The organism is Synechococcus sp. W55.1 (genome assembly GCF_047461655.1).
GTDB lineage: Bacteria > Cyanobacteriota > Cyanobacteriia > Thermostichales > Thermostichaceae > Thermostichus.
The window spans coordinates 1-57,671 of sequence record NZ_JANSHN010000022.1 but is presented as its reverse complement, the minus strand read 5'-3'; the positions used below and the strand labels follow the sequence as shown (position 1 = coordinate 57,671).

The 57,671-nt window shown below is 58.5% G+C and carries 46 protein-coding genes and 1 tRNA gene; 20 read left to right on the top strand and 27 right to left on the bottom strand.

The features are described 5' to 3' along the window. Positions 1–172: 172 nt before the first annotated feature. A complete protein-coding gene (locus NW816_RS11115; RefSeq protein WP_414409195.1) occupies positions 173–1,300 on the bottom strand; it encodes a hypothetical protein in 1,128 nt (375 codons plus the stop codon). A gap of 210 nt (positions 1,301–1,510) precedes the next feature. Here NW816_RS11115 and NW816_RS11110 point away from each other — a divergent pair, with 210 nt between their 5' ends. Both NW816_RS11110 and murI read left to right on the top strand, forming a co-directional pair. Beyond that, positions 1,511–3,304, top strand: a complete 1,794-nt coding sequence (locus NW816_RS11110; RefSeq protein ID WP_414409194.1) for an N-acetylmuramoyl-L-alanine amidase — start codon at positions 1,511–1,513, stop codon at positions 3,302–3,304. Positions 3,305–3,434: 130 nt separating this feature from the next. Beyond that, on the top strand, positions 3,435–4,298 hold the full coding sequence (gene murI / locus NW816_RS11105; protein WP_414409193.1) for a glutamate racemase: 864 nt from the start codon (positions 3,435–3,437) through the stop codon (positions 4,296–4,298). Positions 4,299–4,333: 35 nt separating this feature from the next. Here the strand turns inward: murI and NW816_RS11100 are convergent, their stop codons facing one another. Further along, on the bottom strand, positions 4,334–4,927 hold the full coding sequence (locus NW816_RS11100; RefSeq protein ID WP_414409192.1) for a hypothetical protein: 594 nt from the start codon (positions 4,925–4,927) through the stop codon (positions 4,334–4,336). A gap of 371 nt (positions 4,928–5,298) precedes the next feature. On the opposite strand from NW816_RS11100, the gene fba reads away from it, so the two are divergent. Then, positions 5,299–6,378 (top strand): class II fructose-bisphosphate aldolase, encoded by a 1,080-nt coding sequence (gene fba / locus NW816_RS11095; protein WP_011432022.1) that lies wholly within the window; start codon positions 5,299–5,301, stop codon positions 6,376–6,378. A 153-nt stretch (positions 6,379–6,531) separates the two neighbouring features. On the opposite strand, the gene NW816_RS11090 is transcribed toward fba, so the two are convergent. The 9 genes from NW816_RS11090 to cobM all read right to left on the bottom strand — a co-directional run bounded on the left by NW816_RS11090 (position 6,532) and on the right by cobM (position 13,950). Continuing rightward, positions 6,532–6,759: a hypothetical protein gene (locus NW816_RS11090; RefSeq protein WP_414409191.1), complete on the bottom strand. Its 228-nt coding sequence runs from the start codon at positions 6,757–6,759 to the stop codon at positions 6,532–6,534. A 40-nt stretch (positions 6,760–6,799) separates the two neighbouring features. After that, positions 6,800–7,006 (bottom strand): hypothetical protein, encoded by a 207-nt coding sequence (locus NW816_RS11085; RefSeq protein WP_011432020.1) that lies wholly within the window; start codon positions 7,004–7,006, stop codon positions 6,800–6,802. A 168-nt stretch (positions 7,007–7,174) separates the two neighbouring features. After that, positions 7,175–7,552 (bottom strand): response regulator, encoded by a 378-nt coding sequence (locus NW816_RS11080; protein WP_414409190.1) that lies wholly within the window; start codon positions 7,550–7,552, stop codon positions 7,175–7,177. Further along, entirely contained in the window at positions 7,549–7,926 is a 378-nt protein-coding gene (locus tag NW816_RS11075) for a response regulator (protein ID WP_414357168.1), read from the bottom strand. Before NW816_RS11075 ends, NW816_RS11080 begins: the two co-directional genes overlap by 4 nt. Positions 7,927–8,024: 98 nt before the next feature. After that, positions 8,025–8,507: a Fe-S cluster assembly sulfur transfer protein SufU gene (gene sufU, locus NW816_RS11070; RefSeq protein WP_011434254.1), complete on the bottom strand. Its 483-nt coding sequence runs from the start codon at positions 8,505–8,507 to the stop codon at positions 8,025–8,027. A 321-nt stretch (positions 8,508–8,828) separates the two neighbouring features. Further along, positions 8,829–10,007, bottom strand: a complete 1,179-nt coding sequence (locus tag NW816_RS11065) for an NAD(P)/FAD-dependent oxidoreductase (RefSeq protein ID WP_414409189.1) — start codon at positions 10,005–10,007, stop codon at positions 8,829–8,831. Continuing rightward, complete coding sequence (locus NW816_RS11060; RefSeq protein ID WP_414409188.1) at positions 10,004–10,831, bottom strand: sulfurtransferase; 828 nt, start codon at positions 10,829–10,831, stop codon at positions 10,004–10,006. The genes NW816_RS11065 and NW816_RS11060 overlap by 4 nt, the downstream gene beginning before the upstream one ends. Positions 10,832–10,881: 50 nt before the next feature. Then, a complete protein-coding gene (locus NW816_RS11055; protein WP_414409187.1) occupies positions 10,882–12,966 on the bottom strand; it encodes a tetratricopeptide repeat protein in 2,085 nt (694 codons plus the stop codon). A gap of 183 nt (positions 12,967–13,149) precedes the next feature. Beyond that, a complete protein-coding gene (gene cobM, locus NW816_RS11050) occupies positions 13,150–13,950 on the bottom strand; it encodes a precorrin-4 C(11)-methyltransferase (RefSeq protein WP_011434250.1) in 801 nt (266 codons plus the stop codon). A 351-nt stretch (positions 13,951–14,301) separates the two neighbouring features. Between cobM and NW816_RS11045 the strand changes: the two genes are divergently transcribed. After that, the gene (locus NW816_RS11045) at positions 14,302–14,724 is read left to right on the top strand and encodes a DUF559 domain-containing protein (RefSeq protein WP_414390508.1); all 423 of its coding nucleotides are present in this window, start codon (positions 14,302–14,304) and stop codon (positions 14,722–14,724) included. A 40-nt stretch (positions 14,725–14,764) separates the two neighbouring features. Here NW816_RS11045 and ispD read toward each other — a convergent pair whose 3' ends face one another. From ispD to NW816_RS11020, 5 genes are all read right to left on the bottom strand, one after another. Beyond that, entirely contained in the window at positions 14,765–15,472 is a 708-nt protein-coding gene (ispD, locus tag NW816_RS11040; RefSeq protein WP_414409198.1) for a 2-C-methyl-D-erythritol 4-phosphate cytidylyltransferase, read from the bottom strand. Positions 15,473–15,517: 45 nt separating this feature from the next. After that, a complete protein-coding gene (locus NW816_RS11035) occupies positions 15,518–16,888 on the bottom strand; it encodes an ammonium transporter (protein WP_240527655.1) in 1,371 nt (456 codons plus the stop codon). A gap of 314 nt (positions 16,889–17,202) precedes the next feature. Beyond that, a complete protein-coding gene (locus NW816_RS11030; RefSeq protein ID WP_414409186.1) occupies positions 17,203–18,609 on the bottom strand; it encodes an ammonium transporter in 1,407 nt (468 codons plus the stop codon). Positions 18,610–18,769: 160 nt separating this feature from the next. After that, on the bottom strand, positions 18,770–19,108 hold the full coding sequence (locus NW816_RS11025; protein ID WP_011430352.1) for a P-II family nitrogen regulator: 339 nt from the start codon (positions 19,106–19,108) through the stop codon (positions 18,770–18,772). Positions 19,109–19,258: 150 nt separating this feature from the next. Further along, on the bottom strand, positions 19,259–20,674 hold the full coding sequence (locus NW816_RS11020; RefSeq protein ID WP_414409185.1) for an IctB family putative bicarbonate transporter: 1,416 nt from the start codon (positions 20,672–20,674) through the stop codon (positions 19,259–19,261). A 964-nt stretch (positions 20,675–21,638) separates the two neighbouring features. On the opposite strand from NW816_RS11020, the gene holA reads away from it, so the two are divergent. Next, positions 21,639–22,706: a DNA polymerase III subunit delta gene (gene holA / locus NW816_RS11015; RefSeq protein WP_414409184.1), complete on the top strand. Its 1,068-nt coding sequence runs from the start codon at positions 21,639–21,641 to the stop codon at positions 22,704–22,706. Positions 22,707–22,770: 64 nt separating this feature from the next. On the opposite strand, the gene NW816_RS11010 is transcribed toward holA, so the two are convergent. The 3 genes from NW816_RS11010 to NW816_RS11000 all read right to left on the bottom strand — a co-directional run bounded on the left by NW816_RS11010 (position 22,771) and on the right by NW816_RS11000 (position 26,253). Beyond that, complete coding sequence (locus tag NW816_RS11010) at positions 22,771–23,382, bottom strand: heme-copper oxidase subunit III (protein ID WP_011434242.1); 612 nt, start codon at positions 23,380–23,382, stop codon at positions 22,771–22,773. Between the two features lie 118 nt (positions 23,383–23,500). Next, positions 23,501–25,207, bottom strand: coding sequence for a cytochrome c oxidase subunit I (gene ctaD / locus NW816_RS11005; RefSeq protein WP_414409183.1), 1,707 nt, complete (start codon positions 25,205–25,207; stop codon positions 23,501–23,503). 77 nt (positions 25,208–25,284) lie between these two features. After that, positions 25,285–26,253, bottom strand: coding sequence for a cytochrome c oxidase subunit II (locus tag NW816_RS11000; protein ID WP_414409182.1), 969 nt, complete (start codon positions 26,251–26,253; stop codon positions 25,285–25,287). A gap of 536 nt (positions 26,254–26,789) precedes the next feature. On the opposite strand from NW816_RS11000, the gene NW816_RS10995 reads away from it, so the two are divergent. The 4 genes from NW816_RS10995 (at position 26,790) to NW816_RS10980 (ending at position 30,793) form a co-directional block, all read left to right on the top strand. Further along, entirely contained in the window at positions 26,790–27,893 is a 1,104-nt protein-coding gene (locus tag NW816_RS10995; protein ID WP_414409181.1) for an FAD-binding oxidoreductase, read from the top strand. Positions 27,894–28,153: 260 nt separating this feature from the next. Beyond that, positions 28,154–28,849: a TPM domain-containing protein gene (locus NW816_RS10990; RefSeq protein WP_414351270.1), complete on the top strand. Its 696-nt coding sequence runs from the start codon at positions 28,154–28,156 to the stop codon at positions 28,847–28,849. Between the two features lie 83 nt (positions 28,850–28,932). Next, positions 28,933–29,005 (top strand) — tRNA-Thr (locus NW816_RS10985). Positions 29,006–29,194: 189 nt separating this feature from the next. Continuing rightward, on the top strand, positions 29,195–30,793 hold the full coding sequence (locus NW816_RS10980; protein WP_414409180.1) for a DUF6930 domain-containing protein: 1,599 nt from the start codon (positions 29,195–29,197) through the stop codon (positions 30,791–30,793). A gap of 284 nt (positions 30,794–31,077) precedes the next feature. On the opposite strand, the gene fni is transcribed toward NW816_RS10980, so the two are convergent. After that, on the bottom strand, positions 31,078–32,139 hold the full coding sequence (gene fni, locus NW816_RS10975; protein ID WP_414409197.1) for a type 2 isopentenyl-diphosphate Delta-isomerase: 1,062 nt from the start codon (positions 32,137–32,139) through the stop codon (positions 31,078–31,080). A 251-nt stretch (positions 32,140–32,390) separates the two neighbouring features. On the opposite strand from fni, the gene NW816_RS10970 reads away from it, so the two are divergent. Next, entirely contained in the window at positions 32,391–33,185 is a 795-nt protein-coding gene (locus NW816_RS10970) for a response regulator transcription factor (protein ID WP_414409179.1), read from the top strand. 19 nt (positions 33,186–33,204) lie between these two features. On the opposite strand, the gene NW816_RS10965 is transcribed toward NW816_RS10970, so the two are convergent. Next, entirely contained in the window at positions 33,205–34,251 is a 1,047-nt protein-coding gene (locus NW816_RS10965) for a tetratricopeptide repeat protein (protein ID WP_414409178.1), read from the bottom strand. A gap of 115 nt (positions 34,252–34,366) precedes the next feature. Next, entirely contained in the window at positions 34,367–36,967 is a 2,601-nt protein-coding gene (glgP, locus tag NW816_RS10960; RefSeq protein ID WP_414409177.1) for an alpha-glucan family phosphorylase, read from the bottom strand. 663 nt (positions 36,968–37,630) lie between these two features. Here glgP and NW816_RS10955 point away from each other — a divergent pair. The 6 genes from NW816_RS10955 (at position 37,631) to NW816_RS10930 (ending at position 45,433) form a co-directional block, all read left to right on the top strand. After that, a complete protein-coding gene (locus tag NW816_RS10955; protein ID WP_414409176.1) occupies positions 37,631–38,641 on the top strand; it encodes a two-component system response regulator in 1,011 nt (336 codons plus the stop codon). Positions 38,642–38,685: 44 nt separating this feature from the next. Beyond that, positions 38,686–38,994 carry a YlxR family protein gene (locus tag NW816_RS10950; protein WP_414409175.1) on the top strand — a complete coding sequence of 103 codons (309 nt, stop codon included), beginning with the start codon at positions 38,686–38,688 and terminating at the stop codon, positions 38,992–38,994. Positions 38,995–39,369: 375 nt separating this feature from the next. Then, entirely contained in the window at positions 39,370–42,534 is a 3,165-nt protein-coding gene (gene infB / locus NW816_RS10945; RefSeq protein ID WP_414409174.1) for a translation initiation factor IF-2, read from the top strand. Positions 42,535–42,649: 115 nt separating this feature from the next. Then, positions 42,650–44,479, top strand: coding sequence for a proline--tRNA ligase (locus NW816_RS10940; protein ID WP_414409173.1), 1,830 nt, complete (start codon positions 42,650–42,652; stop codon positions 44,477–44,479). A gap of 21 nt (positions 44,480–44,500) precedes the next feature. After that, positions 44,501–45,118 carry a hypothetical protein gene (locus NW816_RS10935; RefSeq protein WP_414409172.1) on the top strand — a complete coding sequence of 206 codons (618 nt, stop codon included), beginning with the start codon at positions 44,501–44,503 and terminating at the stop codon, positions 45,116–45,118. 27 nt (positions 45,119–45,145) lie between these two features. Continuing rightward, entirely contained in the window at positions 45,146–45,433 is a 288-nt protein-coding gene (locus tag NW816_RS10930; RefSeq protein ID WP_414409171.1) for a hypothetical protein, read from the top strand. Positions 45,434–45,514: 81 nt separating this feature from the next. Here the strand turns inward: NW816_RS10930 and NW816_RS10925 are convergent, their stop codons facing one another. Next, positions 45,515–46,564: a hypothetical protein gene (locus NW816_RS10925; protein WP_414399182.1), complete on the bottom strand. Its 1,050-nt coding sequence runs from the start codon at positions 46,562–46,564 to the stop codon at positions 45,515–45,517. 339 nt (positions 46,565–46,903) lie between these two features. Beyond that, entirely contained in the window at positions 46,904–47,374 is a 471-nt protein-coding gene (locus tag NW816_RS10920; protein WP_414409170.1) for a hypothetical protein, read from the bottom strand. 473 nt (positions 47,375–47,847) lie between these two features. Between NW816_RS10920 and NW816_RS10915 the strand changes: the two genes are divergently transcribed. Beyond that, positions 47,848–48,039: a hypothetical protein gene (locus NW816_RS10915; protein ID WP_414382224.1), complete on the top strand. Its 192-nt coding sequence runs from the start codon at positions 47,848–47,850 to the stop codon at positions 48,037–48,039. Between the two features lie 57 nt (positions 48,040–48,096). On the opposite strand, the gene tkt is transcribed toward NW816_RS10915, so the two are convergent. Further along, positions 48,097–50,097, bottom strand: coding sequence for a transketolase (gene tkt, locus NW816_RS10910; RefSeq protein ID WP_414409169.1), 2,001 nt, complete (start codon positions 50,095–50,097; stop codon positions 48,097–48,099). Positions 50,098–50,272: 175 nt separating this feature from the next. Here tkt and lipA point away from each other — a divergent pair, with 175 nt between their 5' ends. After that, the gene (lipA, locus tag NW816_RS10905) at positions 50,273–51,166 is read left to right on the top strand and encodes a lipoyl synthase (protein ID WP_414409168.1); all 894 of its coding nucleotides are present in this window, start codon (positions 50,273–50,275) and stop codon (positions 51,164–51,166) included. Between the two features lie 91 nt (positions 51,167–51,257). Continuing rightward, positions 51,258–52,496 (top strand): DUF389 domain-containing protein, encoded by a 1,239-nt coding sequence (locus NW816_RS10900; RefSeq protein WP_414409167.1) that lies wholly within the window; start codon positions 51,258–51,260, stop codon positions 52,494–52,496. Here the strand turns inward: NW816_RS10900 and NW816_RS10895 are convergent. Next, positions 52,414–53,688 (bottom strand): dihydrolipoamide acetyltransferase family protein, encoded by a 1,275-nt coding sequence (locus tag NW816_RS10895; RefSeq protein WP_414409166.1) that lies wholly within the window; start codon positions 53,686–53,688, stop codon positions 52,414–52,416. The two genes, NW816_RS10900 and NW816_RS10895, sit on opposite strands and share 83 nt — an antisense overlap. Positions 53,689–53,769: 81 nt before the next feature. Then, positions 53,770–56,229, bottom strand: a complete 2,460-nt coding sequence (gene ppsA, locus NW816_RS10890) for a phosphoenolpyruvate synthase (protein ID WP_414409165.1) — start codon at positions 56,227–56,229, stop codon at positions 53,770–53,772. A 373-nt stretch (positions 56,230–56,602) separates the two neighbouring features. On the opposite strand from ppsA, the gene NW816_RS10885 reads away from it, so the two are divergent. Next, positions 56,603–57,556, top strand: coding sequence for an RluA family pseudouridine synthase (locus NW816_RS10885; RefSeq protein WP_414409164.1), 954 nt, complete (start codon positions 56,603–56,605; stop codon positions 57,554–57,556). Positions 57,557–57,671: the final 115 nt, after the last annotated feature.

Below are 57,671 nucleotides of genomic sequence, written 5' to 3'. Positions count from 1 at the left end.
AGCTGCAGTCCAAAACCAAAATGATCCTGCCCCCTTGAGGAATCGAGTTGGACACTAGGGAAGTTCTGGAGACAAGCGGGATCCCTTTTACCCAAGAGCTCATTTTGCGCCGGATGTAGCTGGTGCTGCCGGAAAAAGTTGTAGTTGGGGCAATGTTCAGTACAAGAGGATCTTAAGAACGTTTCCTTGAACTGGAGCCTATCAAACCATCCATCCAAAGAATAAGCTTTGCTCGCAGATACAGCCAAATCTCATCATTTGCCCGCAACAGGAATAGAACATATAGGCTCAATACGACGAAAACACACAGGTTCCCTAAAAAAGTGTAGGTTTGGATAATTTGATCGGTGCTCCAGCCAAAGTCGTAGTTTAGGCGGTTCATATCCCCCCTGGCATCTCCTTGGCCGCCCAACAAAGTTCCCCAGGGAACCTCGGCCAATCCCAGTCTGATGCTGTGCCATTCCCAAAAGCTTCTCCACAGGCTGCTGCTCGCGATCCCCAGCACGACAAATCGCAAAGAGTCCCATCGCCAACGATCTGGCAGGGGAAAATAAAAGCTGGCCATCAAAAAGGTGCTGAGATAAAACTCCCCTCCAACACCACCAAAGGTAATCAACAGATCCTGAGTGCGATTGGGCATCAGCCAGGTCATATAGAACTGGAATAGGGCAAGAAGAACGGCCAGCGCCTGTAGCCATCTCATCTGCTCCTGGCGGGCTGACCAGAAGAGTAGAATCAGTAAAAAGAGGATTCCAAAATACACAAAGGGATCCCTCTGGGAGCTAACGCTTGTCCAGCCGATGGGCAGAGGCAAAGCCCGATACCCGCTCCACCAGGCGATGGTGGCATGGCCGAGCTCGTGAATCCAAATGTGCCAAGGCAAATGCAGCAACCGCAATAAGCCGATGTTGTTCACCATCAGGGCCACCGCAAACGCAGCCGGGTAAGCCCAAGCGTTGACTGCCCAGTTATCGAAGGAAAACCGATCCCAACGCTGCCGGGATCCCAGCTTTAGGCTCTGCCGCCAGAGCAAACGTGAGCCGCGGAAAGCGCAAATTTCCACTTGCTCCAGCCGTGGGATCCGCAGTTGCTTCAAGATCAGAAACAGTTGGGCAGCGGCAACTTGGGGGGAGAGCGCAGGCTGGTACAGGGATCCCAGCAGGTGGACGTGCAGGGTCTCGTCGGCAAAGTCTACTCGGGCACACCAGCGACGCCGCAGCAGCTCCATCCGCACAACCTGCACAATCGACTGGGCGTGTCCAGCTCGGGCCAGGGTTAGGAGATCCGGTGGTTTGGGCATCCCAAGATACCTCGCCGGAGAACAAGCAGGAAGAAGAAGGGGCGAGCCTCTACCCATCATCCCCCAGCCCTGCAGGCAAGAGCGGAATTGCGCTCCTTCCCAGGCTGCTCCGAGGGCAGGTTGGTATAGTTGAGGGCAGCAGGTGTGGGGAGTGGATGGAAGGTCATGCCTGAATTCGGCAAGCCGAGGTCAAGGCGGATATGGGGGGCGATGCTGCTGTTGAGCTTGGCGGGAGCAGGACTGTTTCCCCCTCCCTCTGTCCAGGCCCAGACGACCACAATCCCAGGGTTATCTCGCATCGACCGCTGGCACTACGACCCTCAGCAGGGGCGGCTGGAAGTCAATACACAGGGAGAGGTGCGGCCTTTCCTGTTTGTTCTGCAAAACCCCCCCAGAGTGGTGCTGGATTTTCCCAACACCCGCTTCGGACGGGAGCCCCAGACCCAGACCTTTGCAGGCCGTGTCGCCTCTGTGCAGATTAGCCAGCTTACGGATACCATCACCCGTTTTGTGCTCTATCTGCAGCCGGATCAGCCCCTCAGCCTTAACCACCTGCAACTGCTCACCGCCGGCCCCTCCCGCTGGGCCGTTCAATTCACCCAGGCCGCTCCCCCTTCGCCGCTGTTTCCCCCCTCATCTGCCGGCTCATCAGCTCCCATCCCACTGCCCCAGAGCCAAGCTGTCGGATCCCCCCCACCCCTGCCTGTCTCCCGCTCCGGCCATCAAATTTTAGAGGTATCCCCGCAAGCAGAAGGCTTTTTCATCCGTACCCAAGGCAGCCCCTCCACCACGGTGCGGCGCATCCTCGATCCAGATCGGGTGGTGGTGGATTTTCTCAACACCACGCTCAGCCCTGCCCTCACCCAGCGAGTCTACATCGTCAACCGTCTGGGGGTTGCGCGGCTACGGATCGGGCAATTTGAGCCCACCATTGCTCGGGTGGTGCTGGATGTGGATTCCTCCGGTGGCGATTGGGAAGCCCGCTACGACCCACAGCGGGGTGGGATCTGGATCCAGCCTGCCGGGGGTGCTGCCCAGGCCAGCCTTCTACCCGAGGTCAGCTCTGCCAACAGCAGTGGGCCGCTGGCGACGTTGCAATCGGTTCAGCTCCAGGGCAACCAGTTGATCATCAGCGCCGATGGATTCATGTTCTACCGGGCCGGCTGGGATCCCGAGAGTGGCGGCTACCGCATCAATGTGGCGCCGGCGCGCCTGCCCCAGTCTATGCCGGATCCCGGCTTGCCGGTTGGAGGGCCGGTGGAGCGGATCCGCTTTGTCCAGGAAGATGCCCGCACGGTCAGCATTCTGGTGCAGCCCGCCGAGGAGTTCAATGTCTTCGAGCCCAACCCCGGCCAGGGATCCCGCCGCATTACCTTGGAGCTGCGACCTCTGAATGCTCCTCCACCAATACCTCAGCCGCAGACGCCCGGCCCTGCCTCCCCTTCCACCCCCCAATCTCTGAACCGGACGGTCATTGCCATCGACCCCGGCCACGGGGGACGGGATCCCGGTGCCATCGGGGTGGATGGGATCCAGGAGAAGGACATCGTGCTCTCCGTTGCCCACCAGGTACGACGACTGCTGCAGGAGCGGGGGTACGGGGTGGTGATGACCCGCACCGATGACCGGGAAGTGCTGCTGCAACCGCGGGTGGATATGGCCGTTCAGGCCAATGCTGCCCTGCTGGTGAGCATTCATGCCAACGCCCTGGATCGCTCCGGCATTCACGGCATCGAGACCTACTACCTGCGACCCGATAGCGCCGAGCTGGCCGCCATCTTACACCGCAGCTTGGTCAGGGCTACCGGCGCTGCTGACCGGGGGGTGAGACGGGCCCGCTTTTTTATGGTGCGGGAAACACCTGTGGGTATGCCCTCCGTGCTGCTGGAGTTGGGATACGTAACCAACCCAACCGAAGGGCGAAAATTGGCTACTGCCGAATATCAGGCTATTTTGGCGCGGGCCATTGCCGATGGCATTGAGACTTTCTTGCGCAGCCGCTAGCCGTTCGGCTGAGCTTGTTGGTGTTGATCACAACTGAATCCAGTTGATCTCACAGGGAAGGCGTCGCCGAGATCCTTGAAAGCAGGGTAGGATACAGCAGCTTAGGCCAAGGTGTTGAGGAGAATGGAGCATGCGGTGGGAGTGGGGATCGGATCCGGATCCCAGTTGGCCAATTGGGGTGTTTGACAGCGGCTTGGGCGGGCTGACGGTTTGGCGAGCTTTGCGCCGTCGGCTCCCCCACGAACGGCTCATCTACTTCGGCGACACGGCACGGGTACCCTATGGGGAACGCTCGCCAGAGGAGATCCTGGCCTTTGTGCGGCAAATTCTGACGTGGATGCAGGCGCAGCCGGTGAAGCTGGTGGTGATGGCCTGCAATACCAGCTCGGCCTTGGCCCTAGAACAGGTGCGGCAGGAGTTTGCCCTGCCCATTCTGGGGTTAATCCTGCCCGGCGCCCAGGCAGCACTGGCCCAGGGATCCCGCATTGGGGTGCTCGCCACGGTGGCCACGGTCAAGAGTCGCGCTTACTCAAAAGCCATTCAGGAGTACAGCGCTCTGGATCCCAAACGTTTTCCATACCCCGTTTACTGTTGGGAGCAGGCCTGCCCTGAGTTCGTCCCTCTCATTGAAGCCGGATGGCTGGATAGCCCTGCCCTGCGACAGGCGGCTGAACGCTACCTGCAACCGCTGTTGCAACAGGGGATCGATACTCTTGTCTATGGCTGTACTCACTACCCCCTGCTGGATCCAATCCTGAAGCCTTTGCTGCCGTCCTCGGTCAAACGGGTAGATCCAGGGATGGCGCTGGTGGGATCCCTGGCCCGCGAATTGAGTTTGTGGGACTTGCGTCGCCCCTTGACCGCTGCTTGGGGAGAACCCCACCGTTTCTACGTGAGCGGGGATCCAGAGCGGTTTGCCCAGTTGGCCGCCCCTTGGTTGGGCTTTCGGCCCCAGGTGGAGCGGGTGGAATTGCCGGCTTTCCTCCGTCCCTGAACGCCTCTCTTCTTGGGGAAAAGATTGGGGGCCCCTCAACGGGTCATCACCTGCAAGGGGAAGCGCTCCGCCAGCTCCCCCTCCACTTTGGGAAGCCATTCCTCTTGGAACACCCACACCTGCCCCTGCTGCACGCGGCCATCGGGGTTTTGCGTCAGCTCCAGCCAATACACGAATTGGTTTCCCCGCAGCACCACCCCTTGGATGGCAAGGGCCAAGGTATAGCCCGGACTGCTTGCCAGAGCTTCTGGGGACGGGTAGCGAATCACCTCCACCGCCTGATCCAGATCGGCGGCGATCTCCGGCCCATAAACGTCGCGAATGGCTTGAAAGAGGTCTTCTGCCGTCAGTCCTTGGGGGCGAAAGAACGTCATCCGCTCCGAGCGAATCGTCTCCCGATCCAGCGGGTTGATGATCCGTCCTGGCGGAGCCACCGAGGCCAAGAACGTAAAGCGGGATCCATCCGGCTCCACTCGGTTGATGTTCAGGGTTTCGCCCGGACGGGGCCGCAGCACAGGATTGTCCCTCACCCAGGCCGCCACCTGATCCGGAGATTGCCCAGGGATCCCCCAAGCTGCCAACTGAAGGCCCGTCGCCCAACAGGCCATTGCCAAACCGGTTCCTTGCACCCAACTACCCCAGAGAGCCCTTGTTTGCTTTACACCCAAGACCGGCCAGCGATCGCAACGCACGTTCCCATTCCTCCGGGCGAACAACACAAAACTGAAAGAGATCAATTGAGGTAAGAGATCAATTAGGCGGGCATGGGCAGAACCATCCTCGATGCAAGCGCCCAACAGTCTTGCCCTTCCCCACTGTATCTGAAGATGTCGGTGCGCCTGTTGCGCCTGAGCGCGAGCATCACGGCCAATAGCTGCAAGGATCCCTCGGCAAGATACGCAGATCCCCGGCGGCTTATCCGCCAAAACGTAAAAAGTATCTTAAGATCAACGGTAAGCAAATCTCATACGCACTAGGTCAGCACCTCAGGAGGTAACCGATGGCTCTCGTTGCAATGCGGACGCTGCTGGATCATGCCGCCGAACATGGCTACGGCATTCCTGCCTTCAACGTCAACAACATGGAGCAGATCCAAGCAATCATGCAGGCAGCCCATGAAACCAACAGCCCCGTTATCCTGCAAGCCTCTCGAGGGGCACGCAAGTATGCGGGCGAGAACTTTCTGCGGCACCTGATCCTGGCTGCAGTGGAGACCTACCCCCACATCCCCGTCGCCATGCACCAAGACCACGGCAACAGCCCGGCTACCTGCTATTCCGCCATCCGCAATGGCTTCACCAGCGTCATGATGGATGGATCCCTCAAGGAAGATGCCAAGACCCCGGCCAGCTACGAGTACAACGTGGCCGTTACCTCCGAGGTGGTGAAAGTGGCTCATGCAATCGGGGTGAGTGTGGAAGGGGAACTGGGCTGCCTGGGATCCCTGGAGACGGGCCGTGGGGAAGCGGAAGATGGCCACGGTGCGGAAGAGGCGCTCAGCCATGACCAACTCCTCACCGACCCCGACCAAGCGGTGGACTTTGTGGAGCGAACTCAGGTGGATGCGCTGGCCGTAGCCATTGGTACCAGCCACGGCGCCTACAAGTTCTCCCGTAAGCCCACCGGCGACATTCTGGACATGGAGCGCATCGCCGAGATCCACCGCCGCCTGCCCAACACTCACCTGGTGATGCACGGTTCCTCCTCCGTGCCCAAGGAGCTGATCGACATCATCAACGAATACGGCGGCTCCATTCCCGAGACCTACGGTGTGCCGCTGGAAGAAATTCAGCGGGGCATCCAAAATGGGGTGCGCAAAGTGAACATCGACACCGACAACCGCCTGGCCATCACGGCTGCCGTGCGTCGCGCCCTGGCCGAGAATCCGAAAGAGTTTGATCCCCGCCACTTCCTCAAGCCTTCCATCAAGGAAATGCAAAAAGTCTGTGCTGAGCGCTACATTGCCTTCGGCTGTGCTGGCCATGGCACCAAAGTTCCGGTGGTTACCTTGGATGAGATGGCGGCCAAGTATGCTTCTGGAGCTTTGGCGGCTCAGGTGAAGAAGACCGTTGCGGTCTAGTCCCCACATCCTGCAAGAACTCTGGAATGCTTGCCGGGGCGCTTCCAGGGTTTTCCTTGGAGATCAGCTAGGTCACTGGACTCAGATTGGACAAATAAGGGGATCCAGCTGGGATCCCCTTTTGCTTTGGAGGAACTTGATGCGTTTTGGGGGTCAGGCAGCTTTTGCCGCAGAACGTTTTTCCGTCTCAATTTGATGGTTCAGCAAGGCCAAGCTCAGGCGATCCAACATTTCCAGGTCGGCCTCAGAGTAACGCTGCCGAAAGAGCAGCTCGTTGATGAGGTTCTCTTGACTTAGGCTGAGAAAACTGCTGCGGAACACCTGCTCCACGATTTCTTGGATGCTGGAGGGCAGAGTAACAGAGTCAAGACTTGTATTCATGGCTGGTTCTGTTTGAGAGATGGTTTTTGAAGGGAGAAGACTATCTTTGCCAAGAGGTGAGGTAGCGCTGCTCGATGTCCTGCAGGGAAAGATGGGAAGCCCTGGGCCGCGGCTCATTCACGGAGGAGACATCGTTCTGCCACTTGAGGGATACTCCCAGCAGTGCTCCCAAAGAGAAGCTCTCGCTCAATAGGGCTGCTATGCGGTAAGTACGGTAGTCCAGGGTTAGATCTTCACTGACTTGCATCTGTGTTTCCTCCGTATTTCTAACGTTCATGCCCCTATCATAGCCTCGAGATCAGTGGAAGTACAGAGAAACATCGAGGATTTGCGTAGGCAATTTGTAGTTTCTTCTACGCGATTTGGCGGATATCGGTGGGATCCCAGGGGTCTTTGGGGCAGGTTCAGGGTTGAGTCAGGGATCCCAGCCCAGCAGAGCGGAGATTTCCGCAGCCAGGGTGGCCGCGTTGAAGGGTTTGCTGATGAAGCCATTGGCTCCAAGCTGAGCAAGAGAGGCATCCTGGGGATCCCGGACTTTGGCGGTTAGAAGGATCACGGGGATCCTTTGGGTTTCCGGCAAAGCTCGTAAATGGGCCAAGGTGGTGGGGCCATCCATCCCCGGCATCGTCACATCCAGCAGGATGGCCTCGGGTTGCTCTCGGATAGCGATTTGGATCCCTTCTGGGCCGGATCCCGCCGTTAAGATCTGCCAGCCGACCAAGTTTTCCAGGATCAGTTGGGTCATTTCCCAAATATCGGGTTCGTCGTCGATGATCAGCAGACGATGGGTCATGTTGTTTCAGCCAAGAGTTGGTGTACCCGTTCTTGGAGTTCTGTCGGACTGATGCGCCCTTTGACGTAGATTTCGGTAACTTGAGATTGCCAGCGGATACGCTCTGGGTGCTCCACATCGCGGGCCGTGTAGATCAAGACGGGAATGGGCTTGGCGGGAGGATTCCTGTTCAGCCAATCCAGCAGGGCAAACCCCTCGTCGCCAACCAGTTCCAAATCCAGAATGATGAGATCCGGTCGTGAGGCTTGGCAGTGACTGATGGCACCGGGAACCGAAGCAACCACCACAAACTCTGTATTCTCTCGCTCCAGCAACAGGCTGAGAACATAAGCAAGACTGGGATCATCCTCAACGATCAACACCTGCTGCGACATCGTTTGCTCCTGGGCAGAGCTGGGAAACCAACAATCTGCGCAAGCCTTGAAAGGCTTTTGCCCAGGGTAGCGAGGGAGAAGGGTAAAACTGGGGAAAGTTAGTCGGTGTTTTCGTTGCTCACAAAGGCCGACCCATTGGCCTGGGGTTCGGGCGATTCCAGCGCGTATTTGAGCGCATGCCAGGCCAGGTTGGCGCATTTGATGCGCACTGGAAATTGGGCTACCCCTTTCATGGCGTTCAAAGCCCGTTGCTCCCGCGGGAACTCTTCGCCACCGCGCATCATGGCTTGGAAGCGCTCCACCAACTGCAGAGCTTCGGGGATGGTGCGCCCCCGCACCGCATCCGCCATGAGATCGGCAGAAGCCAGGGCAATGGCACAGCCTGCCCCCTCGAATTTGATATCGACAATCCGCTCCTGGCTGGGATCCAGTTGCAAGGTGAGGTCGATGGTGTCGCCGCAGGAGGGGTTGTGGCCGCGCTGGTGGCGGTGGACGGGATCCACTCTGCCGAAGTTGTGGGGCTTTTTGTATCGCTCCAGAATGACTTGCTGATAGAGTCCGCGCAGGTTATCGAGAGGCATTGTTGCTCCTGGTTGGTCGCTGCTCTGGCCGGTCGGCAAAGGTCGGTAAAACGAATCAAGAGTTTTGGGCGGGCTGAAGGGTAGTGCAGTCACTCCAAAAATTAAGTTTGAAACATGCTCTCTGGCGCTCTGCGTCAACCCTCGCTACTGCTTGCCCTACAAGGAGAGAGGGGAGTTAGAGCACTGCTTCGCTGCGATTTGGAATGTTGTGCCCCCTTGCTGCTGGGAACAGCCATAACCTAGACATTCAGAATTTCTGGGAAGCAAGCCCAACTCGACCCATCCGGTCTTGATCTTAACCCCGTTCTTGGCAGGGTTGGGTCAGTAGAAAAACTCCTGCCAGCGCACGGGCTTGAGTTTACACATGTACAGCCAATCAAAAAAGTTCTTCAGCACCGTGGCTGCATAGCCGCGCCAGACCAGCCCGCCTTTCTCAGCAACAGCAACGCGGTTCCCCACCGTTACACAAACAAAAACCGTGGCCTGCGGTCGGTAGGGGATCAGAGGTTGGCCGCGGATAAGCCGCAGTAGGTTTTGGGCTGCAATCGGCCCCTGGCGCACCGCGTACACGCCGATCTTGGGCAAGAGGCGGGATCCCCAAACAAAGTCGGCGCAGTCCCCCACCGCCAAGATGTGCTCTGAGCCTTGCACCCGCAGGTATTTGTCCACGAGCAGGGCTCCCGTCGGCCCTGTTGGCAAGCCGCAGGTGCTCAACCAGCTCGGCACCTGGAAGCCACCTGCCCACAGGCGGGTCTGAGCTATCAACTCGGTGCCATCCGAGAGCCACACGTGCTCCGGCCCAAAGGCTTTCACCTGACATCCGGCCCAGATTTCCACCCCCAGATGGCGGATTTCCCTTTCCACCGCCCGGCGGAAGGGTTCCGAGAAGCCCTCGACCAGATGGGCCTGGCGATGGATCAAGATCAGCCGGGCTTGAGCCAAGGGGATCCCTGTTTCTGCGCTCATTTCCCGGCAAAGATCGTAGAGTTCCCCCATCAGCTCTGTGCCGGTACAGCCTCCTCCCGCTACCACAAAGGTCAGCAGGCCCGGCGTCCGATCCCCCTGGGCTGCCCGTTGCCAGCACTGCCGGATCCAGGTTTGGGCGGCCACCAATTGTTCTGCCGGTCGAATGGTAAAGGCATGTTGGATCCCATCGATGGGGCGCAACTCCCGGCCCACATTCACCAACAGATAGTCGTAGGCAAGAGTTTGGATCCCGGCTTCACTCTCCAGGGTCAGGGTTCGGGCTTCGGGTTGGATGTGGGTGACTCGCCCCGGCAAAAACTGGGCGCCGTTGGCTTGAATATGCTCCAGCAAAGGGATCCGCACCAGCTCCAGAGAAAACCGACCACTCAGCAGCCGCGTGGACATGCCTGAATTGACACTGTAGGGATAGGGGTTGATGGCGATCACCCGTGCCTGCCCTTTGAGCGCCCGCAAGGCGTCGATGGCTCCATAGCCACATCCGGCCAAGATCACAGTGGGCAGGGATCCCCTCATGGCTGGAGCGGGAACCGCTGGGGATCCCCGGCCGCCCATTCCAGGATGGAACCGGAATAGCTTTTGGCCTGCCGGCCCACGTGGGTTAAAACCACCGTGACCCAAGCGGAGCGAACCCCAGCTGTGCAGTAGGCAATGATCTCGGCTTCCGGAGGGATCCCGGCTTTTTGCAGGCGGGCGTGAATTTCATCGGGCGGCAATAGGGATCCCGCCGCATCCATCAGCTCCTTGTAGTAGAGATGCACAGCGCCGGGGATGTGTCCACCGCGCGCCTCACCATAGGGGGTGGCTCCCTTGTATTCTTGGGCTTCGCGACTGTCGAGGATGGCCACACGGTCGGAGCCAAGGCTGGCCCGCAGAGTGTCCCGGTCGATCTCCCACCGGTCGGTTCGCCGCACTACAAAGTCGCCCCGTTGCGGTTCGTCGGCGCTTTGTCGGGTTGTGGTCAGCACTCCCTCCTTCACCAGGGCCGGATAGCCCCCGTCCACCATGACTGCCTGGGGATGACCCAAGCTGCGCAACATCCAAACCATTCGTCCATCTTCTCCCCAGCCCCGCAGCGGATCGGCCACCACCACCACCGGACGCTCCCGAAACACGCCAATGCCTTGCAGCTTTTCGGTGAGAAGGGCATCATCTGCCAACAGCTTGCCGCTGTTTGCAGCCTCTGGTTGAGCAAACTCTGTCCAATTCACCGGAATTGAACCCTTGAGGATCCCGTCGGCTTGCAATTCCGCACCGCGTGCATCCAGAAGCGTTGCCCCTTGTTGGATGAGCTGGCTGGCGGCTGCAGGGCTGACTACCCAACCTGGCGTTGGTGTCATGGGTTGAGCTTGGATTGAAAGAACCTCAACCGCAAGATCCTATCCCACCTCTACAGGGGGAGTAGGTCGGTATGCGCTTCTTCCGTTTGCTTGGAGAGAAGCCGTTGCAGCCTCCCTCTGGCTTCGGAGAAGTTGGGAGCGATTTCCAAAGCCGAGCGAAAGTGTTCAATGGCCTGATCCAGCTTGCCTTGGCGGGCAAAGACGGATCCCAGACGATAGTGAGCTGCTCCATAGCTGCCATTGCTGCGAATGGCCCGTCGATAGCTGATCTCCGCTGAGGTCAAATCCCCCTTAATGCGCGACGCCTCTCCCATGCCAAAGTGAGCTTCGGGCAGATCTGGGTCTCCTTTCAAAGCCTGTTCAAACTGCTGTATAGCCTGCTGCAACTGTTGAGGCTGGATGAACTTGCGCCCAGAGGCATCCCGTTGTTTGGGGCCCAGGTAGGCTAGTCCAATGGCGGCCATCGCTTCGTGCAGATCGGGGGCCAGCTCCAAAGCCCGTCGGTAGTTCTTCACAGCTTCGCTGTATTGCTCTTGGCCTGCCAACACCAGGCCCAAACCGTAGTAGGCGCGAGCCTGCTGTCTTTTGAACTGACCATTGAAGACCACCTGGCTGAACTCTTGGCTGGCTTGAGCCAGATGACCTGCATGCACCATTGCCAAACCCAGATCCACCCGCACACCGGCTGCCAACTCAGGAGCGAGATCCAGGTTGAGAGCAGTTCGGAAGGCTGCGATTGCCGCTTTTAGCTGTCCTTTGCGCATCAGCGCTTGTCCCATCACAGCGTGGGCCAGGCCCAGGCGATCATTCAACTCCAAAGCAGCCCAGCAGGAGTCGATGGCCTCGTCCCATTGCCCCAGCTTGAGGCGAACTTGAGCAATGCAGAGATGAGCCTCGCTGAAGTGGGGATCCAGCTCCAGGGCCTTTTGTTGCTGGGCCAAAGCTTGTGCCCAGTTGCCCTTCTCTGCCCAGGCTTGGCCGAGCAGGCTGAAGATCTCGGCTTGAGCGGATCCCTGGGTGAGGGGCAGCGCTTCGGGCAAATGGATCAAGACTTCATCCGGCTGATGCTGGGCCAACCACTGCCGCGCCAGGGCCTTCAGGGTTTCCACCAGGTGGGTGTTGATGCCGCTCCAGTTCGGGTTCAGGCGTTTGGCCTGTTGGTAGTGGCTCAATGCCTCCTGCAGTCGGTTGGTTTTCGCCAACAGATGGGCCAGTTCAATGTGGGCCTCTACGTGATCTGGCTGTCGCCGCACAGCCTCCTGAAACCGCTCCACTGCCTCAGGAATTGGATTGGCCTGTAAAAAGGACAGCCCTTCTGTAAAGGGATCCTGGGATCCCTCTTCTCGCTCAAGGGTGTCATCGACACGCCGACCTTTCCACCCCAGCCAGCCCCCCCCTGCGGCCAAGATCAACAGCGGGATCCCCAGCCCCAGCGATCTGGCTCGGGCAGGAACATCGGCTTGCCCAAAAGAGCGCACCACCAACCCAGCCCCCAGTAGGAGAGACAAAGCCAGAGCTCCCCCCAAGAAGGGCCTTAGAGCAGGCCTGTGCAACCATTGATCAAGTGTCGGAAAGTTGGCCAGAACGTCGATAGGAGAACTGGGGCGAGCAGTTGTAGGCAGAGGGGTCGGGATCCCGTCTTGGGAAGGGGCATGGCCAACCGAGGCCTGGCTTGGAGCCGCTTCTGGCCAGCGCTCTTTCTGAATTTTGGGAACCGGTGCCCCCAGAGTTTTAACTTTGCGAAAATCGGAGTTGTGGTCGGGATCCACAACAGGTTTTTGGGCCTCCAGCACCTTGATCTCAGAAATCTTGGTGCCCGGTAATACAATCTGCGTGGCATCGGCACTGCTTTCCCCAGAGGACAAGTAGAAGACTTTTTTCCACTGCGGCTGTGTTTCCCCCTGAAGCCGACCGTACACCACCAGTTGGCTAACTCCCTGCACAGGCAAGCCCCCCAATTGGCTGGCAACTCGATGCAACACCATAGAGCGGCTAAACATCCCCTGCCGTGGGAGATCCACCATGAGGTAAAGGACATCTTGCTTCAGGGCCGAACGGGTTGGCAGGGGGGCCAGGGCCTTCTGCAGAGCCTTGATCAGGGTTTCCACGCTGCGAGCGGCAGATGAGTCAGCCATAAGGTTAGAGCTCATAAAGTTAAAGGGTGAAAAAGTAGTCTTGCAACAACTCCAATTCAAAAGGGCTCCACTTCTCTCGGCAAAAACGAGTACCCCCTCGCCAGAAGTCCAGGCCTCTGACCTCATCTTGCTGCCTCATTGTGCTCAATCTGCCAGAGTCCGTCAATATACTGAAAGAGCCTGTTACAAACGGGGCTGCCGGCCCATTCTGGGACGGAAGAGGTGGGTGTGGTCAGGGCTGTAGAGCCGCGAGCGGGCAGATCTGGAGCTTGACAAGCCTTTCAAGGCAGGGCTGACGAGATAGAGCACTGTGCGTTCTAAGCCGGCTTGCCGGGTGAGGGCGGCCATCTCGGCCAGGGATCCCAGCCAGATCTGTTCGTCCGGCCAACCCAAGCGATAACAAACGGCAACCGGGGTATCGGCGGGGTAGTGAGCCAGCAGATCTGCCTGCGCTTGTTCTACGTGGCGGGCGCTCAGATATAGACACAAAGAGGCGCGGTGGGCTGCCAGACTGGCCAGGGCTTCTGCTTCCGGTACCTGGGTGCGACCGCTGGCGCGGGTGAGGATAATCGTCTGTACCAACTTGGGTATGGTCAACTCCACCTGCAAACGGGCGGCTGCCAATTGAAAGGCGCTTACTCCCGGCACGATCTCAAAAGGGATCCCTGCCTCCGCCAGCCGGATCAGCAGCTCGTGCAGAGCGCCGTAAAGGCAGGGATCCCCATCCTGCAGCCGCACCACCCGCCGCCCTGCCTTGACCCGTTCCACAATTTGCGGCAGCAGCGTTTCCAGCGTGAAGGAGCGGGTGTCAATGGCCTCAACCCCAGGGCGACAATGGGCCAGCACTCCCTCTGGCACCAAAGAACCTGTGTAGAACACTACATCGGCTTCCGCCAGCAGTCTTTGCCCCCGCAGGGTAATCAGCTCCGGATCCCCGGGGCCAGCCCCGACAATGTAGACAGGCCACGACGTCGGTTCGCGCATTTGCTTGCTTCCTACCCCTTCAAGGGCCTCTTTGAAGATCCCTTTTCCAAAGTCTTTTCAAACTGGATTCCAAGGGAACTTATCTGGAGGCTCAAGCATGCAAGATCACGACAGGCACTCGCATCCCATCTTAAGGTACGTTCGGAAAGACTATTATCCCTACGTTGTTTTACCCCAGCCGATTGCTCTCCTCTTGAGGGGGCCAGATCTCCCACCTTGCCCGCCGGAGCCGGAGCCGCCACAGATGCCGGAGCGCCCAACGGAACCTGAACTACCTCGAATGCCGGAACGCCCTGTTAGGCCAAATCTACCCGAGCTACCCCAGCCTTTGATGGGCAAGCTGCAATCGGCATGGGCAACTGGTGCTGGTGCATAGAGCAGTCTAGTGTCCGGTGCTATACCCCTGATATCGCAATGCAGGTATCTAGAGATGGAAAAAGATCACTCGTTTTACTCATTGACATTGAAATTGATGAGCCATGGTTTCTTGAAGGTAATCTGTGTAGGCCAGCCCATACTGTGAATGATCCTAAGCAAAGTAAGCGTGATGCTTATCTAGCGGATAGAGGCTGGGTTGTAGTTCGGTTCTCAGAACGGCAAGTTTATGAAGAAAGTGAAAAGTGCATTAATCTCATCTTTTGCTTGGTTTCAGGTGTCTTGGGTGCATTAGATTCTAAACAGCCAGACTTATCATTTTCATTTCCAACGGACCACAAGAGATGGGGTGATCAAAGTGCTCTTAGTGAACCTAGATTTCCTCCTTCCTACTTTTAATTCCCAAGGTTGAGACTGGCCCTACCGGGATTGAATTGAGCTAACGCGCTGGTCCGAGACGCTGCTGCAGGATTTGTGCGGCCAGCAACACATCCAGGGGGGTGGTTAGCTTCAGATTGGATTCCTCCCCTTCGACGATGTAGACTGGCCAACCCAGCTTCTCGAATAGGGCTGCATCATCGGTTACCTGCCAACCCTGGGCCAGAGCCTCCCGATGGGCTTGCCATAGCATCGACAGGCGAAACCCCTGCGGCGTTTGCGCTGCCCACAGCCGGCTGCGTTCTGGGGTTGACTGAATTTGGATCCCTTTTGGGCCTGCCTCAGCGACTTTAATCGTGTCCTTGACAGGGATCCCCGCGATGAGACCATCCACCTGCTGCAGAGCGGCACTGCAGCGATCGAACAACTCAGGGGTAGCCAGGCAGCGGGCCCCATCGTGAATCAGCACCCGTTCCACCGTCCCCCACCCATAGAGATACTCAACCCCCTTGCAAACCGACTCCTGCCGCGTCGCCCCCCCTTGTAAAAGCTGCACCGGCGTGGACAGATCCATTGCCGCCAGGATCTGCTCGATGGCCGGCCAATCGCCGGGTTGGGAGAGAATGCCGATCCACTCGATGGAGCTGGCTCGATCCGCAGCCTGCAACGTCCAAGCCAAAATCGGCTGACCCAAGAGCGGCAGCAACAGCTTATTGACCGCAGCTCCCATTCGCTTGCCGCTGCCAGCCGCCGGGATCAGAAGGTGCATGGGATCCAAAAGCGCATCCAACCGGATCCCAGTGTACTGCTCAACTCAACCTTCCAACTCTCCCGAAGCAGTGACAAAGTCAGGGTAGGCAATGTTGCCGTGCTCGCCAATATCCAAGCCGGCCAACTCTTCTTCTGCCGAGACGCGCAGACCGATGGTGCCCTTCAAAATCAAAAACAAAGCCAGACAACAGATAAAAGACCATCCTCCCAGGGCAATAACCCCCAGAATCTGTACCGGCAACACCGCCCAAGTCACCCCCGCTTCCGCATGGGCAAACCACGGGATCCCTGCAGCAATGACCCCCCAAGCGCCGCACACCCCATGTACCGACACCGCCCCCACCGGGTCATCCACCTTCAAGGTGCCCTCGATAAACAGCACCGACAACACCACCAACACCCCGGCCACCGAGCCGATAAGGATTGCCCCCAAAGGATGAACAGTGTTGCAAGGAGCAGTAATGCCCACCAGCCCCGCCAGTGTCCCATTCGCTGCAAACGTCATGTCCGGCTTGGTAAAAATGGCCCAGGAAGTACAGAGAGCGCCGATGGCTCCTGCCGCCCCGGCCAAATAGGTATTGAAAGCAATCCAGCCAATATCAGGAATCGCTGCCGTTGTAGAGCCGGCATTAAAGCCAATCCAGCCCAGCCACAGGATCAACGCCCCCAACATGCCCAAGGGTAAGCTATGCCCGGGAATAGCCCGCGGCTCCCCATTGGGACCATACTTGCCCAAGCGCGGCCCCAACACCAAAGTTCCCGCAAAAGCTGCAGCCCCACCCACCAAGTGCACCACCCCCGACCCGGCAAAGTCAATGTAGCCCAGGTTTTCCAGCCAGCCGGCTGTACCACCGTTGTAGTCGGCAAACAGGCCATTCCAGGCCCAGCCCCCGGAAATCGGGTAGATCGCCCCAGAGATGACGATGGAGTAAATCAAATAAGCCAAAAAGCGGGTGCGTTCCGCCATTGCCCCGGAGACAATGGTGGCAGCGGTGGCGGCAAACACCAGTTGGAAACAGAAGAACGTGAAAGGCCAAGCATCGTTTTGACTGCCGGCTTCAGCTCCCTGTTGCCAGTTGAAAAAAAACCAGTTGGTGCCCAAAAAACCGGCCACATGGGATCCGAACATCAGCCCAAACCCCAAAAACCAAAAAGCACAGGCCCCGAAGCAGAAGTCCATCAGGTTCTTCAGGACAATGTTGGTAGCATTTTTAGCCCGCGTGAAGCCCGCCTCCACCATGGCAAAGCCCGCCTGCATGAAAAACACCAGCGCCCCGGCCACCGTTGTCCAGACGATGTCGGCATGGTATTGCTGAGTTTTCAGTAAGGTTTGTAGCTCAGCCCAAGCCTCGGGTGGGAGAGCCTGTTCCAGAGCCGTGAGATCCGTCTGGGCCAGAGCAGGCGGGGCAACCAAACTTCCCAACCCCAGCAAAGCTCCAACCCCCAGCAGGACTTTCCCCCCTGTCCTCAAACCCAAAAGGATCCCCTGCCGAAGACGAGAGAAAACAGTCTCACCTATCTGACTTTTCATCTCGATTCCAAGTCCATTCCAAGTCCCACACCTCGATTTTGAGCTATTTCTCCCCTCCTACCCGTAACCACCTACACCAATGCCACCAAATACATCAGCAAGCCATAAAAGAGAGGGCCAGCCCTGACCCCCTCTCTTGATTTTCAGTCCCGTGTCGCTCAGATCCGACAGCCTCCCGTCGAACCGAGCGCAACAGCTCAAGCTCCCTCCACCTCGGTGGCAGCAATGACAAAGTCAGGGTAGGCTATGTTGCCGTGCTCGCCCACATCCAAACCGGCAATCTCTTCCTCGGCGCTGACGCGCAAGCCAACAGTTACCTTGAGGATTAAAAACAGGATTAGACAGGTGATGAAGGGCCAGAGGAAGAGAGCGAGAGCGCCTACCACCTGCACGCCGAACTGTGCCCAGGTAACCTCTGAATTGGCGTGGGCAAACCAAGGGATCCCTGCTGCCAACACCCCCCAGATACCACAGGTGCCATGCACGGAAACCGCGCCCACCGGGTCATCAATTTTCAGCGCCGTATCCAAAATCACCGCGGAGAGCACCACGAGGATTCCGGCCACCAAGCCAATGATCAAGGCCCCCAGCGGATGAACTGTATTGCAAGGGGCAGTGATCCCCACCAAGCCGGCCAGGACACCGTTGGCGGCAAAGGTCATATCCGGCTTGCCAAAATGAACCCAAGAGGTGAACATCGCCCCAATTGCTCCAGCCGAAGCTGCCAGCAGCGTATTCATGGCAATCCAGCCAATATCGACAGAGGCTGCAGTGGTGGAACCGGCATTAAACCCAATCCAGCCAAAGGCGAGGATAAACACCCCCAACATCCCCAGCGGCAGGTTGTGGCCGGGAATAGCCCGCGGTTCTCCATTAGGGCCGTACTTGCCAATGCGAGGGCCGAGCACAATGGCGCCTGCCAAGGCCGCAGCGCCCCCTACCAAATGCACCACCCCCGACCCGGCGTAGTCGATGTAGCCCAGATTTTCCAGCCAGCCGGCTGTGCCGCCGTTGTAGTCGCCGAACAGCCCGTTCCAGGCCCAACCCCCAGAGATGGGGTAGATTAGCCCAGAAATAACGATGGAGTAGATCAAGTAGGCCAAGAACTTGGTGCGCTCCGCCATGGCTCCAGAAACAATGGTGGCGGCAGTGGCGGCAAACACCAGCTGAAAGACAAAGAAGGTAAAAGGCCAATCCCCTGCTTCGTGGGCTTGCTGCCAGTTGAAAGCAAACCAACTGGTTCCGAAGAAGCCATCACTTTTGCCGAACATGAGGCCAAACCCGATGAACCAGAAGGCGCAACAGCCCATGCAGAAGTCCATCAAGTTCTTCATCATGATGTTGGCGGCATTCTTAGCGCGGGTAAAGCCCGTCTCTACCATGGCGAACCCCGCCTGCATGAAGAACACCAAGGCTGCTGCCACGATCGTCCAAACAATGTCAGCGTGTTTCTGAACTGCCTCGGCCTCTTGAGCAAAGGCAGTTCCCTGGCCGAATAGAAAGACCAGCGCAGCCATTAGAGCAGCAGTCAGACTCCACCTGGCCGGTCGCCAGAGCCACTGGGGCACCTGGCTCTTGAGCTTTTGGATCATTGTTGTACTCATGCTTTTCGACTCACCTAAAGGGACAGTACTTCTCAAAAGACATTACCCGGAAAGTGGGGCAAGAACACCTCATCAACCTCATCAGAGATACAGCAAAAGAGACATGCAGCAAACCCCCACAAGGCTCAGGACGGGTAGCCCAAACCCCAAAGATCCCTCCTTACAGGGCATCTTGGTTGAGTTCGCCAGTGCGGATGCGGATGGTTTTTTCGACGGGGCTGATGAAAATCTTGCCGTCCCCAATTTCGCCGGTGCGAGCCGCTGCAATCAGCTTCTCCACCACCGTATCCACCAGGTCATCTTCGACCACGATCTCCACTTTCAGCTTTTGTAGGAACTCTACCGTGTACTCGGATCCCCGGTAACGCTCGGTTTGTCCCTTTTGCCGGCCAAAACCCCGTACTTCACTTACGGTCATGCCGACAATCCCGGCATTGACCAAAGCAATTTTGACCTCATCCAACTTGAATGGCCGGATTACGGCCTCGATTTTTTTCATTTGCCTCCTGCACCCCGGACAATTCCGCTAATTTCTAACACTACTGACACCTGCAAATTGTAAAAACAGATACATTTTTATCTCCTACTGAAGATGCTTACCACTCTGGATTTGCTCCCGTCAAGACCGGAAGGCCAAGCTTAAGCTACCTTAACGGGAGGAAGTCCCCACTGGCGTCTCACCAGCATCTGTAAGCGGCTGAGGGCTGAGAGAGGCCAAGCTGGCTGTAATAAGCGCTACCGCAAGCCACCACAGCATTTGTACCTGGGGACGATACCAGATGGTATCCACCAAGCCGTGGACCATCATGCCGGTGCAAGCGGCCAAGCCCGCTGCCACCCACAGACCCTGGGGATCCCGCAAGTTGAGCAAAGTTTTCCAGCATCTCCAGCCGTGATCCCAGAGCACCAAGAGGAACCAGGCGAAAGTTAAAGATCCGATGAAGCCAGTCTCCACGGTGAGCTGCAGAGGCACCGAATAGGCTCCGAGGGCGCTGAAGTTGCCTCGTTGGTAAAGGGGGTAGACGCGGTTAAAGGCGACATTGCCGGGGCCGATCCCCAAGATGGGAAAGTCGCGGATCATGTCCAAGACCGCCGCCCAGACGTTGATCCGAAAGTTGTTGCTGGTGTCTAGCCGCCCCCAAAAAAGGCTCTGCACCCGCAGCCGCAGAGGGCGTACCGTCAGGATTCCGAGCAACAAAGCGGCCCCCCCTCCACTCAACAGAACCGGCAAGGCCCAACGCCGCCAACGAGCCGGCAAATCGATAGAGTGCCACTGCGCCAACAACACGGCCATCAGGGTCAGCATAGCCAGCCCCCCAATCCAGGCACCGCGACTGTAGGTGAGCAACAGGCAAATCAGGTTCACCGCCGTCGTAAACCCGGCCAGGAGTTTCGCTCCCCAACTGGGCCAAATCCAAGTGGCGGCCAGCCCCAGGGGAATGACCGGGATCAAGTAGCCCCCGTACAGATTTGGGTTGCGCAGATAGCTGTACACCCGCGTCAGACCTGCCAAGCCCGACTCCGGATCCACCCAGGTGGCCAGTTCTGCTGCCCCATAAAAGTATTGCCGCAGGCCATGGATCCCCATCACCAAGCTGACCAAAAGCAGGGATCCCACAATCCCATCTCGGAATTGGGGTTTGCGCAGCAGACGATGCAACAACAGATAGCCGGCTAGATAAAGAGTCAGCTTCAGCCAGCCATCCCGCGCTGCGTAGGGAACCGGAGAGAGAATCGTCGCCAAGGTGGCAATTCCCCAGAAAAGGACCAGGGGCAGATGCAGCGGCAGCCCAATCGGCGTTTCCACCAAAGTGCCCAGGCCCACCAGAGCGGCCATAGCCAGCAAAATCAGGCCCAGGATGCCGGTGGAGCTTTGCGCAGAGAAAACCCAGTAAAGCAGTACCAGCCCCAGGCCGATGCGGTCGGAAGTCTGCACCAATACGCTGCTTTTCCCCCAACTCTGCAGGGATCCCAACAGGCGGCCCAAAAGGCTCCCCTGCTGCCAAGCCTTGATGGGAAAGTCGCGCAGCAGAAAACCCTGCCACAGTTGCGTTGCTCGTTCCATAATCCTCTGGGGCGTGTTGGGCCCAAATCCCCACACCTCAAGTCATCCTACTGGTTTCACCAGCGGGACAAAGCTTTAGTCTATATCCCCAGAGGCAAAGAGACAATGAAGAAGAGCGCAACTTCTTATCGCGCCAGCCGGACAAAGTCCTCGTTAACAAAAATAAAGAATCGGCTAACTCACAAGACTCTACAAGACGAAAAGCATCGAAGAATTGTCAAAGAAGAATTGTCAAAGTTGAGTTTTCGGTCTTAAGAACAAATCGCTATAGAATGCAAAGAAAGAGTAACGAGAAAAACCACAAGAAAGATCTGTCCCAATTTCTAAGTAAGTGTTGGATCGCCGCAGTCAAAAATCCTCCTGAATTACCACAGATTAATTCTCGAAAGACTCTTCAGGCAACATAGGCTAAAGCTTGACCTTGGGATCCTCTTTTGCCCTGATTGCTGAGACTCGAAGAGATCTGATTGCCTAGGGAGGATAGACTTTTTGACTCAGATTGACCTTCCTTCGCTTTGGTTTTGTTTTGGGAATTGAGGTTGGAATAGTGAATCTGAACACGAGTGGGGCGGCCCAGCCCTAGGGCAGATCCCATGCAACGGGCTAAGATTTGCACCTTAAACTCAAACTCGCCAATGCCATCCATAATCTTTAACCCTGCAGTCTCTGCTCCTAATTCAACTGTAGGAGAAGGTCTACGAAACCTCTTCAGTAGGAATACAGAACTTTTTGAGCTGCGGAGACTTCTGGATTATGAAGTTTGTGTAAAGATGCCTTTGTTCTCCCCAGATGAGGGGGAGTGCTTGACCTATTCTTAAATAACTTGAGTCAAGCTAGGGGCGAGACTGGCTCCCTCCACCAAGCTGAGCAGGGATCCCGGCCAAACCGCTTAGACAAGGGGAACTGACCTACGCAAAATGGAGGAAGTAGGGGAAAAGCATCTCGTAAATCACTCGGTCGAAGCGTGCCCGTTTACCTGTACTGGGGGGATGATACCTATCGCCTGATGCAGGCGGTACAGCAGTTGCGGGATCAAGTGCTGGATCCCCACTGGGCAGCTTTTAACTACGATCGCCTGCCGCCGGAATCCACGATTGCCGGGCTCAACCAAGCCATGACCCCGCCGCTGGGATCCAACGCCCGCTTGGTTTGGCTGGAAGAGACAACACTCACCCAACATTGCCCGGAAGATCTGTGGGAAGAAGTGGAGCGAACCTTGGCCCAGTTACCCCCTACCACCCATCTGCTCTTGACCACCAGCAGCAAACCGGATGGGCGCCTGAAATCCACCAAAATCCTCAAAAAAACGGCCATTGTCCGCGAGTTTTCGCAACTGGCCCCTTGGGATGAGGAGGGCATTCTCCAGCAGGTGCAGCGGGAAGCTGAACAACGGGATCTGGCCCTCAGCCCGGCAGCCGCCCAGAAATTGGCCGAGGCGGTGGGCAATGACTCCCGTCGCTTGGCGATGGAATTGGAAAAGCTGGCCCTGTTTACGGCAGGTCAACAGGATCCCATTTCTCCTGAACAAGTCGAGGCGTTAGTTCCCGCCAGCGCCTACAACAGCTTTCAATTGGCGGGATCCCTGCGCAAAGGGAATCTGGAACAAGCCCTACGCATCTTGACCCATCTGCTGGATCACAACGAGCCGGCCCTGAGGATTCTGGCGGTGTTGGTAGGCCAATTTCGCACCTGGCTATGGGTGCGGCTGCTGCTGGATCAGGGAGAACGGGATCCCAAAGTCATCGCCCAGAAAGCAGAAATCGGGAATCCCAACCGGGTTTACTTTCTGCAAAAAGAGGTGGGATCCCTCGAAAGCTCAGCTCTGCTAAGGGTGATGCAGCAACTTTTGCAACTGGAATACCAGCTCAAGCAAGGTCAGCCAGAGCGAGAGGTGTTTCAAGAGGCGCTGATCCAGATTGTGGCCTTTCTCCAGAAAGGCTCATCTTCCCGCAGCCGCTCTCAGACCTCAGCCGCCGCTCTTCTTGGGGAGAGGGGAACCATTGGCCCAGCGAGCCGCTCCACTGCCACTTGAGGTAACCATGGGGCAGAGCTGAAATGGCTCTACGGGTTGCTGCCAAAATGGCTTCGAGACAACCTCAGAGCAAATAGAGCAAGATAAACAACACGATCCAAACCCCATCCACAAAGTGCCAGTAGATCTCGGCAGCTTCGACGCCAAAATGATGTTGGGCGCTGTAGTGGCCGGGTTTAAAGGAGCGCCAGAGCACTGCCAGAATAAACAGCAACCCTGCCATCACGTGGAGACCATGAAACCCCGTTAAAACATAGAAGGTGCTGGCAAACAAATTGGTGGTGAGGCCAAACTCCAGGTTGCTGTACTCATAGAGTTGCCCTGCCAGGAAAACCGCCCCCATCAGCGCTGTGAGGGCAAACCACAGCCGCAGACCCCTGACATCATCGGCCTTGATGGCCGACCCAGCTTTGTGAATGACGAAGCTGCTGGAGAGCAAGATCACCGTGTTGATCCCAGGCAAAAGCAATTCCCGCTCTGGGGTTCCCTCCGGCGGCCACACCGGGGCGGTGAGGCTATAGGCCAGGTAGGCCATGAACAGCCCTAGGAAAAGACAGCCTTCTGCCACCAAAAACATCAAGATGCCAAAGACGCGATGATCTGGGTGCTCAGCATGGGCAGTGTGGGCCCTTGAGTGGCCAACCATCAGCGTTTCAGAGGCAAGGGATCCTTGCATATTCCTTTCCACCTAAATTCCTGAATTCCTGAGACTTCTTGAGGCTGTACAAGCAGCCCAGCCAAGACTGGAATACCCAGTGAGCAGGGGATCAGCCGCCCACCGGGCATCCGGCCTGCTAAGAAGAAGTAGGCTCCGCTTCCGCCAGTGCCAGCTCCCGCACGCTCTGCAACTGAGCAGCAAAGTAGTCCAGCGTCTCCTTGCTGTGCAAGCCGTAGTCATAGGGGCCGGTCAGCAAAATGGGATCCCCATAAAAGTTGTGATGGGGCGGGGGAGAAGAAGTTGTCCACTCCAGTGTCAGGGCCTGCCAAGGATTATCCCCAGCTTTTGGCCCGGCCACCCAGGAGTAGATGGCGTTAACCAAAAAGGGCAGGGTGGAAATGGCCAGAACAAAGGCCCCCACCGAGCTGATCCAGTTGAGGTCGGCAAATTGGGGATCGTACTGGGCCACCCGGCGGGGCATCCCCATCAGGCCCAGCTTGTGCATCGGCAAGAAGCACATGTTAAAGCCGACAAAGGTCAACACAAAGTGCACCCGCCCCCAAAACTCGTTCAGCAGCCGCCCGGTCATCTTGGGGAACCAGTGGTAGATGCCGGCATAGATCCCAAAGACGCTGCCGCCAAACAACACGTAGTGTAGGTGGGCCACCACAAAGTAGGTGTCGTGAACGTGGATATCCAGAGGCACCGAGGCGAGGATAATCCCGCTCAAGCCGCCGATCACAAACATCGAGACAAAGCCCATGCCAAACAGCATGGCCGACCGGAAGTGGATCTTGCCGCCCCACAAAGTGGCCAGCCAGCTAAACACCTTGATCCCCGTCGGGACAGCAATAGCCATAGTGGCGATCATGAAGAACACCCGCATCCAGTCAGGGGTGCCGCTGGTGAACATGTGGTGCGCCCAGACGATCAACCCCAAAAAGCAGATGGCCAAGCTGGAATAGGCAATGGCTTTGTAAGCAAAGATGGGCTTGCGGGCATGCACCGGCAAAATCTCGGAGATCATGCCAAAGACCGGCAAGATCATGATGTAAACCGCCGGGTGGGAGTAGAACCAGAACATGTGCTGGTACACCACCGGATCCCCGCCGCCGCTGGGGTTAAAAAAGGCCGTGCCTGCCAAGAGGTCAAAGCTAAGCAAAATCAATGCACCGGCCAAAACCGGTGTTGCAATGAGGGTGAGAACAGAGGCTGCCAGCATGGCCCAACAAAACAGGGGCATGTCTTCCATCTTCATGCCGGGCATGCGCATCTTCAGAATGGTGGTGATGAAGTTAACCGCCGCCAGGATGGAAGAGGTTCCTGCCAACAAAATGCTCAGGATCCAGAGTTCTTCCCCCACCTTGCCGCTGATCAAGCTGAGGGGGGGGTAGGAAGTCCAGCCGGCAGCCGGAGCCTCTATGAACAGGCTGGCCAAAAGCAGGATCCCTGTGGGCGGAACCAGCCAAAAGGCCACCGCATTCAGCTTGGGGAAGGCCATATCCCGCGCCCCGATCATCAGCGGTACCAGGTAGTTGCCAAAGCCCCCCACCAAAGCAGGCACGATCCACAAAAAGATCATGATCGTGGCGTGCAGGGTAAAGGCACCGTTGTACCGCTCAAAGCCGAGAAAGTCGGCCTCTGGAGTAGCCAGCTCTGCCCGTACTGCCGTCGCCAGCACCCCTCCCACCAAGTAGAAGAAAAAGGTGGTCACCAAGTACTGGATCCCGATGACCTTGTGATCGGTGGAGAAGGTAAAGAAGCGCCACCAAGGCTCAGCAGGAAGTTCAAGTTCAACCTTCGGTGCAGCAACAAGTCTTGGGCTGTCTTGCAGCTGGGTCATTGCACAAAAGCTCCTATATCGCGTTGGCAGAATGTTGTTCCCACAAGCGCAGGCCAAAGGGGCGTCAGGGATCCCGGCTAGCCTGCGGAAGGAAGGGATCCGGAGTGGAGCCGGAGAGAAGTTAGCTCGGAAGGAGAAATGCCCAGGCGCTGTTGGTAAGCCTTGGCGAATGCCGAGGATGGCTGGGATTCGGAAGCTAAGGCCACAGCTTTGTCCTCAGGGCGAGCAGCCAGAACCTGCTCTTTCTGCCACTGCTCAAAAACTTCCGGCGTATCCACAAACAATTGCCCTGCCATCACCCCATGATAGGGGCCGCACAGCTCTGCGCAGATGATGGGGTACTGCCCCAGTTGAGTGGGCACAAACTCCAGGTGGGTCTCTCGGCCCGGGATCACATCCTGCTTGAGGCGAAACTGCGGCACCCAGAAGGCATGGTTCACATCCAGAGCCGTCATATCCAAGCGCACCCGCTTGTTTAGAGGAAGGTGCAGCTCGCTGGCCACCAGGCCGGAATCCGGGTAGGTGAACATCCAAGCATATTGCATGCCCTGCACTTGGACGACCAGATCCGGCTGGCCCATTTCCTTCCCGGGTAGCACTACAGGGGTATAAGCGTAGCCGGGATCCCCCGCCTCAGCTTCGTGGGAAGACTCCATCGCCATGGCTGCGTGGATGTGCCCGCCGACATCAGCACCCCCGTAGATGGCCTGGTAAACATCCAAGCTGGCCAAGCCTAACCAAAGAATGATCACCGCCGGCACCGCCGTCCACACGATCTCCAGCAGCACATTGCCGTGGCTGGGATCCCCGTCGCCTTGGTCACTCCGTCGCTTGCGGTAGCGGACAATACAGTAGAGAAGCACTCCCTGTACCACCAAAAAGATCCCTGTGGCAATGGTTATGGTGCTGTTAAAGAGGCTGTCGAACAAGGGGGCTGATTCGGCAGCAGATTCGGGAAGCAGATGGTGGTTTTGCCCGTACCAAAGGCTGGCAAGGGTCAGGAGGATCCCCATAGCCACCAAGATGATGTTGCTCAGCGCACTCAAGACTACTTTTCCCCAATACAAAGAGCGTCCATCCTAGCAGATAATCTGCTCACAGCGTCTGCAAACTACCTTGCTCAACTTAATCCGTCGTTTTTTACTGTTGCCGTTTTTTATTTTTGTTTGCATTGTTTACGGAGTTTACAAAGTTTTCCGATTGTAGAGTCTGCTTCGCTGCGCACGGCTTCTCCACTAGTATCAGATAGTAGTCTGCGGGAGAGAGAAACCCTGCAGGCTTATGGATCTCTTCAGGATCTTTCAGGGTGAGCAGTGACGAGGCGGAGCTTTGGTTCCGAGATTTTCGGCAGACCTGTGTAAGGGCGGTACCACATTGAAGGCTGGCTCTGGTTGAGGGTCATCTCTCCAAGCTGAGATTTTTGCTGGCTGTAGACTGAGGTAGGGTGGGATAACCCCGCAATTGGGCTGGTTTGGACAGGTTTTCTCTCTTTAATCTCTGCTTCTGTTTAATCTCTGCTTCGCTTTCCCCAATGTCTTCTCCCCATTCACTGGCGACCTTGCTATCTGATCCAGGGGATCCCTTGCCGATCCAGACTCCATCAACGGTCTCGGAATTGGCCGGAATCTTAAAGGAGTGCCAAGGGCGGAAAGTGCTGCCGCTGGGGCAGGGGAGCAAGTGGGGCTGGGCCCACTCTGTGGAGCCGGTGGATTTGGTTCTCAGCACGCGCGGCTTACGCCGGCTCATCGACCATGCGGCTGCTGATCTCACCGTCACGGTGGAAGCTGGCATGACTTTGGCGGAACTGCAACACATCTTGGCCGAGCGGGGGCAATGGTGGCCGGTGGATCCCCTCTATCCGGAGCGGGCTACCCTGGGGGGCATTATCGCCACTGCCGATACGGGTTCTCTGCGCTGGCGTTACGGCGGGATCCGCGACTTGCTGCTGGGCATAGCCTGGGTGCGGGCAGATGGGGAAGTGGCCAAAGCGGGCGGGCGGGTTGTTAAGAATGTTGCCGGCTATGACCTGATGAAGCTGTTCACTGGATCCCTGGGCAGCTTGGGAATTTTGACCCAGGTGAGCCTGCGGCTTTACCCCTTGCCGGCAGCTCAGTCTGCTTTGCTGGCTACAGGATCCCTGCCGGAGCTGGAGGTTTTGTGTCGGCAGGTGCTGACCGGCCCCGTTAACCCTGTGGGGGTGGATCTCTGGCTGAGGGCAGAGGGATCCCAGGTTTGGCTCAGCTTTCATGGATCGGAGCGAGCAATCGCCCAACAGATGGCCCAAACGCGGCGGCTGGCCCCTGCAGGGCTGACTTTGCAGGAAGTGAATCCCGGCTCTCTGTCCCTGCCTCAACCCGGCTCAGGAGCAGTGCTGGCCAAGTTCGGGTGCCTGCCCAGTCAGAGCTTGGCAACACTGGAGCAGTTTCAAACCCTGTTTCCTGGAGCTCAGGTGCAACTGCACCGAGGCTGTGGGCTAGGACGGGCTTGGCTGGTTCAGCCAGAAGTGGGATCCCTAATGCAACTGCAACGCTACCTCAAGTCCGCAGGCGGATTTCTCCTGCTTCTGGAGGCTCCGCCAGCTCTGAAGAGGGCTCTTGCCCATGACTTTGGCCCGGTTGCCAGCCTAATGCGCAAGCTGAAGCAGCAATTTGACCCTGCCGGCACCTTCAGCCCCAGCTTGATATAGGCACTGCCCCTGTCACCGCTCCTTCCCCGGGATCCCTCTGGCCAAACGTCTTGTTCCGGTGCATGATAGATCTATAAGAAATTGAAACATTTCTTAACATCATTTCTCAGTATCTCAGCGTCAAAGCTAGGAGAGGGATCAGCATGAGCATCGAGTGGCAGCGGATACTCCGCGTTGGGGTGGGCTTTTGCCTTGGGCTGTTGATTGCGGTGGGCGGGGGATCCCTGACCTGGGCGCAACCTGCCCTGCCGGTGGTGCCGATGGAGTTGCCCCAGCCGCCTGTGCCGGTCTTGGACTTAGCGGATCAGTTGACCAGCAATCAGGAAGCTCAACTGGCCCAGCATCTGAACAAGTTAGAGCAAGACACCGGCTGGAAGCTGCGGGTGCTGACTCAGTTCGACCAAACACCGGGTCGTCAGGTGAAGGAATACTGGGGCTTGAATGAGCGCAGCGTTCTGATGGTGGCGGATCCCAGGGGGGGCAACTTACTGGCGTTTAATGTGGGGGATGCTGTGCGCGAGATCTTGCCACGTACCTTTTGGATTGAGCTGCAATCTCGCTTTGGCAACCAATTCTATGTGCGGGAGCACGGCACCCACCGCGCCATCTTAGAGACCGTTGATGTCTTGGATCGCTGCTTTCATCAGGGGGGCTGCCGTGTGGTGCCCGGCCTGCCTCAAGAGCAGTGGATCCTGACGCTGGTGACCTCGATTTTGGGGGGGATTGTCCTTGGGTTTGCCGGCAAGCCCCGCCATGCGGAGGAGCTGTTTAACTGGCGTTGGGCCTTGCTCATTTCTCCCCTGTGGTTCATTTTGTTCGGGGCTTTCGGTATCGGCCCGGTGGTCACACGTACTCAGGATTGGATCCCGGTCTTGCGCAACGTCTTGGGGTTTCTGGCAGGGGCTTTGGTGATCTACCTAGCTCCCATTGCTCGCCCGGCAGTGGATCAGCAGTAGCTGACTCGTGAAGTCGGCTGGGCGTCCTTCCCTGCGAGCCCCAGTTCGCAGGGGACAAATGCTAGAATCGGTGAGCAGAAATTGCTGGTGTAGCTCAGTTGGTAGAGCACTCGACTTGTAATCGAGCGGTCGTCAGTTCGAATCTGACCATCAGCTTCTGGTGCCATGGAACTTGGCTCTGCTGTCTCCTCTCGCTGAAGCCGAACTCAGCTTCTACACTGGTGGTTAGATTGGCATTAGCGGGATCCCTGGGTCTTGTTGACAGGAGGCCAAGGCCGATCCCTGCTCAGTTTGGCATACCTACTCAGCCGATTGGGTTGTTCTCCTGATTCTCCTTGGATGTCTATGTCCGGTCTCCCAGCCGCTACGGTTCGTCGATTGCAAAAGCTGCCCCAGGTGCCCTCCGTGTGGGAAGGGGATCGTCACAAGCTCTCAGGATCGCCACCCGTGGGATCCCAAACGGAAGGGGAGTGCATTCTTTGGGTAGATGGTGTTCAGGGCGTGGTACGGGCCATGGAAGTGGTGCCCGCCGATTCTGGCTTTGAGCCGATGGTGCGAACCTTGATTGTGGCCATGGAGCGGCCCCATGCTGCCTCACCTGCTCGCCCCCAGAAGATCATCGTGCGGGATCGAGAGGTGCAATTTTTCTTGCGCGGCATTCTGCACCAGCTGGACATTAAGGTGGAATGCCAGCCGGAATTGCCTCTAATCGATGAGATCCTTCAGAGCTTTGAAGAGGCCAACGAACGGATCCCTCCCCCTCTGCCGGAACACTATGTTGAGTTGCTGGCCGGCAAAGCCCTTACCCTCTGGCGAGATGCTCCCTGGGATTACCTAGAGGATCACCAAATCCTGGCGATCGACCTAAATCACTGGGATATCCAAACCCTTTATGTCTCGGTGATGGGGCGGTTGGGCATGGAGTATGGGGTACTTTTCTATCGCTCGCTGCCCTCCCTCAAACAGTTTCGCCAGGATGCGGGCCAGCCGGATACTCCCGAAGAGATGGAGGAAGCCTTCCTCAGACAAGATTGTCTCTATCTCACATTCCAAGCTCGCAATCCTGAACTTAACGAACTGCCGGATCTGGACTTGGCAGATTTGGATCCTGAGGAAGTTGAGCCGAACTTTGGCACCATTCACCCCCTGGAAGGCTTGCGCGTGACTTTGCAGGAGGACGAGGCAGCGGTCTTATCGGTGGCCCTGGAAGCCTTGCATCGCTTCTTCAAGCAGTACCACCGCAAGCTGGAAGATGACTTTCGCTCCTATCAAGGTCGGTACCGCATTCCCAACCCCCAAGAGAAGGGAGCAACCCTTTCGGTGCAGGTGCGCACTCTGCCGGACGTGGCTGAAGAGCTGCTGGAGCTGGAAGGGGAGGAGGAAGAACCTGCCCAAACCCTGCTGCGGGATGATTTGGTGCCGGAAGGGGCGCAGATAGGTCTGGGGGTCTTGCCGTGGACAACGGTGGAAATGCTGCGGCGCACGGGGCAATGGCATCCCCTCCCCCAAAGCAAGCTGGTGAAAAATGGAGAAGGGCTGCCGGTGGTGATTGTGCGCACCTCTCGATCAAAAGCAAAGCAGCTCATCGAGAATTTGCGTGGGGAAGGCGGGCCCCAGGGCGTTTGTTTCAACACAGGGGTGGATCCCTTCGATGGCGATCGCTACGACTTGGAAATTGTGCAAACGGGCAATCGCGATCTGCACCTGTTTGGAGAGTTTCCCGAAGATGATCCCGTTCACTCCATGGCTCGCAAGCGCTGGGAGCGGCGTTGCCGGGATACGGGTGGCTATTGCGGCTTGGTGGTGGCGATGGGGGTGAATTCTACGCGCCCAGAGCTGCAAGTGCGCCACATTCTGGCCCTGTTTGAGATGCAGGCTTTGAACCCAACGGGACTGGGACTGGGGCCGATGGTGCGGATTAGCCGACAATTGCACTTGCCTTGACCGTCCAGATGGAGGCAGGTTAGGTGCTGCTGGTAACCTGAGCAACTTTCTCCCAGCCGGGATCCCTTCTTTCTATCTCTGGCAGGTTTACCGGGCGGTGATTCGGTTTTTCCAGGGATCCACGCTATCTTGGCTCTGGTTCTCTCCTGGGTGCTGACCGGCAAAATAGCTCGACAAAGCATCTCGACAAAGCATCTCGACAAAGCATCTCGACAAAGCATACAGTGGCCCTATCATCTGGGGGCTCTGGTATTGACCCTCAGTTTGTGGCAAGTGCTTGGAGTTTAGGGCAAGGGATCCCAAGTATCCTGCCGCCGCAGGGTAGCTTGTCGCAGCCGAGCCAAGTTGGCCGATCCAGTGCAAAAGGCAACAATGCGCAGCTCCTCGATCACGGCGCGAAAGGTGTCCACCACTGCCTGCATCTGTCCTTGGGAGACGGCGTGTAAAGCGGGGGCGGCCATACCCACCACATCGGCTCCCAGACGGATAGCTTTGGCCGCGTCGATGCCATTGCGGATGCCGCCGCTGGCCACCAGGGGTAAGTCCGGCAGCAGGCGACGAATTTCCAGCAGGGACAAAGCCGTTGGGATCCCCCAGTCCCTGAAGCTGTGGGCAATGCGTTTCTTGAGAGCATCTGGTTGGCGATGGGCCTCCACCTCGCTCCAACTGGTGCCGCCCGCTCCCGCCACATCTAGGGCCGCCACACCGCATTCGGCCAGCCGCTGGGCTACCTTAGCACTGAGGCCATTGCCCACTTCCTTCACCACCACGGGCACCGGCAACTGCGCCACCAACTGTTCGATGCGGCCATACAATCCACGCCAGTCGGGATCCCCTTGGGGCTGAACCGCCTCCTGGAGAGGATTGAGGTGCAGAATCAGCGCATCCGCCTCGATCATCTCCACCGCCCGTCGCGCCTGCTCCAACCCATAGCCGTAGTTGAGCTGAACGGCACCCAGGTTGGCCAGCAGCAGAATATTCGGGGCCACTCGGCGCACCTGGTAAGTCCGGGCCAGCTCTGGATGTTCCAAAGCTGCCCGCTGGGATCCCACCCCCATGGCAATACCCAACTGTTGGGCAGCGGCGGCCAGTTGTCGGTTTAGCTCATGGGCAGCCTCTGTTCCCCCCGTCATGCTGCTGATGAGCAGGGGTGCCTGTAGGCGTTTTCCCAAGAATTCGCAGCTTAGGTCGATCTCCGGCAACAGCAGCTCCGGCAGCGCCACATGCTCAAAGAAAAACCGCTCAAACCCGGTGCGGATCCCTTTGGCAGCCACATCCTGCTGCAGAACAATGTCCAGGTGATCCTGTTTGCGCTCGGAAATGGGGGGGAGAGAATCGGCCATCATGTCAGCAGTGCGGAGCACCTTGGTCTTGGTAGAGATTGTCAGTCTATAACGCCGCGCGCTGCCAAAAGCGAACAGCATTGCCCGTTCGCGCTAGCGGGACGGAGTCCAAGGTGACTCGCTATCTACTGGGACAGCAGTGCGGTTCCCGGTAGGGTGCCGGAGGCATAGCACTGTCGCGTCAGCGGTGCGGAGCACTGTCGCGTCAGCGGTGCGGAGCACTATGATGTGGGCGGGATCCCAACCGGACAGCCATGCAACCCTTGCACATCTTGCTGGCAGAAGGCAACCCTCATCTGCGCAGCTTGCTGTGTTGGCATTTGCAACAGGCCGGACACCAAGTTTGGGCAGCAGAGACCCTTCGCCAGGCAAAGACCCTGCTGCAACAGCAGCCCATTCACCTGCTGATTTTGGATGCGGAGCTGTCCAACCGCGGCGGGCTGCAACTGTGCCAGTGGGCCCATCGCCAATGTGATCTGTTAATTCTGCTACTCTCCCACCGGGGATCCGAGGCGGATATCATCGCCGGCCTGGAGGCAGGAGCGGACGATTACCTCACCAAGCCCTTCAGTATGCAACTGCTGGATGCCCACCTTCTAGCCTTGGCTCGGCGACGACAGCGGCATATTCCTCCCACCTTTCTGCAGTATGGGGATCTCAAAATTGACCTGGTGCAACGGCGCGTTGCCCTGGCCGGGGAAGGGATCGACCTCACGCCTCAGGAGTTTAGCCTGCTGATGGTGCTGGTGCAGGCGGATGGGGATCCCGTCTCTCGTCTAGAGCTGCTGGAGCGAGCGTGGCCGGATTCCACCGATAACCCTCGCACCGTCGATACCCACATCCTCTCGTTGCGCAAAAAGCTGGAACGGGATCCGCGCCAGCCCAGCTTGATCCACACAGTGCGCAATGTCGGCTACTGCTTCGGTCTCAACCCCCCGCTGCCTCAGGAACAGAAAACCGTTTCAGTGGCTGCAGGCGATTCAGGATCTGGGCCTCAGCGGCAGCGTCGTGGAGTCGCAGCGTCAGGCAAAGCACCTACTAAGGAATAGCTAGTTAACGTCAATTCCGCTAGGCAGAATCGGGATTGCTAAGTTGCAGCAGAGACCGGCGTACCCGCTGCTCCAAGGCCAGGTTGTGATGTCGGCGGCTGACCTGCAAAGCTGCCTGCAAATCCGAAAAAGCTGTTGCTTTATCTCCCATATTCCAGTAGGCCAGCCCTCGTCCGTACAAGCCATACTCGTCGGAGAGGTCAATCCGGTTCATATCCGCTTCCAGGCGAAAGGCCCGCTCGTAGTCGTCCAAAGCAGCTTTGATCTCCCCCAGCGCATAGAGAAGGTTGCCCCTGATGTAGAGAACGTTGGGCTGCTGGGGTTCTCTTTCTAAGCTGCGGCTGAGGTCGGCAATGGCCTCGTCAAAGTAATCACCACAGGCGTAGGTCACCCCCCGCTGGTAGTAATGGGCCGGGCTGGGATCCCAGTCAATAGCCTGCGACCAATCGGCCAAAGCCGCCTCCCATTCGCCCAGGTAGCTGTGCAAACGGGCTCGCTGGGAATAGGCAAGTGCTGAGGTGGGATCCAGGCGGATGGCTTCATCCAGGTGGGCTAGGGCCAAAGGCAGGGATCCCCGTTGCACGAGCAGGTTGGCCAAGCTGAGGTGGTGGGGGACGTTGGGGTGTAGGCGCACCAGTTCAGCAAACTCCGCCGTTGCTCCTTGGAGGTCCCCGAGAGACTGACGAATCAGCCCGCGGTAAAAATAGGGTTCTGGACGGCGTGGGGCCAACCGGGTCGCCTGGCCGAAATCCTCCAAGGCTTGGGGAACTTGGCCGAGGGCAAAGTAGGCTTCTCCCCGCAAAATGTAGGCGTTGGCCAGGCAGGGATCCCGCTGCAGAGCCAAGCTGAGCTGTTCAATAGCCCCCGGCAAATCCCGGTTCAGCCACCGTTCTCGACCACGGTTGTAGGCCAAGATGGCAGGACGGGTGAAGGCAGAAATGGCCGCTGCACCTGCCAGACCCATCACTGCCAAAAGGCGATCCTGCCGCCAACTCGCCATGCTCCCCAGCAACAGGGCAACTGCAATCAAAACGCGCAAGCCGGCAGAGTCGTGGGCTCTGAACATACTGCTCCGCACCGCTGTCACCAACGCATCCCGTTTTTTCAATTTCTCTTCGATTCTGCCCGATTGGGTTGCCCTCCCTCCTGGCCCGCTCACGCGAGCGTGCTCCGGATCCCCATTAGGCCCAAAGCATCAACCGCAGCTCGTAGGGATCGTGCATGTCGGGGTGGAAGGGGAGCAGGCGGATGGCCAACCCTTGCAAGCCGCTGGCCTCATAGCAAATCTGGCCGGAGAAGATGGCCCGATCCTCCACCGTCTCCACATAGCGCAGGGGGGTCGCCTGTCCCTTCTGAATCTGGCCCTCATCATTGACCGGCCCCTGGTAAGCTTGCACGATCACATCCTGAGGTCGCAGGGATCCCAGCCGCACTTCCACCGTCACGGTGAGGGGATCCCTGGCCATCACCACCTGGTCATCTTGTGCCAAGGCAAGGCCAGCAGCGGGAGCTTTCTTCGGGGTTTCAATTTGGACGTTGAGAACTTGGATGTTGTACCAGTGCTCCTGCAAGTGGCTCTGCCAACGAACGAACTGGCGGGCCGACTCGAAGTGGTCACGGCGCATGCGGTCGAAGTAGTTGCTGAGAGGAATGTAGGCTCGCTGGACGTACTCCAACACCATGCGCTGCGTGCTGAACTGGGGGCAATTGAGGCGAATCGCCTGCTTCATGCGCTGGATCCACTGATGGGGTAGGCCATCGCTGCCGCGCTGGTAGAAGAGAGGGGCAACCTCTTGTTCCAGCAGGTCGTAGAGGGCATTCGACTCCACCTCATCTTGATAGGCGCGATCCTCATACTCCTCACCGCGGCCAATGGGCCAGCCGGTCTGGTAATAGTCAGCCTCGTCCCACCAGCCGTCCAAAATACTGAGGTTCTGTCCGCCGTTGGCCGCTGCCTTCATGCCGCTGGTGCCGCTGGCTTCACGGGGGCGCAAGGGGTTGTTCAGCCACACATCCACTCCGGCCACCATCAAACTGGTGACATACATGTCGTAGTCCTCAATGAAAACCAAGTGCTGGCGAAACTCCGGCTGCCGCGACACCTGCACAATTTGGCGGATCAACTCTTTACCGGGTATGTCGCGGGGGTGGGCCTTGCCGGCAAAGATAAACTGCACCGGGTACTGAGGATGGTTGAGCAAAGCCTTGAGCCGTTCCAGGTTGTGGAACAAAAGGGTGGCCCGCTTGTAGGTGGCAAAGCGGCGGGCAAACCCAATGGTGAGCACCTCGGGGTTGAGGGCCTCTGAGGCCCGTTGGATCTCAGCCGCCGAGGCAGCCCGTTTCTGGAGCTGTTCCATCAAGCGCTCGCGGGTAAAGTTAATCAGGCGGGAGCGGCTGCGCTCGTGGGCCCGCCACAGTTCCCCATCCGGGATCCGATCCACCTTCTGCCAGAGGGGATCCGAAGGGGGAGCCTCTGCCCAATCCGGCCCCAGGTAGCGGTCGTAGAGGGCTTGGTTCTCTTCCCCCACCCAGGTGCGGACATGTACCCCGTTGGTGATGGAGGTAATCGGCACTTCTTCCAGCGGGATCCCAGGCCACAGCCGGCTGAACATCTTGCGGGAAACCGCCCCATGCAGCTTGCTCACACCGTTGACAAAAGAGGCCATGTTGATGGCCAGCACCGCCATGCTGAAGGGAGATTGGAAGTCGCCAGTATTTTCCCGTCCCAAAGCCAAAAAGCGCTCCCGGCTCAGGCCCATCTGGCTGTAGTAGAAGCCGAGGTAGTAATCGATTTTGTCGGGCGGGAACAAGTCAATCCCGGCAGGTACCGGCGTGTGGGTGGTAAACATCTGGCTGGACTTGGCCACTTGCCAAGCCTCTTCAAAGCTCAGCCCCTGCTCGACCATCAACAGGCGAATCCGCTCCACCGCCAAAAAGGCCGAGTGCCCTTCGTTCATGTGGTAGACGGTGGGATGGATCCCAAGGGCGCGCAAAGCCCGCACGCCGCCGATCCCCAGCATGATCTCCTGGTGGATGCGCAGATCTTGGTCGCCGCCGTACAGCTCATCGGTGATGTCTTGGTCGTACTGGCTGTTGGGCTCGATGTTGGTGTCCAGAAGATACAGGGGCACCCTCCCCACCATCACCTTCCAGATGCGGGCGAACACCTTGCGGTTGGGATAATCCACCTCAATCCGAATTTCTTGACCCTCCGCATCCTTTTGCAGCTCCAGGGGCATGTTAAAAAATTCATTGATTGGGTAGCGTTCCTGCTGCCAACCGTCGGGGTTGAGGTACTGGCGAAAATAGCCCTTTTGGTAGAGCAAGCCCACGCCCACCAAGGGCAAGCCCAGATCGCTGGCCGCCTTGAGGTGATCCCCGGCCAAAACCCCCAAGCCGCCTGAGTAGAGGGGTAGACAATCCGCCAAACCAAACTCTGCCGAAAAATAGGCGTAGCACTCCCCTTCCACCGCTTGGGCCGAACGATACTTGCGATACCAAGTGTCCTCCTGCAGGTAGCTCTGCAGTTGTTGGCTGGCCCGTTCCAACTGGGCCAAAAAGCCGGGATCCTCCGCCAACTCATCCAGCCGTTCCTGCCGAATCCGACCTAGAAAAGCCACCGGGTTGTGGCTGCAGGCATCCCACAGATCCGGATCCATGCGACGGAATAGGCTGCGGGTTTCCACGTTCCAACTAAAATGCAGGTTGTAAGCCAGCAAGCGCAGACTTTCCAGCGGAGCAGGCAAGTAGGGAGTGACCTTGAACGTCCGTAGCGGCTTCATAGAGAATCCGGGAAAAGGGTTGGTTCCACTGTCAGGCTACCTTGGCCTCAGCCGGAGGGCGTGGCTTTTTAGCTTGAGTGCTGATTTTTGACATACTCCCCTGCCTTTAGGCAGGGGATTCTGGTTCCTGGTTCTGCGACAGCACTTACCATATCAGGTCTCGCCTCCACGGCAGCGGTGCTCACCTCCCCAGGCGTTCCCTCTTTCGTTCGCGTCAGCGGGACGGAGTTCTTTGGGGAGAGTGGACAGCGTCTTCTTCACCCGGTAGCCACAATGAGAACAGTCCTGCGAGGTGTATTCCGGAGGAGAACTGAGCAGGGCAGAGGTGAGCAAATAGCCGATGGTTAAAAACGGTACTTAACCGGCCAGTGGAAATGGCCAAGTGCGCTGACGTGGGAGCCTGGGGAGTTGGGTGGGGCATCCACTCTCCGAAGCATCTGTATCAGACTAAACAGAAAGAGGCTTCCAGGATATCTAGGCTCTGTACAAGTGCTCACAAAGTTCTGGATTGGTGGGAAAAACCCCTTCCCTTTCTTAGAGCAGCTCAGTGTAAAGCCTGATGCTCTTTTTTCTCTGATGGGATTACTGTAGAAGTGTTGCAACTGGAATTGTGCGGTGACCGGCTCCTCCTGCGCCCAACTTGCCAAACTCGAGATGCCCAAGATGCCCGTAACGGCTGGGATCCCTGTCACACCTTTTGCGGATCAGGCTGAGGCTGGTCACCTTTTGGTCGTGGATGATCAGCCCAACAGCCGCCTGCTGCTGGGGGATCTGCTGGAGAGCATTGGCTACCGGGTCAGCGAGGCCGAAAACGGCAATCAAGCCCTGCAGATGTTGAAAACCTTCCAGCCGGATCTGATCTTGCTGGATGTGATGATGCCGGGGTTGGATGGGTTCGAGGTCTGTCGGCGCATCAAAGCCAATGACGAGACGCGTTTGATCCCGGTGGTGCTGATTACAGCGGCCAGCGATCGCAAAAATCGCGTGCGCGGTATTGAAGCTGGGGCAGATGATTTCTTGAGCAAGCCCTTTGACGAGTCGGAATTGTTGGCGCGGGTGCGTTCCCTCGTTCGCCAAAAGCACCTCAATGAAGACTTGGATCATGCTGCCCAGGTTTTGTTCGCCATTGCCCGCAGTGTGGAAAGCCGGGATCCCACCACCGGGGATCACTGTGAGCGCTTGGTACAAATGGCCAAGAGCTTCGGCGAGTTTTTACATCTGCCCCGTCCCCTGATCAAGGTGCTGATGTGGGGAGGTTACCTGCACGACATCGGCAAAGTGGGCATACCCGATGCCATCTTGGGTAAAACAGGCAAACATACCCCGGAAGAGTGGGAGGTGATGAAATCCCATGTCTTGATCGGGGAGCAAATCTGCCGCCCACTACGCACCATGAAAGAGGTGTTGCCCCTCATCCGTCACCACCACGAGCGTTGGGATGGCAGCGGTTATCCCGACGGCCTCAAGGGGGAAGAGATCCCTCTGGTGGCCCGTATCTTCCAGATCATCGACATCTACGACGCCCTCACCTCGGAGCGACCTTACAAGCGAGCTTTCACTGCTCAAGAGGCTATAGACATTTTGCGGGAAGAAACAGCCAGAGGGTGGCGGGATCCCCAGTTGGTGGAGTATTTCTTTGAGTTTCTGCGATCGCAGGCGCCAGATTTGGAGTAGGCTAGATAGGGCTTGCTTGTAGTGTACCAGCAGGATAGAGTCTCTTGCCGGGTGCCGATCCGCTGCGCCGTTGTGTAGGCTGTCGCCAGTTGTTTCCTCGCTCACAACTGTGGCGGCTGGTCAGGCAATTTGATTCCCACCAAGTGCTTTTGGATGAGGGTATGGGGCGTTCTGCCTATGTCTGTCGTCGGCTGGAATGTCTGCAGGCAGCCCGACGCAAGCAGCAAATCAGCAGAGCTCTCAAGGCACCGGTGCCTGACTCGTTGTTTCAACGGCTGTTGGATTCTCTTGAGCAGGATTGCCAGGGGCATCTCCTCCAAAAGCCTGAGCCTCAGAGGTATTCCCAAACATAGGTAAGATATTTAAACGCCCTTTTAGGTTCATCAGGTTGCGAACTACACGACAGCCCCCCTCAATTGTCAGAATGGGAGTTGGCCGGAAAACTGAGGTCAGGCTGGAGGAGCTGCAGAGAGGTTATTCTGGAGGCGCTGTTTCCATCTATTCTTTCCCCGGCTGCCCTACTGGATGTCCCCTGCGGATGTTGCCAGAGCAGCTTCAGACCTGGGTTCCCTTCAGGCCGGATCCCCGGAGGATTGCCGAGCTGTTCTCGATGCGCCGGAGGAAGCCCCCGCAAGCCCGAAAGGTTCGGCTCAACCCAATAACTTGGTTCCCATTGAGTTTGGATAGTAAAACTGACGAGAAGTAAAGGAGCAGAGGCTAGCAGACGAATGACCGATAAAGTTCGAATTTATGATATTGCCCGTGAGATGGGACGTGACAGTCGGGATGTGCTGGAGGTTTGTGAGCAACTGGGGATCCCTTTCAAAACCCACAGCAGCACCATTTCTCCGGAGCAAGCTGAGTTGGTGCGCAGCAAGCTGGGCGCCCCCCACATTGTGAAACCTCCTCGACCCCGGCCCAAACCCCCATCTGAAAGCCTGCCGCCGGAGCCTCCTGCTGAAGCCAAAGTCGGTGAGCGCCCTCAGCAGAAAGTTCCCGGCACCGCCAGCGCGATCGTCGGCATTCGTCGGCCCGCGCCTGCTCAGCAGCCAGCTCCAGTTGGCGAAGCCAAGACTGCTGAAACTCTGCCGGCTGCCAAGCCCTCGCTGTCTCGACCTGAGCGAGTCTCCCCCGAAAAGGGATCGGCTGGTGGTGCTCAGCTCATAGGCCCACCGCGGCGGCAGGTTACCCCTCTTGTCCGCTCGTCTGAGGCCACCCAAAAGCCGGAGACTGTTTCTCAACCGGCAACCCCTCCCACTCCCTCTGAGTCTGCCGCGGCCAAAGCCAGCGGCTCGGAGCCCAGTCCTGTGGCCAAGCGCCCAATCGTACTCTCGCCCCCTCAACGAGCTACCTCCGGGACAAAACCGCCGGCAGAGCGGCCTGAACCGCCGCAAAAAGCTCCCGAGCCCAGTCGCCCCAGCCCCTCAGAAGCACCATCCCCCAGCCACGCCCGCGTTCCTCAGCCTGCGGAAGAAAAAGCTCCTTCTCCTCCACCTGCGCAGCGCCCCCGTCCACAACTGGTGAGCGCACCCGTTCGCCCTGGCACGCGCTCCCCGGCAACCAAAGAAGACAGTGTCAGCAGCAGCAAAGTCGGTGAAGCTCCTCGTCCGCAGCGGCGGATGGAATTGGTGGGGCCCCCTACCCGTCCTGTGGCCAAGCCGGCTCCCCCTGACCCAGATGCTGCCTCTCCCTTGCCAGAAAGAATCCCTGGGGAACGTCCCAGCCCAGTGTTGGCGGAGGCTCCCGTAAGACCTACCCCACCCAAGGTCAAGCGCAAAACGGAAGAAGAAGAGGACGACGAGCTACAAGCTCTCAGTCGGCGGGCTGCCCGCGTCCAAGCCAAACGCAAACGCAGTCGGAGACGGGGGGAAGGAGATGGAGATGGTTTGGATTTGGATCCCATGACCATCATTTCAGCGGTCAAGCAGGCTGAGCTGAACGCCCTCAAGCCCTTGGCTCGCCCCACCGCCAAGCCTCCTTCCTATCGCCCACCCGCGGCAACGGCTGCTCCCCCTGCCCGCCCCCGCCCTGCTGCCCGTTTGCAGCAGCAACCTACCTCCGCTGAGGCTGGTGCTGCCGATCGCGCCAGCGGGACAGAGCCCTTGCCCGAAGAGAAGGTGTTGCTCTTGGATGGCAGCCTCACCGTTCAGGAATTGGCCCATCGCCTGCGCGTGGCCGAAACTGAGATCATCAAAACCCTCTTTTTCAAGGGGGTGATGGTGACCATCAACCAGGTCTTGGATGAGTCGCTGGCCGAGTCGGTGGCCAAAGAGTTGGGCTACGAGATTCGCCGGCCCAAGGCAGAACCCGAGGCTAAAAAAACCGAAATGCTGGACGTGGAGGACATCGACCATCTGGTCTCGCGTCCGCCGGTGGTAACCATCATGGGCCACGTGGACCACGGCAAAACCACTCTCCTCGATGCCATCCGCGACACCAAAGTGGCGCAGGGAGAGGCTGGCGGGATCACCCAGCGCATCGGTGCCTACCATGTGGATGTGAACTTTGAAGGCCAGAAGCGGCGCATCGTTTTCCTGGATACTCCCGGCCACCAGGCTTTTACCGCCATGCGTGCCCGAGGAGCCCGCGTTACCGACATCGCGGTTCTGGTGGTGGCCGCCGACGATGGGGTACAACCGCAAACTCTGGAAGCCATTAGCCATGCGCGGGCGGCTCAGGTGCCGATCATCGTGGCCATTAACAAGATCGACAAACCCGGCAGCCAGCCGGAGCGCATCAAGCAGCAGTTGGCGGAGCATGGCCTATTGCCAGAAGAGTGGGGTGGGGATACCCCGATGGTGGAGGTGAGCGCTCTCACCCGCCGTAACCTGGATGCTCTGCTGGAGATGATCCTGTTGGTGGCCGATGTGGCGGAGCTGCAGGCCAACCCCAATCGTCCCGCTCGCGGCACGGTGATCGAGGCCCACTTGGACAAAGCCCGCGGGCCAGTGGCCACTTTGTTGGTGCAAAACGGCACCCTGCGGGTGGGGGATACCCTGGTGGCCGGCGCAGTGCTGGGCCGGGTCAAAGCGATGATGGACGACCGCGGCCAGCGGTTGCAGGAAGCTGGGCCGTCTTCGGCGGTACAACTGCTGGGCTTGGATGAAGTCCCGGCAGCCGGGGATGAGTTTCAGGTTTACACCGACGAAAAAGAGGCCCGTCGCATTGCCCAAGAGCGGGCGGAGGTGCTGCGGCAAACCCGTCTACAACAGGCGCTGCTGTCTCGTCGCGTGAGCTTGGGTAGCGTTTCCGCCAAAGCCCAAGAAGGTCAGCTCAAGGAGTTGAACTTGATCATCAAGACGGATGTCCAGGGATCCGCCGAAGCCATCCAGACAGCGTTGCGGGACTTGCCCCAAGAGGAAGTCCAGTTGCGGGTTCTGCTGGCGGCTCCTGGCGAGATCACGGAAACCGACGTGGATTTGGCTGCGGCCAGCGACGCCATCATCCTCGGCTTCAACACTACCCTGGCCCCCGGCGCCCGTCAGGCTGCCGATGACAAGGGTGTGGACGTGCGGGAGTACGACATCATCTACAACCTGCTGGACGATCTGCGGGCAGCGATGGAGGGCTTGCTGGAGCCGGAAGAAGTGGAGGAGCCGCTGGGCCAAGCGGAAGTGCGCCTGGTGATCCCCATCGGGCGCGGTGCGGTTGCCGGCAGCTATGTGCTCTCGGGCAAGGTGCAGCGCAATGCTCTGGTGCGAGTTCGTCGCAAAGGGGAGGTGGTTTACGAAGGTCGTCTCGACTCTCTGAAGCGCTTCAAGGACGACGTGCGGGAGGTGGCTGCCGGCTTCGAGTGTGGGATCGGCATCGACAAGTTCCAATCCTGGCAGGAAGGCGACATCATCGAGGTGTACCAGATGGTCACCAAGCGGCGGACGCTCACTCCCGCCTAGCTTCACCCCAAGCGACTCTAGGTCGGCCTGCGTTCTCGGGCAGGGGATCCCAAACAGGGCGGGAAAGTTTGAGCTGATCGTGCGAGCGGGAGGAGTCCTCAGAGGGAGGGAAGGGATGCAACAAAGCCAGAGACTGAGCCAGATGCTGTTTGTCACGCTGCGGGAGGATCCCGTCGAGGCCGAGTTGCCCAGCCACAAATTGCTGCTGCGGGGCTGCTTTATCCGGCGGCTCTCCCCAGGGATCTACACCTATCTGCCGCTCCTCTGGCGGGTGCTGCAAAAGATCTCGGAGATTGTCCGGGAGGAGATGAACGCCATCGGCGCTCAGGAGTGTCTTTTGCCCCAGCTGCAGCCGGCAGAGATCTGGCGGGAGTCGGGCCGCTGGGAGGTGTACACCCAGGCGGAAGGGATCATGTTTGCCCTTAAGGATCGCCAGGGACGTGAGCAGGCCCTAGGCCCCACCCATGAGGAGGTGATCACCTTGCTGGCCCGGGATCTCATCCGCTCCTATCGCCAGTTGCCGCAGACGCTCTACCAGATCCAGACCAAGTTCCGGGATGAGATTCGACCCCGCTTTGGCCTGATGCGAGGGCGGGAGTTCATCATGAAAGACGCCTACTCCTTCCATGCCAACGAGGAAAGCCTGCGCCAGACCTACCAGGATATGTACCGAGCCTATAGCCGCATCCTCAGGCGCTGTGGGCTGGAGTTTCGCGTGGTGGATGCTGATGCCGGGGCGATCGGGGGGCCATCGGCGGCCTCGCAGGAGTTTATGGTGCTGGCCTCTGCCGGAGAAGATGAGATTCTCTACACGCCCGATGGCTCCTATGCTGCCAATGTGGAGAAGGCCGTCTCCATCCCGCCGCCAGCGGCAGAGTCTCCCTACACCGCCTTCCAGGTTCTGGATACGCCGGGAACCGAAACCATCGAGAAGCTGGCCGCTTTCCTAAAAATCTCCTCTACCCTGATCGTTAAAAACGTCCTCTACCAAGCCCTCTACGACAACGGCCTGCGGGTGGCAGTGCTGCTCAGCATCCGCGGGGATCAAGAAGTCAACGAGGTCAAACTGGCCAACCACCTCAGCCGCTTGGCAGAGCGCTACCAAGCCAACAAGCTGCTCAAGCTCACCTTGGCGGATGCCGAGATCCAAAACAGTTGGCAGGGGGATCCCATCCCGGTGGGCTACATTGCCCCCGACTTGCCGGATAGCTGTCTGGGCCGGCAAAAAAACCTTGCCCCCCAGATCCTGCGCTTGGCCGACCAGACGGCAGCCCTGCTGCAGAACTTCGTAACCGGCGGCAACCAGGTGGGGCAGCACGTGGTGGGGGCCAACTGGGGCGAGCAATATCCCCTGCCGGAAGTGGTGGATGTGCGCAAGGCACAGGCGGGGGATCGGTGTTTGCTCAACCCCGACCAGATCCTGGAAACGGCCCGTGGCATCGAGATCGGCCATATCTTTCAGCTAGGCCTCAAGTTCTCGCTGCCAATGCGGGCCACCTTTACCGACGAACAGGGATCCGAGCAGCCCCTCTGGATGGGCTGTTATGGCATTGGGGTATCCCGCTTGGCCCAGGCGGCGGTGGAACAGTCCCACGATGCCAACGGGATCATCTGGCCCGTGGCCATTGCCCCCTATCATGTGGTGGTGGTAGTGCCCAACATCTCCGACCCCGAGCAGATGAGCGTGGCAGAGAAACTGGTGCAGGATCTCGCTACTGCCGGCATCGAGACCCTCTGGGATGACCGGGACGAGCGGGCCGGGGTGAAATTCAAAGATGCGGATCTGATCGGGATCCCCTATCGCCTCACCACGGGGCGCAGCCTCAAACAAGGCAAGGTGGAACTCAGCGAGCGGGCCAGCGGCCAAGCCACGGAAATTCCCATTGAAGAAGTGGTGACCACCCTGAAAGAGCGGATTGAAGCAGCCCTAGCTGTGCCAGACTGAGCGTGGTTTCTCCTGAACTCCATGCTGAACATCTCCATTCTTAAAGAAGACGAATCCTATACTTTTCGCTCTTATTTTGAGATGCCCTACGAGCCGGATGAAATCTTGGCTCAGTTTGGCTATCGACTGGAAATTGGGGAGTGGACATGGCCTGTTGCCCCTGCTCCACCTCAAACCCCAGTTCTGAAAGATCGGATCCGACAATTGTTACCTTTGGTTAGCCTCACCAGCGAAACAGCGCGGCGGGAATTGCTGGTGGCTCCTGTGCTGACCGAAGTGGCTCTCCATTGTCGAGTTCCTTTGCGGCTGGAGTATCCCCTGATGGTCAACAATTGGTTGAAGGGCAGCCTCGATTATCTGTTGCGAGGGAAGAACATCCTGCTGGTGGTTGAAGCCAAAAAGGACGATCTAACGCGGGCCTTTGTGCAAATGGCTGTAGAAATGATTGCCCTGGCGCAGGTGGAGCAGCAGGCTCAGATCTACGGTGCAGTGACAATGGGGTCTATCTGGCAGTTCGGACAAATTCTTGCCCATCAGCAGGTGATCAAACAAGACTTAACGCTGTATCGGGTACCTGAGGAGCTAGAAACCATTGCCGGCATTCTCACTGCCATGGTCAGCAACCCTAGCCAATCGTGAATTAAAAGCGTGAATTAAAAGTAAGTCATGGATCGAAAAACAGTCTGGTTTGCCCTAAAATTGATGCTGGCTGCTGCCGGGATCAGCACAGCCATCAAGTATGGTGGCCCTTACTTGGCCTTGCCGGAGCAAATGCCAGTGGTGGTCGGGATGATCGTTTTGCCCACCCTGATCGTGGCTGGGCTCCTGTGGCGCTGGCAACTACAGTCTCCTCTCTCAAAAACTCCCCTGCCAGCCGACAAGGGATCCCTGGCAATGGAAAACGATAAGGCCCTCACCCCCAGCCCTTCTCCCAGGGGAGAGAGGGAAGTCTGAACTGCTGGACATGGAAGGCTGCCCAGATCCCTTGATGGGTGGGGGGAAGGCTATCGGGATGGGCTGGGATCCCTTGAACCCCTACTGCTGGGTAAGGCGCAGGGTTACCGTTGGGCTGGTTTGGTTGCCGGAAGTGGCCGTGAGATTCACCTGATACACCGTGCCAGAGGCCGGAATGGGAGGCCGAACGGTGATGGTGAAACGGCCCTGGGCATCTGCCTGCACCGTTTGGTTGGTCACGGTCTGTTGGGCGCTGATGATGCCCCCCAGAGAGGTCGAAGCCGTTACATTCACCCGCACCGAAGCATTGGGAGCTGTAGTGCCCTGCAGCGTAAACGAAGAGCCGGAAACCCGATCCCCATCCCGCAGGTTGGTGATCTGAGGCAAGAGTGGGCCGGGGGCGCTGACCGTGGCGGAAACCTCTTGGGTGGTCAGCCGCTGGATGCCCCCGGTGGCCCCTTCGATCAGGCGGGCCGGTTGTTCGGCGGTCATGAAGCGCACTTGGCCACCATTTTCCAGGCGGGCGACGACGATCCCTTCCCGGGTGGTATCTTTCGCCTCGATTAGGGCGTTCACTACATAGGTGCCGCTGGAGACTTCCTGAGCCGGCAAGGTTTGCACTTGCCGTCCATCCTGGATGAGGTAAACCGTTACCCGGCTGGAAGGGGTACCTTTGACGGTAACCAGCAGGATTTCCCCGGCTGCCAAGGGGCGACTGCCGGCATTGTGATCCACCAGGTCGATGGAAGCGCGGACAGGGCTACCCACGGTGAAGCTCCAGGTCACGCGGCGGGTCACCCCCTGGGTATTGGTGAACTCCAGCAAGACTTCCCGACGCCCCGGCGGCAGAGGTTGGGCAGGGCGATAGGTGAAGAAATCTCGGGTGATCACCGACTGGGACGTGACATCTTGACCATCCACAAAAACCCTCACCGTTTCCGGGCGCACGCTGACGCCATCTTGGCTGCGGAAAGAAGCCGAGATTGGGGAGGTAGGTTCAACATTGGTGGCCGCTTGAGCTGGGCTGGGATCCGTAATTTGCTGAGCCCTTGCAGGCAAGCTCGACAACCCCACAACCGCAGCACCGATCACCAAGGCCCGGGGAAACCAGGAATACAAGTTATCGCTCATGAGACCATCCAAGAAAAAGATAGAGTACAGACAGACTACACAGGCAACAAGCCCAGAGAAAGGCTAAACAGAGTCCGGCAGAACATCGGCCTCGATATCCTGTTCGAATCCTGTCACAGGGGATGGCCCCTGTCGATACGCCTAAACCTCTGATCGGCTCTCCAATAGACTCAATCCCAGCGTCAAAACCGGGCAAAGTCAACTGCCATCTGCCGTGCCGGATCCCACGTCCATCCTGGCAAAATCCAGAAGATGACTGTAGGTGAGAATGTAAGGGATCCCTTTGAAGGATTTGACTTAACTTGTGTTCGATGGGTAATCGATGGGTATCAGCTCATCTCAATTCACAAAAATAGCCCCTGTCTCTTGCAGATCGAGGCAATGATCGCCGGAGACATCGTTGACCAGCCGCACCTCTACGGTGATCACATTCAAGGGATCCACGCTCACCTGGTAGCCCACAGGAGCCAACATCGGCGTGTTGATGGCCATGCAGTTGGGGATCAGCAGGTTGCTCAGGCGCAACGTTTCGCCGGCAGGCAGTTCCGAGACCTTCTGACGGGGATCGGTAAAGCCGTATTCCAAAGGCAGACCTGTGCGATTGCGGATCACCAGCTCGGCAGGTAGGTTGGGGTTAAAGCGGGCCACTGGGCGATCGAAGACCGATTGATCGACACCCACAGGCAGGCGCGGCAACGGCACGGTTTGGAAGGTGGGCTGAGCGGCAGCAGGGCCCTGTCCGGCAACCCAGGCTCCCAACAGGGCCGCCATCGTCAAGCGGATTCCTTTGCTTCGTTCTGCGTACCTCATGCTTCTGCCTCAGAATGCGCCTTGTGCAAAACTGGGATCCCATGGCAGGCCAAATGAGTGCTTCTCCTTGCCTGCTTGTATTGTTGCCAAAAATGGCTGGATGGGCCAGATGGCCGTCGCTTTTTCAAAGTTGCCCCCCTCTTCGGCCACCGGAGAGCCACACAGCAGGGATCCTCGCGCGGAAGGCTAAGTTGGAGCTGAGCAGAGCTGAAGATGGAAGCAAGGAACAGCCATGCCAGGAGAACCGGAAAAGCCAGAAAAAATGATTCTTGGAAAGGCAGCCTCATTGCAGGCCAGGCGCTGACCATTTTGGCTCTCCTGGGGTCAGCAGCAATCCTGATGGCGGGTTTCCTTCGCTAAACCGAGCTTTCAGATCCACAGTTGGCCCAAAAACTTCAGCACATTGACGGAAGCCGACCTTCCCTCTTCAAAGCAATGGTGGAAATGAATGTTGGGTTTTCAACCCATCCCTCATGACGATTCCCTCGATTGTTGAAGATGCCTTAAAAGCAGGAGTGCTGTCTCTGGAGCAAGAGGCCGCCATCTACTCCATTCTCCACAATCACCCCTGCACCGAGGCCGACCTGAATGCTTTGGAAGTTCTGTTGGACAAGTTAGGCCATTTCCCCGACTCTGCCGACTCAAGGCCGCAAGCCACAGGGTGAAAAGCAGCCCAGCAGAGAAGGGATCCCTGCTGGGTCTAGCCCCACGAAAAGGGAAACTCAGCTCAGCAACCGGCGGGCAGTGTTGAGCACGTTCTCCACCGTGAAGCCGAACTTCTCCATGCACACCGGGCCGGGGGCGGAAGCGCCAAAGCGATCGATGCCAATGGCCACCCCCTCAAACCCCAGGTACTTGTGCCAGCCGAAGGTGCAGCCTGCCTCGACGGAGACGCGCTTGGTGACGTTGGGGGGCAGAACGGAATCGCGGTAGCTCTGGGGCTGGGCCTCAAACAGCTCCATACAGGGCATAGAGACCACCCGCACGGCCCGGCCTTCCTGCTTCAGTTGGGCTGCAGCTTTCACCGCCAGCTCCAGTTCAGAGCCGGTGGCGATCAAGATCAGCTCTGGATTGGGGGCATCCACCACCACATAGGCCCCTTTGGCTACGCCTTCAACAGAGGTGCCCTCCACCGGGTTGACGGCTTGCCGGGTAAACACCAGCACAGAAGGGGTGGTCTTGGCTTCTAGGGCCACCTGGTAGGATCCCACCGTTTCGCGGGCATCTGCCGGGCGCAGCACATAGAGATTGGGAATGGCCCGCAGGGAGGCCAAAGTTTCCACCGGCTGGTGAGTGGGGCCATCTTCCCCCAAGGCGACGGAGTCGTGGGTCATGACGTGCAGCACCCGCACCTGCGAGAGGGCGGACAGGCGGATGGCAGGCCGCATGTAGTCGGTGAAGATCAAAAAGGTGGCGTCGTAAGGGATGAGACCTCCATGAAGCGCCATGCCGTTGGCAATGGCTCCCATGCCGTGTTCCCGCACCCCAAAGCGGAAGTTACGCCCCTCGTAAGAGCCGGCCTGAAACTCTGGGATCCCTTTTAAATAGGTCATGTTGGAGTGGGCGAGATCTGCGGATCCCCCCAGCAGTTCCGGCACCGCTTTGGCCAAGGCATTCAGACAAAACTTGGAGAGGTTGCGGGTGGATTCTCTGCCGGTTTCGGCAATGGGGGCCAGCGCTTCTTTCCAGCCCACCGGCAGCTCCCCGGCCATGATGCGCTTGAACTCGGCGGCCTCTTCGGGGTAAGCCTTCTCGTAGGCGGCGAAGCGCTCGTTCCACTCGGCCTCGGCCTTGGCCCCTTTTTCGATGGCCTGACGGAAGTGGGCCAGCACCTCGTCGGGAATGTAAAACTCCGGCTCCAGAGGCCAACCCAGGTTTTGTTTGGTGAGCTTCACCTCTTCCGGCCCCAGGGGTGCCCCATGGACGCTCTCGCTGCCGGCCTTGTTGGGGGATCCGTAGCCGATGGTGGTCTCGACAATGATCAAAGAAGGCTTGTTGGTGACTTCCTTGGCTTTTTGGATGGCCTCGGCGATCCCCTTCAGGTCGTGGTTGCCGTCGTCTACCTTTTGCACGTGCCAGCCGTAGGCTTCATAGCGTTTGCCCACATCTTCCGTAAAGGCGATTTCTGTGCTGCCGTCGATGGAGATGTGGTTGCTGTCGTAGAGCATGATCAGCTTGCCCAGTTGCAGGTGGCCGGCCAAAGAAGCTGCTTCGGAAGCCACCCCCTCCATGTTGCAGCCATCCCCCAAGATCACGTAGGTGTAGTGATCCACAATGGTGTGGCCGGGCTTGTTGAAGCGGGCGGCCAGATGGGCCTCGGCAATCGCCAGCCCAACCGCGTTACCCACCCCTTGCCCCAGCGGGCCGGTGGTGACCTCTACCCCCGGAGTTTCAAAGTTTTCCGGGTGGCCGGGGGTTTTGGATCCCCACTGGCGAAACTGCTTGATGTCCTCTAGGCTCACATCAAAGCCGGTCAGGTGCAGCAGCGCGTACTGCAGCATGCAGCCGTGCCCCGCCGAGAGCACAAAGCGATCCCGATCCACCCACTTGGGGTTGCGGGGGTTGAACTTCATGAACTGCTGCCACAGCACATAGGCCATGGGTGCTGCTCCCATCGGTAGGCCGGGGTGGCCGGAGTTGGCCTTCTGAACAGCATCCACCGCCAAAAAGCGAATCGTGTTGATGGCAAGTTGTTCCAGAGAGGGAGGAGCAGCGACAACCATGTGGGATCCCTATCGCTCGACATTTGCTTTCCAGTATGCCGCGTTTTGGGTCGTGCTTCCGAGGCGGCAGGGATCAATTGGGCCGGGAAATTGGCTTTGTCCAAATTCCAACGGGGCCAAATGGCAGGCTAAGCTGAGTGATACCGTCGCTGCTGTTTTGTGCTGGAGCACTTCTTTGACCGTTGTTTCTTCTTCTCCTGGCGGCAAACCCTCCTGGCTGCGGGCCAAGGCCCCTCAACGGGTGGGATCCGTCAAACAACTGCTGCGGGACTTGGGCCTGAACACGGTTTGCGAAGAGGCTTCCTGTCCCAACCTGGGGGAGTGTTTTGCCAACGGCACCGCCACCTTTTTGATCATGGGCCCGGCCTGTACCCGCGCCTGCCCCTACTGCGATATCGACTTCACCAAACGCCCTCTGCCCCTGGATGCCACTGAACCCCTGCGGGTGGCAGAAGCAGTGGAACGCTTGGGATTGCGCCATGCGGTGATTACGTCGGTGAATCGGGACGACCTGCCCGATGGGGGAGCCAGCCAGTTTGTGGCCTGCATTGCGGAAATCCGCCGCCGCATGCCCCAGACCACCATCGAGGTCTTGATCCCAGACCTATGTGGTAACTGGCAGGCGCTGCAGCAGATCTTGGCCGCCCGACCGACGGTGCTCAACCACAATACCGAAACGGTGCCCCGCCTCTATCGCCGTGTACGCCCGCAAGGGAACTACGAGCGCTCCCTCAAACTGTTGGAGTTGGCACGGCAATGGGATCCCGGCCTGTACACCAAGTCGGGGGTGATGTTGGGTCTGGGAGAGACAGCCGAGGAGATCTTGCAGGTGATGCGGGATCTGCGCCGGGTGGGTTGTGACATCCTCACGCTCGGCCAATACCTGGCGCCCAGCCCCAAACACCTGCCGGTGGAGCGCTACGTTCCCCCCGAAGAGTTCGACCATTGGCGACGGGTGGGGGAAGAGCTGGGCTTTTTGCAGGTGGTGTCCTCCCCTCTCACCCGCAGCTCTTACCATGCCGAGGCCGTACAAGATTTGATGCGCCACTCTCCCAAAGGGGGATCCTGAGTAGCGGCTCTCCACCAAGTTAGACTGCTGAAAGCCCGAGGCTGGTGTGTTCCTGACACCGCCAAGGAGACCCAAGACCGGGAACCCAATCATGGATATGAACAGGATCCCTCCTTCTACTAGCAGCAGCTCAGAAACCGGCTTGGTTCCCTCACCCCAGGGTTGGCCACAGCCTCTCCGCTGGCGGCCACCACTGGTCACTCCAGAAGAATATGCCGAGTTGATGGTGGGATTGATGCGGGAGTCTCGCCTCAGCCTGAACTACTTGATGTTGGTGCTCGGCTCCTGTGTGATTGCCACGTTGGGGTTACTGGCCAATAGCCCGGCCGTGATCATTGGGGCGATGATCGTGGCTCCTTTGATGCTGCCGATTCGCGGCATGGCCATGGGGGCTTTAGATGGGAATGTGGTCTTGTTTCGTACAGGCATCCTGTCTTTGACCGTGGGAACTGGTATTGGGGTGGGGGTATCTTTCCTGCTGGGGTGGTGGGTAGGTCTTCCCAATTGGGGCAGCGAAATTTTGGCCCGCACTCAACCCAACCTGTTGGATTTGGGAGTGGCGCTAGCAGCAGGGGGAATTGGCGCTTTTGCTAGGGTGCGCAAAGAGATCGCCGACAGTTTGGCAGGGGTTGCGATTGCTGTGGCCTTAATGCCGCCGGTGTGTGTGATTGGTTTGGGACTGGCCCATGCCGACTGGGAGATCAGCCTAGGAGCAACCCTGCTCTATTCCACCAACCTGTTGGGGATTGCCCTGGCTTGCATGGTTACGTTTTTGCTGATGGGCTACGCCCCCTTGCACAAGGCCCGTTCTGGATTGGTGTGGATGTTCGGTTTGGTGATGGTGTTGCTGGTGCCGCTGGCAGCCAGTATGACTCAACTGCTGTATCAATCTCGGTTGGAATGGGCGCTACGAACCGCCTTGCTAAACAGAACCATCACCTTCCAACGGGTAACCCTATTGCGCAGCGAGTTTAACTGGGTGGTCAATCCCCCAGAAGTAGTGCTGTCGGTACGAGCAGACGAGCCGGTTACCCCCAGGCAGGTGACTTTGCTGGAGGAATTTGTGGCGGCGGAGGTAGGTCGCCCCTTTACCCTGTTTTTCAGGTGGTACAAGACCAAGAGGTGCGCCGAGAAATGCCTGCCCCAGAAGAGCCTGAGTCGGATCCCGAGGTTAACCCTACAGAGGCAACTCTTTCCCCACGACCGAGGGGGATTATTCCCCCCTACTGAATCGCCGGGTGGGCTTGCTACAACGTCAGGGATCCCACATTTTGTTCTAACAACTGGGCCAGATCCTGCAGGAAAGCCGCCGCATGAGCCCCGTAGATGACACGGTGATCGCAGGTGAGGTTCACCTGCATTTGGGAACGGATGGCAATGGCTTTTTCCGGCGTCGCCACCACCGTGGGGCGAGAAGCGCCGATGGCCAAAATGGATCCCTGGTTGGGGGGCAAAATGGCATCGAAGCGATCCACCCCGAACATGCCCAGGTTGGAGAGGGTAAAGGTGCCGCTATTGTACTCTTCCGGCTGCAGTTGCTTGCGCCGCGCCCGCTCCACCAGATTCTTCCAACGGCGGGAGATCTCGTACAGATCGAGCCGGTTGGCCTGCTTCAAGACAGGAGTGATCAGCCCGCCATCCTCCATGGCCACCGCCACCGCGATGTTGATATCGGCTTTGTAGTGGATCCCGCCTTCTGTGTAGCTGGCATTCAGAAGGGGGTGCTTCTCCAGGGTCATGGCCACGGCTTTGACCAAGAGGGCCGTCAGGGTGACTCCTTTGGGCTTCACCTGTTGGTAGAGGTGATCCAGGCTATCGGTGGTGATGGTGTAGCCCACGTGGAACACTGGCACGCCCAGGCTGGCGTTCATATTGCGCACCACCGCCGCTTGTAAAGTGCTGAGGGGAACCGTTTCTCCCAAGGGGACAGCCGCAGGAGTTGGGGACGTAGGGGCTGGGGCAGAGGGGGCAGCCACTGCAGGAGCGGAAAGGGCCGCTGCCCGCTCCACGTCTTCGGCTATGATGCGACCGTTGGGGCCGGAGCCGCGCACGGTGCGCAGATCGATCCCCAGGCTTTCCGCCAATTTTTTCGCCCGCGGGGAAGCCACGATCCGCTGGGATCCGGCGCCATCCGATCCATTTGGCAGTGTAGAGGTGGGGGTTGCCGCAGGGGCAGGACTTGTCGGCTGAGCTGCAGAGGCGCGGTCTGCGCTAGGTGGAGCCGCAGGGGTAACGCCAGCAGCGAGGGCTTTGGCTTTTTCCTGAGCTTGGGCCACTTCCGCTTCGCTTTCGGCAATCAGGGCAATGGGGGCGCCCACCGGGGCTGATTCCCCTGCCGGCACCAGGATACTGGCCAGGATGCCGCTGTGGAAGGACTCCACATCCATGTCCGCTTTGTCCGACTCCACCACTAGGATGTTTTCTCCCTTCTCCACCCGGTCGCCGGGGTTTTTCAGCCAGGCGACGATCTTGCCCGTTTCCATGGTGGAGCTGAGGGCCGGCATGGAGAATTCGTGGATCATCGATGGGGATGGGAACACAGCAGAAAAGATTGTAACCCAGGAGACGGGATCCCTGCGCACGTCCCTGGGCCGGCTTTGGGCTCACCGGGCGCCAGCCGCTTCTGCTTCGGCCACCACCAGCAGAGTTTTCAGCAGGGAATCGGGGTTGAGGCTGATGGAATCGATCCCTGCCTGCACCAGGAAGCGGGCGAAGTCGGGGTAGTCGCTGGGAGCCTGGCCACAGATGCCGATCTTGCGCCCGTGGCTTTTCACCGTCTGGATCACCTGGGCGATCATCCGCCTGACGGCCTCGTTGCGCTCGTCAAAAAGGTGGGCCACCAGGGCTGAGTCGCGATCCAGGCCCAGAGTGAGCTGGGTGAGGTCGTTGGAGCCGATGGAGAAGCCGTCGAAGATCTGGCAAAACGCGTCGGCCAGGATGACGTTGCTGGGCAATTCACACATCACGTACACCTGCAGACCGTTTTCTCCCCGCACCAGGCCATGGCGGGCCATCTCTTCCAGCACCTTGTGCCCCTCTTCCGGCGTGCGGCAGAAGGGGATCATCAAGATCACGTTGGTCAGGCCCATCTCATCCCGCACCCGTTTCATGGCCCGACACTCCAAGGCAAAGCCCTCACGGTAGCGGGGATCCGTGTAGCGGGAAGCCCCCCGCCAGCCGATCATCGGGTTTTCCTCGTGGGGCTCGTAGCGGGATCCCCCCAACAGGTGGGCATACTCGTTGCTCTTGAAATCCGACAGCCGCACGATCACCGGCTTGGGATAGAAGGCGGCGGCGATGGTGCTCACCCCTTGGGCCAGCTTATCCACAAAGTATTCAGGCTTATCGGGATATTGGGCGGTCAGCTCCGCCAGGCGCGGCTCCTCTTTCACCGCCTGCTCGTAGTTGAGCAAAGCCAGCGGGTGGACTTGAATGTGGTTGGCGATGATGAACTCCAGCCGCGCCAGCCCGACCCCATCGCAAGGGATCCCGCTGAGGCCGAAGGCTTTTTCTGGGTTGCCCACATTCATCATCAGCTGGGTGCGGGGACGGGGCAGCTTCTCCAGGGGGATCTCGCTCACTTCATAGGGCAGCAAGCCGGGATAAACCCGCCCTTCTTCTCCCTCGGCGCAGGAAATGGTGATGGGCTGGCCGGAGCTGAGCACCTGGGTGGCGTTGCCGCAGCCAACAATGGCCGGGATCCCCAGCTCGCGGGCGATGATGGCCGCATGGCAGGTTCTGCCCCCCTGGTTGGTGACGATGGCGCTGGCTTTCTTCATGATGGGCTCCCAGTCGGGATCCGTCTTCTCGGTCACCAGCACCTCTCCAGCTTGGAACTGATCCGAGCGGCGCACATCCAAGATAAGGCGGGCTGTACCCTGGCCGATGGCCTCGCCCACCGCCCGCCCCCGCACCAGAGGTTCGGGCCGCACTTCCGGCTGGGTGAAGCGATAGGTGGTCAGCCGGTTGGCCGCTTTTTGCGATTGCACCGTTTCGGGGCGGGCCTGCACGATAAACAGCTCCCCGGTGAGGCCATCTTTGGCCCACTCGATGTCCATCGGCGTGAAATGGCCCCGCTGTGCCGAGTAGTGCTCCTCGATCAAGCAGGCCCACTGGGCCAATTTGAGGATTTCCTCATCCCTGAGGGCATATTGCTTGCGCAGGCTTTCGGGGACAGCCACGTTTTTGGTGGAACGGGATCCCCCCTCGTCGTAGACGAGCTTCAGGGCTTTGCTGCCCAGCTTGCGGGAGAGAAGGGGTCGCAGGCCCCGCTTGAGGGTAGGTTTGAACACCACGTATTCGTCGGGGTTGACGATCCCTTGCACCACGTTTTCCCCCAGACCATAGGCGGCGGTGATGAGCACTGCGTCTTTGAAGCCGGTTTCCGGGTCGATGGAGAACATCACCCCCGAACAGGCCAGGTCGGAGCGCACCATCTTCTGCACCCCCACCGAAAGGGCCACTTGAAAGTGGTCAAAGCCCTTGATTTGGCGGTAGGAAATGGCCCGGTCGGTAAACAGGCTGGCAAAACAGTGGTGGCAGGCGTTGAGCACCGCCCGCACCCCATGCACGTTCAGGTAGGTCTCCTGCTGGCCGGCAAAGCTGGCATCCGGCAAGTCTTCTGCCGTGGCGCTGGAGCGCACTGCCACATCGGTGTCGGGGCCGTAGCGCTCGCACAGCTTCTGGTAGGCTTCCGTGATGGCCTGCTCTAGCTGAGGGGGAAAGGGAGTCTGCAGAATTAAGGTGCGGGCAGCCTTGCCGCGATGGCGCAGGTTGTTCACGTCTTCAATGTCGAGATCCCGAAAGATCTCGCGCAGCTTTTCCTCCAAACCCGCAGAGGCGATGAACTGGCGATACGCATGGGCCGTGGTGGCAAATCCTGTGGGCACCTGGATCCCTTGTGGAGCCAACTGTTGGAGCATCTCCCCCAGAGAGGCATTTTTCCCGCCCACCTGGGCGATATCTCTCAGCCCCACCTCCGTCAGTGGCAAGACCAAAGGCAGCTCTGACAAGAACTGAGGGTCTTGTTGAGGCCGGGATCCCACGGTTGCTCTATCCGACATGCCTCACCTCCCTGTGCGAATTGAACCCCTTGTCCTCGGACGATTGAGCCCATCGCAATCTGCAATCGAGAAATCGATGTTGTGGTGACATCCTCAGGACGATTGCGTGCGAGAGAAAGACTCCCTCTGGGCCAGAAGTCGGCCCGGCTTCTCCCGATGGGCTTTACTCTCACTCTACTGAGGTTTTTTCTCCGGCTGCGATGCCCAGAAAATCGGGAAGAAAGGGCTCAAAAGGGGATGAACCAAACAGGATTCTGGGAAAGCTGCCTCGGCGAAGTTGCCACAAATCTTTGCCCTTTTTTACTTCAAGCAAAAATAACAAACTGCCACAATGAAAAAAGACAGTTTCCGCAACAGGGCAAATCGGTCGGGCATGGAAAGCCACCAGGATCTGCCGGTGGAGGTTCGACAGGTAACGGTAACCGAGAAACAGCAGGGATCCCGGCTGGATCGAGGCTTGGCGGAGCAACTCCCCGATTTGTCTCGCTCGCGCCTGCAACAGCTCATTCGGGCGGGGCAGGTTTGGCTGAATGGGAAGCCCTGCCTGGATAAAAATCGCGCCTTGCAAACGGGGGATCGGATTGAGGTGCGGATCCCGGCGGTTACCCCTTCGAGACTGGAGCCGGAGCGGATCCCGCTGGACATTCTCTACGAAGATGACGACCTGATTGTGCTCAACAAACCCCGCGATCTGGTAGTGCATCCGGCTCCCGGCCATCCCAGCGGCACACTGGTTCACGCGCTGCTGGCCCATTGTCCCCGCCTGTCGGGCATCAACGGCGAACAGCGTCCGGGCATTGTGCATCGCCTCGACAAAGACACCACCGGCGCGCTGGTGATCGCCAAACACGATCAAGCCCACCAGCATCTGCAAGCCCAAATTCAAGCCAAAACTGCCCGGCGCCTCTATTTGGGGGTGGTGTTCGGTCGTCCGGCTCAAAGTCAGGGCACCGTCTCTGCCCCCATTGGGAGGCACCCGGTGGATCGGCAAAAGATGGCCGTCCTGCCCCCCGGCCAAGGGCGAGCGGCGGTAACCCACTGGCAGGTGCTGGAGCGCCTGGGCAACTACACCCTGATGCAGTTTGAGCTGGAGACGGGGCGCACCCATCAAATTCGGGTTCATGCTGCCCATTTGCGCCTGCCGATTGTCGGGGATCCCCTCTACACCCAGAGCAAAACCAGCCCTGTCAAACTGAGCGGCCAAGCCCTTCACGCTTGGAAACTTTCCTTCATCCACCCGCGCAGCGGCCAGCCGATGCACTTTACTGCCCCCCTTCCTGAGGAGTTCGAGCGGCTCCTGCGGCAATTGCGCAGCCAAGTCAGCTAGAAATCGCAGGAGCCCCGCACTGTACCCGTAGGGTCAGTGTCGGGAGGAATGCGGAAGTTACGATAGAACCATGACCCAAGTCCTGACCGTCTCCTGCAAGCTCAAGGTGTCCCAG

Bases quoted from the DNA above. Each gene is read 5' to 3' on its own strand.
- NW816_RS11115 (WP_414409195.1), bottom strand. From the start codon at position 1,300: ATGCCCAAACCACCGGATCTCCTAACCCTGGCCCGAGCTGGACACGCC.
- NW816_RS11110 (WP_414409194.1), top strand. From the start codon at position 1,511: ATGCTGCTGTTGAGCTTGGCGGGAGCAGGACTGTTTCCCCCTCCCTCT.
- murI (WP_414409193.1), top strand. From the start codon at position 3,435: ATGCGGTGGGAGTGGGGATCGGATCCGGATCCCAGTTGGCCAATTGGG.
- fba (WP_011432022.1), top strand. From the start codon at position 5,299: ATGGCTCTCGTTGCAATGCGGACGCTGCTGGATCATGCCGCCGAACAT.
- NW816_RS11090 (WP_414409191.1), bottom strand. From the start codon at position 6,759: ATGAATACAAGTCTTGACTCTGTTACTCTGCCCTCCAGCATCCAAGAA.
- NW816_RS11085 (WP_011432020.1), bottom strand. From the start codon at position 7,006: ATGCAAGTCAGTGAAGATCTAACCCTGGACTACCGTACTTACCGCATA.
- NW816_RS11080 (WP_414409190.1), bottom strand. From the start codon at position 7,552: ATGACCCATCGTCTGCTGATCATCGACGACGAACCCGATATTTGGGAA.
- NW816_RS11075 (WP_414357168.1), bottom strand. From the start codon at position 7,926: ATGTCGCAGCAGGTGTTGATCGTTGAGGATGATCCCAGTCTTGCTTAT.
- sufU (WP_011434254.1), bottom strand. From the start codon at position 8,507: ATGCCTCTCGATAACCTGCGCGGACTCTATCAGCAAGTCATTCTGGAG.
- NW816_RS11065 (WP_414409189.1), bottom strand. From the start codon at position 10,007: ATGAGGGGATCCCTGCCCACTGTGATCTTGGCCGGATGTGGCTATGGA.
- NW816_RS11060 (WP_414409188.1), bottom strand. From the start codon at position 10,831: ATGACACCAACGCCAGGTTGGGTAGTCAGCCCTGCAGCCGCCAGCCAG.
- NW816_RS11055 (WP_414409187.1), bottom strand. From the start codon at position 12,966: ATGGCTGACTCATCTGCCGCTCGCAGCGTGGAAACCCTGATCAAGGCT.
- cobM (WP_011434250.1), bottom strand. From the start codon at position 13,950: ATGCGCGAACCGACGTCGTGGCCTGTCTACATTGTCGGGGCTGGCCCC.
- NW816_RS11045 (WP_414390508.1), top strand. From the start codon at position 14,302: ATGGGCAACTGGTGCTGGTGCATAGAGCAGTCTAGTGTCCGGTGCTAT.
- ispD (WP_414409198.1), bottom strand. From the start codon at position 15,472: ATGCACCTTCTGATCCCGGCGGCTGGCAGCGGCAAGCGAATGGGAGCT.
- NW816_RS11030 (WP_414409186.1), bottom strand. From the start codon at position 18,609: ATGAGTACAACAATGATCCAAAAGCTCAAGAGCCAGGTGCCCCAGTGG.
- NW816_RS11025 (WP_011430352.1), bottom strand. From the start codon at position 19,108: ATGAAAAAAATCGAGGCCGTAATCCGGCCATTCAAGTTGGATGAGGTC.
- NW816_RS11020 (WP_414409185.1), bottom strand. From the start codon at position 20,674: ATGGAACGAGCAACGCAACTGTGGCAGGGTTTTCTGCTGCGCGACTTT.
- NW816_RS11010 (WP_011434242.1), bottom strand. From the start codon at position 23,382: ATGCAAGGATCCCTTGCCTCTGAAACGCTGATGGTTGGCCACTCAAGG.
- ctaD (WP_414409183.1), bottom strand. From the start codon at position 25,207: ATGACCCAGCTGCAAGACAGCCCAAGACTTGTTGCTGCACCGAAGGTT.
- NW816_RS10990 (WP_414351270.1), top strand. From the start codon at position 28,154: ATGGAGTTGCCCCAGCCGCCTGTGCCGGTCTTGGACTTAGCGGATCAG.
- NW816_RS10980 (WP_414409180.1), top strand. From the start codon at position 29,195: ATGTCCGGTCTCCCAGCCGCTACGGTTCGTCGATTGCAAAAGCTGCCC.
- fni (WP_414409197.1), bottom strand. From the start codon at position 32,139: ATGATGGCCGATTCTCTCCCCCCCATTTCCGAGCGCAAACAGGATCAC.
- NW816_RS10970 (WP_414409179.1), top strand. From the start codon at position 32,391: ATGCAACCCTTGCACATCTTGCTGGCAGAAGGCAACCCTCATCTGCGC.
- NW816_RS10965 (WP_414409178.1), bottom strand. From the start codon at position 34,251: ATGTTCAGAGCCCACGACTCTGCCGGCTTGCGCGTTTTGATTGCAGTT.
- glgP (WP_414409177.1), bottom strand. From the start codon at position 36,967: ATGAAGCCGCTACGGACGTTCAAGGTCACTCCCTACTTGCCTGCTCCG.
- NW816_RS10955 (WP_414409176.1), top strand. From the start codon at position 37,631: ATGCCCGTAACGGCTGGGATCCCTGTCACACCTTTTGCGGATCAGGCT.
- infB (WP_414409174.1), top strand. From the start codon at position 39,370: ATGACCGATAAAGTTCGAATTTATGATATTGCCCGTGAGATGGGACGT.
- NW816_RS10940 (WP_414409173.1), top strand. From the start codon at position 42,650: ATGCAACAAAGCCAGAGACTGAGCCAGATGCTGTTTGTCACGCTGCGG.
- NW816_RS10935 (WP_414409172.1), top strand. From the start codon at position 44,501: ATGCTGAACATCTCCATTCTTAAAGAAGACGAATCCTATACTTTTCGC.
- NW816_RS10930 (WP_414409171.1), top strand. From the start codon at position 45,146: ATGGATCGAAAAACAGTCTGGTTTGCCCTAAAATTGATGCTGGCTGCT.
- NW816_RS10925 (WP_414399182.1), bottom strand. From the start codon at position 46,564: ATGAGCGATAACTTGTATTCCTGGTTTCCCCGGGCCTTGGTGATCGGT.
- NW816_RS10920 (WP_414409170.1), bottom strand. From the start codon at position 47,374: ATGAGGTACGCAGAACGAAGCAAAGGAATCCGCTTGACGATGGCGGCC.
- NW816_RS10915 (WP_414382224.1), top strand. From the start codon at position 47,848: ATGACGATTCCCTCGATTGTTGAAGATGCCTTAAAAGCAGGAGTGCTG.
- tkt (WP_414409169.1), bottom strand. From the start codon at position 50,097: ATGGTTGTCGCTGCTCCTCCCTCTCTGGAACAACTTGCCATCAACACG.
- NW816_RS10900 (WP_414409167.1), top strand. From the start codon at position 51,258: ATGGATATGAACAGGATCCCTCCTTCTACTAGCAGCAGCTCAGAAACC.
- NW816_RS10895 (WP_414409166.1), bottom strand. From the start codon at position 53,688: ATGATCCACGAATTCTCCATGCCGGCCCTCAGCTCCACCATGGAAACG.
- ppsA (WP_414409165.1), bottom strand. From the start codon at position 56,229: ATGTCGGATAGAGCAACCGTGGGATCCCGGCCTCAACAAGACCCTCAG.
- NW816_RS10885 (WP_414409164.1), top strand. From the start codon at position 56,603: ATGGAAAGCCACCAGGATCTGCCGGTGGAGGTTCGACAGGTAACGGTA.